This window comes from Rhizobium sp. 2MFCol3.1, assembly GCF_000377565.1.
Lineage (GTDB): Bacteria > Pseudomonadota > Alphaproteobacteria > Rhizobiales > Rhizobiaceae > Rhizobium.
Genome location: NZ_KB898361.1, coordinates 1 through 57354, shown reverse-complemented (window position 1 = coordinate 57354; position 57354 = coordinate 1). Strand labels below are relative to the sequence as shown.

55 protein-coding genes and 1 tRNA gene (1 of these 56 only partly in view) are annotated in these 57354 nt (G+C 62.1%); 27 read left to right on the top strand and 29 right to left on the bottom strand.

Going from position 1 to position 57354, the window contains the following annotated elements; all coding sequences use genetic code 11:
• Positions 1–36, top strand: the final stretch of a protein-coding gene (locus D460_RS0117590) for a DEAD/DEAH box helicase (RefSeq protein WP_018899890.1). 1887 nt of this gene lie to the left of the window's left edge; the window shows 36 of its 1923 coding nt (coding positions 1888–1923); its start codon lies beyond the left edge, outside the window; it ends in the stop codon at positions 34–36.
• A 160-nt stretch (positions 37–196) separates the two neighbouring features.
• A complete protein-coding gene (locus tag D460_RS0117585; RefSeq protein WP_018899889.1) occupies positions 197–919 on the top strand; it encodes a 50S ribosomal protein L11 methyltransferase in 723 nt (240 codons plus the stop codon).
• Positions 920–940: 21 nt separating this feature from the next.
• Here the strand turns inward: D460_RS0117585 and D460_RS0117580 are convergent, their stop codons facing one another.
• From D460_RS0117580 to D460_RS0117555, 6 genes are all read right to left on the bottom strand, one after another.
• Entirely contained in the window at positions 941–1354 is a 414-nt protein-coding gene (locus D460_RS0117580) for an ACT domain-containing protein (RefSeq protein ID WP_018899888.1), read from the bottom strand.
• 111 nt (positions 1355–1465) lie between these two features.
• A complete protein-coding gene (glp, locus tag D460_RS0117575) occupies positions 1466–2689 on the bottom strand; it encodes a gephyrin-like molybdotransferase Glp (protein WP_018899887.1) in 1224 nt (407 codons plus the stop codon).
• Positions 2686–3186, bottom strand: coding sequence for a cyclic pyranopterin monophosphate synthase MoaC (gene moaC, locus D460_RS0117570; RefSeq protein WP_018899886.1), 501 nt, complete (start codon positions 3184–3186; stop codon positions 2686–2688). The genes glp and moaC overlap by 4 nt, the downstream gene beginning before the upstream one ends.
• A gap of 1 nt (position 3187) precedes the next feature.
• On the bottom strand, positions 3188–4000 hold the full coding sequence (gene trpC, locus D460_RS0117565; protein WP_018899885.1) for an indole-3-glycerol phosphate synthase TrpC: 813 nt from the start codon (positions 3998–4000) through the stop codon (positions 3188–3190).
• A 9-nt stretch (positions 4001–4009) separates the two neighbouring features.
• Positions 4010–5026, bottom strand: a complete 1017-nt coding sequence (trpD, locus tag D460_RS0117560; RefSeq protein WP_018899884.1) for an anthranilate phosphoribosyltransferase — start codon at positions 5024–5026, stop codon at positions 4010–4012.
• Between the two features lie 15 nt (positions 5027–5041).
• Complete coding sequence (locus D460_RS0117555; protein WP_018899883.1) at positions 5042–6934, bottom strand: peptidylprolyl isomerase; 1893 nt, start codon at positions 6932–6934, stop codon at positions 5042–5044.
• A gap of 218 nt (positions 6935–7152) precedes the next feature.
• Between D460_RS0117555 and D460_RS0117550 the strand changes: the two genes are divergently transcribed.
• The 3 genes from D460_RS0117550 to D460_RS0117540 all read left to right on the top strand — a co-directional run bounded on the left by D460_RS0117550 (position 7153) and on the right by D460_RS0117540 (position 8609).
• Positions 7153–7434: a hypothetical protein gene (locus tag D460_RS0117550; RefSeq protein WP_018899882.1), complete on the top strand. Its 282-nt coding sequence runs from the start codon at positions 7153–7155 to the stop codon at positions 7432–7434.
• Between the two features lie 693 nt (positions 7435–8127).
• Positions 8128–8334 (top strand): hypothetical protein, encoded by a 207-nt coding sequence (locus tag D460_RS0117545; RefSeq protein WP_018899881.1) that lies wholly within the window; start codon positions 8128–8130, stop codon positions 8332–8334.
• Between the two features lie 185 nt (positions 8335–8519).
• Positions 8520–8609: transfer RNA gene (locus D460_RS0117540), tRNA-Ser, on the top strand.
• Positions 8610–8726: 117 nt separating this feature from the next.
• Here the strand turns inward: D460_RS0117540 and D460_RS0117535 are convergent.
• From D460_RS0117535 to D460_RS0117525, 3 genes are all read right to left on the bottom strand, one after another.
• Positions 8727–11822 carry an efflux RND transporter permease subunit gene (locus tag D460_RS0117535; RefSeq protein WP_018899880.1) on the bottom strand — a complete coding sequence of 1032 codons (3096 nt, stop codon included), beginning with the start codon at positions 11820–11822 and terminating at the stop codon, positions 8727–8729.
• On the bottom strand, positions 11819–13048 hold the full coding sequence (locus D460_RS0117530; RefSeq protein ID WP_018899879.1) for an efflux RND transporter periplasmic adaptor subunit: 1230 nt from the start codon (positions 13046–13048) through the stop codon (positions 11819–11821). The genes D460_RS0117535 and D460_RS0117530 overlap by 4 nt, the downstream gene beginning before the upstream one ends.
• A gap of 125 nt (positions 13049–13173) precedes the next feature.
• Positions 13174–13857 (bottom strand): response regulator transcription factor, encoded by a 684-nt coding sequence (locus D460_RS0117525; protein WP_018899878.1) that lies wholly within the window; start codon positions 13855–13857, stop codon positions 13174–13176.
• 132 nt (positions 13858–13989) lie between these two features.
• On the opposite strand from D460_RS0117525, the gene D460_RS0117520 reads away from it, so the two are divergent.
• From D460_RS0117520 to D460_RS0117495, 6 genes are all read left to right on the top strand, one after another.
• Complete coding sequence (locus tag D460_RS0117520) at positions 13990–14673, top strand: response regulator transcription factor (RefSeq protein ID WP_026283264.1); 684 nt, start codon at positions 13990–13992, stop codon at positions 14671–14673.
• Complete coding sequence (locus D460_RS0117515) at positions 14660–16033, top strand: ATP-binding protein (protein ID WP_018899876.1); 1374 nt, start codon at positions 14660–14662, stop codon at positions 16031–16033. The genes D460_RS0117520 and D460_RS0117515 overlap by 14 nt, the downstream gene beginning before the upstream one ends.
• 118 nt (positions 16034–16151) lie before the next feature.
• Positions 16152–16706 carry a dual specificity protein phosphatase family protein gene (locus tag D460_RS0117510; protein ID WP_018899875.1) on the top strand — a complete coding sequence of 185 codons (555 nt, stop codon included), beginning with the start codon at positions 16152–16154 and terminating at the stop codon, positions 16704–16706.
• Between the two features lie 145 nt (positions 16707–16851).
• Positions 16852–18531: a phosphoethanolamine--lipid A transferase gene (locus D460_RS0117505; RefSeq protein ID WP_018899874.1), complete on the top strand. Its 1680-nt coding sequence runs from the start codon at positions 16852–16854 to the stop codon at positions 18529–18531.
• 182 nt (positions 18532–18713) lie between these two features.
• Entirely contained in the window at positions 18714–19310 is a 597-nt protein-coding gene (locus D460_RS0117500) for a tyrosine-protein phosphatase (RefSeq protein WP_081619923.1), read from the top strand.
• 204 nt (positions 19311–19514) lie between these two features.
• Positions 19515–19883, top strand: a complete 369-nt coding sequence (locus tag D460_RS0117495) for a response regulator (RefSeq protein ID WP_018899872.1) — start codon at positions 19515–19517, stop codon at positions 19881–19883.
• An 11-nt stretch (positions 19884–19894) separates the two neighbouring features.
• On the opposite strand, the gene D460_RS0117490 is transcribed toward D460_RS0117495, so the two are convergent.
• On the bottom strand, positions 19895–21544 hold the full coding sequence (locus tag D460_RS0117490) for a phosphoethanolamine--lipid A transferase (protein WP_026283263.1): 1650 nt from the start codon (positions 21542–21544) through the stop codon (positions 19895–19897).
• 372 nt (positions 21545–21916) lie between these two features.
• On the opposite strand from D460_RS0117490, the gene D460_RS0117480 reads away from it, so the two are divergent.
• The 8 genes from D460_RS0117480 to D460_RS0117440 all read left to right on the top strand — a co-directional run bounded on the left by D460_RS0117480 (position 21917) and on the right by D460_RS0117440 (position 31462).
• Entirely contained in the window at positions 21917–23188 is a 1272-nt protein-coding gene (locus D460_RS0117480) for a tetratricopeptide repeat-containing protein (protein ID WP_245267764.1), read from the top strand.
• Between the two features lie 37 nt (positions 23189–23225).
• Positions 23226–24758, top strand: a complete 1533-nt coding sequence (locus D460_RS33240) for a hypothetical protein (RefSeq protein WP_018899868.1) — start codon at positions 23226–23228, stop codon at positions 24756–24758.
• Complete coding sequence (locus tag D460_RS0117470; protein ID WP_018899867.1) at positions 24758–26221, top strand: aminotransferase class V-fold PLP-dependent enzyme; 1464 nt, start codon at positions 24758–24760, stop codon at positions 26219–26221. Before D460_RS33240 ends, D460_RS0117470 begins: the two co-directional genes overlap by 1 nt.
• A 139-nt stretch (positions 26222–26360) precedes the next feature.
• Positions 26361–27023, top strand: a complete 663-nt coding sequence (locus D460_RS0117465; RefSeq protein ID WP_018899866.1) for a porin family protein — start codon at positions 26361–26363, stop codon at positions 27021–27023.
• A gap of 228 nt (positions 27024–27251) precedes the next feature.
• The gene (locus D460_RS0117460) at positions 27252–28352 is read left to right on the top strand and encodes a septal ring lytic transglycosylase RlpA family protein (RefSeq protein ID WP_026283262.1); all 1101 of its coding nucleotides are present in this window, start codon (positions 27252–27254) and stop codon (positions 28350–28352) included.
• A gap of 42 nt (positions 28353–28394) precedes the next feature.
• The gene (locus D460_RS0117455; RefSeq protein WP_018899864.1) at positions 28395–29606 is read left to right on the top strand and encodes a D-alanyl-D-alanine carboxypeptidase family protein; all 1212 of its coding nucleotides are present in this window, start codon (positions 28395–28397) and stop codon (positions 29604–29606) included.
• A gap of 142 nt (positions 29607–29748) precedes the next feature.
• Complete coding sequence (gene tmk, locus D460_RS0117445; RefSeq protein ID WP_026283261.1) at positions 29749–30444, top strand: dTMP kinase; 696 nt, start codon at positions 29749–29751, stop codon at positions 30442–30444.
• Positions 30437–31462, top strand: coding sequence for a DNA polymerase III subunit delta' (locus tag D460_RS0117440; protein WP_018899862.1), 1026 nt, complete (start codon positions 30437–30439; stop codon positions 31460–31462). The genes tmk and D460_RS0117440 overlap by 8 nt, the downstream gene beginning before the upstream one ends.
• Before the next feature lie 16 nt (positions 31463–31478).
• On the opposite strand, the gene D460_RS0117435 is transcribed toward D460_RS0117440, so the two are convergent.
• On the bottom strand, positions 31479–32273 hold the full coding sequence (locus D460_RS0117435; RefSeq protein ID WP_018899861.1) for a sulfite exporter TauE/SafE family protein: 795 nt from the start codon (positions 32271–32273) through the stop codon (positions 31479–31481).
• Positions 32274–32542: 269 nt separating this feature from the next.
• Here D460_RS0117435 and metG point away from each other — a divergent pair, with 269 nt between their 5' ends.
• The 3 genes from metG to D460_RS0117420 are packed head-to-tail and all read left to right on the top strand — an operon-like array spanning position 32543 to position 35724.
• Positions 32543–34096, top strand: a complete 1554-nt coding sequence (gene metG, locus D460_RS0117430; RefSeq protein ID WP_026283260.1) for a methionine--tRNA ligase — start codon at positions 32543–32545, stop codon at positions 34094–34096.
• Positions 34097–34103: 7 nt separating this feature from the next.
• On the top strand, positions 34104–34886 hold the full coding sequence (locus D460_RS0117425; protein WP_018899859.1) for a TatD family hydrolase: 783 nt from the start codon (positions 34104–34106) through the stop codon (positions 34884–34886).
• Positions 34887–34890: 4 nt separating this feature from the next.
• The gene (locus D460_RS0117420) at positions 34891–35724 is read left to right on the top strand and encodes an MBL fold metallo-hydrolase (RefSeq protein ID WP_018899858.1); all 834 of its coding nucleotides are present in this window, start codon (positions 34891–34893) and stop codon (positions 35722–35724) included.
• A gap of 25 nt (positions 35725–35749) precedes the next feature.
• On the opposite strand, the gene atzF is transcribed toward D460_RS0117420, so the two are convergent.
• The 10 genes from atzF to D460_RS0117370 are packed head-to-tail and all read right to left on the bottom strand — an operon-like array spanning position 35750 to position 46165.
• The gene (atzF, locus tag D460_RS0117415) at positions 35750–37570 is read right to left on the bottom strand and encodes an allophanate hydrolase (protein WP_018899857.1); all 1821 of its coding nucleotides are present in this window, start codon (positions 37568–37570) and stop codon (positions 35750–35752) included.
• Entirely contained in the window at positions 37567–37920 is a 354-nt protein-coding gene (locus D460_RS0117410; protein ID WP_018899856.1) for a cupin domain-containing protein, read from the bottom strand. Before D460_RS0117410 ends, atzF begins: the two co-directional genes overlap by 4 nt.
• Positions 37913–38581 carry an isochorismatase family cysteine hydrolase gene (locus tag D460_RS0117405; RefSeq protein ID WP_018899855.1) on the bottom strand — a complete coding sequence of 223 codons (669 nt, stop codon included), beginning with the start codon at positions 38579–38581 and terminating at the stop codon, positions 37913–37915. The genes D460_RS0117410 and D460_RS0117405 overlap by 8 nt, the downstream gene beginning before the upstream one ends.
• Complete coding sequence (locus tag D460_RS0117400) at positions 38581–40131, bottom strand: ABC transporter ATP-binding protein (RefSeq protein ID WP_018899854.1); 1551 nt, start codon at positions 40129–40131, stop codon at positions 38581–38583. Before D460_RS0117400 ends, D460_RS0117405 begins: the two co-directional genes overlap by 1 nt.
• A gap of 1 nt (position 40132) precedes the next feature.
• Complete coding sequence (locus D460_RS0117395) at positions 40133–41185, bottom strand: ring-opening amidohydrolase (RefSeq protein ID WP_018899853.1); 1053 nt, start codon at positions 41183–41185, stop codon at positions 40133–40135.
• A complete protein-coding gene (locus D460_RS0117390) occupies positions 41185–41886 on the bottom strand; it encodes an isochorismatase family cysteine hydrolase (protein ID WP_018899852.1) in 702 nt (233 codons plus the stop codon). Before D460_RS0117390 ends, D460_RS0117395 begins: the two co-directional genes overlap by 1 nt.
• 12 nt (positions 41887–41898) lie before the next feature.
• Positions 41899–42915, bottom strand: a complete 1017-nt coding sequence (locus D460_RS0117385; protein WP_018899851.1) for a formamidase — start codon at positions 42913–42915, stop codon at positions 41899–41901.
• 41 nt (positions 42916–42956) lie between these two features.
• Positions 42957–43883 (bottom strand): ABC transporter permease, encoded by a 927-nt coding sequence (locus D460_RS0117380; protein WP_018899850.1) that lies wholly within the window; start codon positions 43881–43883, stop codon positions 42957–42959.
• The gene (locus tag D460_RS0117375; protein WP_018899849.1) at positions 43883–45022 is read right to left on the bottom strand and encodes an ABC transporter permease; all 1140 of its coding nucleotides are present in this window, start codon (positions 45020–45022) and stop codon (positions 43883–43885) included. The genes D460_RS0117380 and D460_RS0117375 overlap by 1 nt, the downstream gene beginning before the upstream one ends.
• A gap of 18 nt (positions 45023–45040) precedes the next feature.
• Entirely contained in the window at positions 45041–46165 is a 1125-nt protein-coding gene (locus tag D460_RS0117370; protein ID WP_018899848.1) for a BMP family ABC transporter substrate-binding protein, read from the bottom strand.
• Positions 46166–46490: 325 nt separating this feature from the next.
• On the opposite strand from D460_RS0117370, the gene D460_RS0117365 reads away from it, so the two are divergent.
• Together D460_RS0117365 and D460_RS0117360 are read left to right on the top strand one after the other, a co-directional pair.
• Positions 46491–47168: a GntR family transcriptional regulator gene (locus tag D460_RS0117365; protein ID WP_026283259.1), complete on the top strand. Its 678-nt coding sequence runs from the start codon at positions 46491–46493 to the stop codon at positions 47166–47168.
• Between the two features lie 55 nt (positions 47169–47223).
• Entirely contained in the window at positions 47224–47619 is a 396-nt protein-coding gene (locus D460_RS0117360) for a RidA family protein (protein ID WP_018899846.1), read from the top strand.
• Positions 47620–47726: 107 nt separating this feature from the next.
• Here the strand turns inward: D460_RS0117360 and D460_RS0117355 are convergent, their stop codons facing one another.
• From D460_RS0117355 to D460_RS0117330, 6 genes are all read right to left on the bottom strand, one after another.
• Positions 47727–48308 carry an NAD(P)H-dependent oxidoreductase gene (locus D460_RS0117355; RefSeq protein ID WP_018899845.1) on the bottom strand — a complete coding sequence of 194 codons (582 nt, stop codon included), beginning with the start codon at positions 48306–48308 and terminating at the stop codon, positions 47727–47729.
• Positions 48305–49714 (bottom strand): FAD-binding oxidoreductase, encoded by a 1410-nt coding sequence (locus D460_RS0117350; RefSeq protein ID WP_018899844.1) that lies wholly within the window; start codon positions 49712–49714, stop codon positions 48305–48307. The genes D460_RS0117355 and D460_RS0117350 overlap by 4 nt, the downstream gene beginning before the upstream one ends.
• Position 49715: 1 nt before the next feature.
• The gene (locus tag D460_RS0117345) at positions 49716–51029 is read right to left on the bottom strand and encodes a cytosine deaminase (RefSeq protein ID WP_018899843.1); all 1314 of its coding nucleotides are present in this window, start codon (positions 51027–51029) and stop codon (positions 49716–49718) included.
• Complete coding sequence (locus tag D460_RS0117340; protein ID WP_018899842.1) at positions 51029–51871, bottom strand: ABC transporter permease; 843 nt, start codon at positions 51869–51871, stop codon at positions 51029–51031. Before D460_RS0117340 ends, D460_RS0117345 begins: the two co-directional genes overlap by 1 nt.
• Positions 51871–52701 (bottom strand): ABC transporter ATP-binding protein, encoded by an 831-nt coding sequence (locus D460_RS0117335; protein ID WP_018899841.1) that lies wholly within the window; start codon positions 52699–52701, stop codon positions 51871–51873. The genes D460_RS0117340 and D460_RS0117335 overlap by 1 nt, the downstream gene beginning before the upstream one ends.
• Positions 52702–52767: 66 nt before the next feature.
• Positions 52768–53784 carry an ABC transporter substrate-binding protein gene (locus D460_RS0117330; protein WP_018899840.1) on the bottom strand — a complete coding sequence of 339 codons (1017 nt, stop codon included), beginning with the start codon at positions 53782–53784 and terminating at the stop codon, positions 52768–52770.
• Between the two features lie 183 nt (positions 53785–53967).
• On the opposite strand from D460_RS0117330, the gene D460_RS0117325 reads away from it, so the two are divergent.
• On the top strand, positions 53968–54918 hold the full coding sequence (locus D460_RS0117325) for a LysR family transcriptional regulator (RefSeq protein ID WP_018899839.1): 951 nt from the start codon (positions 53968–53970) through the stop codon (positions 54916–54918).
• A 23-nt stretch (positions 54919–54941) separates the two neighbouring features.
• Here the strand turns inward: D460_RS0117325 and D460_RS0117320 are convergent, their stop codons facing one another.
• Positions 54942–55739, bottom strand: a complete 798-nt coding sequence (locus D460_RS0117320; protein WP_018899838.1) for a creatininase family protein — start codon at positions 55737–55739, stop codon at positions 54942–54944.
• A 210-nt stretch (positions 55740–55949) separates the two neighbouring features.
• Complete coding sequence (locus D460_RS33235) at positions 55950–56246, bottom strand: hypothetical protein (RefSeq protein WP_018899837.1); 297 nt, start codon at positions 56244–56246, stop codon at positions 55950–55952.
• A 110-nt stretch (positions 56247–56356) separates the two neighbouring features.
• Between D460_RS33235 and D460_RS0117310 the strand changes: the two genes are divergently transcribed.
• Complete coding sequence (locus D460_RS0117310; protein WP_018899836.1) at positions 56357–56962, top strand: TetR/AcrR family transcriptional regulator; 606 nt, start codon at positions 56357–56359, stop codon at positions 56960–56962.
• A 244-nt stretch (positions 56963–57206) separates the two neighbouring features.
• Positions 57207–57354 (top strand): helix-turn-helix domain-containing protein (locus D460_RS35205; protein ID WP_155947775.1); only part of this gene is annotated, 148 nt, incomplete at its 3' end.

The window sequence follows — 57354 nt, the reverse complement described above, 5'->3', positions numbered from 1 at the left end:
GGCCCGAAGCCGAAATTCTCCAAGAAGAAGGGCTGAGGCCCAACCGTGACGGCGAGGATCGCATGCGCCGCCAGTCGTTCGGATGGTCCTGATTTTCCGGGCAATCTTCGACCTGGCAGCCATGTCTCGCCGTCTTTCATGTTCAGCAATCGCAAGACACGGTTTTCGCGGTTGCTGATCCGGACCGGGTGACGCCATGGATGATCAGACCGAGCGCATGACATCCGTTTCCGCCGAAGCTGATCCCCAGCCGCAGAAGCGCACGTCCTCCTTCGACGCCAGCGCCTTCATCGCCAGGAATCTCCGGCTTCTGCCGGTGCCAGGTCTCGAACATATCCAGCTCTACACCGCCCATTCCGGCAGCCGCCTGTCACGGCTCGGCGGGACCAATCCCGACGCGCCAGCGCCTTACTGGGCCTATGGCTGGGGCGGCGGTGCGGTGCTCGCACGTCATATCGCCGAAAATCCGCAGATCGTATGCGGCCGCCGCGTTCTCGACCTCGGCACGGGATCCGGCGTCGTCGCGATCGTCGCCGCCAAGGCAGGCGCAACATCCGTGGTCGCCGCGGACATCGATGACAACGCCATCGCCGCCGCCCGCCTCAATGCGGGCGCCAACGGCGTCGAGATCGATCTTGTTCATGGCGATCTCCTCGAGGGTCCGCCGCCTTCGGTCGATATCGTTCTGGCCGGCGATCTCTTCTATGACGAAGCGCTGGCAAAACGCGCGCTGGCGTTTCTCGAAACCTGCCGCGCCGCCGGCATCGACGTCCTGATCGGCGATCCCTATCGTGTCCCGCTACCAACGGAGAAGCTGCGCTGTATCGCCGAGTATTCCGTGCCGGATTTCGGACTTGGTAGCGAAGGAGGCGAGGTGCGCGCCGGTGTCTTCAGCTTGGCCGCGGTTCCTGACCGCTAGCCCATTCGAGGCGCTCCAACGTCAACCTGCCGCCGCCTGCAGCTCCAGCAGCACCTTCATGGCCCCCTCGGCGTCGGCCTTTGGCACGAAGACGTGGTCGTGATGATAGGCGGCCACCATGTTGCAGGAGATGTTGTGATTGGCGAGAGCGGTGGCGACGGCGGCCGTCAGCCCGACGCCTTCCAGTGACGAGAACACGGTGAGCGTGATCCGCCGCATGGGGAGTGTGGTGTCGAAGCCCAGCCGTAGAGCGTCGCCAATGTCCAGTATCAAGGAGACGCCTTCAGCCTCACGAAACCAGCCAAGCGACAAAAGCGCGGCCCGTGCGATCAGTTGCTCATCTTGGGTCGTGCAAAACACATAATCGGCGGCGTCAAGGCTCGGCATCATGCCACGCAGCATGGCCTTCGTATCGCGAACCGGCTCGGTGGTCATGATCAGGCTTCCCAGCTATGAGTGAAGTGCGCGGAGTGTGGAACACGCGCGCTATCCGCACAAGTCACGGTGACAACCGAGATCTGTCGGTACCGGCGCACGACAAAGCGTTCAGCCAAGCAGCTCCGGACGGATCAGCATCACCTCGCATGCCTCTCCGGCCTCGAGAGCGGGCGCATGCGGTGGCCGTATGATCAGGCAGTCGGCTTCCGCGAAGATCTTCATCATCGACGAATCCTGCTTGCCGAATGGCTCGACCTGCAAAACGCCAGATGGCGAACGCACCGCTCTTGCCCTGACGTAATCCTGCCTCTGGTCGTTCGCCTTCATGCCGACGGCGGTTTCCGCCGTAGCGCTCCGCTTGACTGGAGGCAGGGAGGCGAGCTTGCGGATCAGCGGTTCGAGAAACAATAGACCGCAGACGAGGCTGGAAACCGGATTGCCCGGAAGACCGAGCACATGCGTGTCGCCGAAACTGCCGACCATCAGCGGCTTTCCCGGCCGCATGGCGATCCGCCAGAAATCGAGCTCCATGCCGGCGGCGAGCAAAGTCGCCTGCACGAGATCGTGGTCGCCGACCGATGCGCCGCCCAGCGTGACGATCACATCGACCTTGGCTTCGCGCGCTCTCTCGACGGCAGCCGTGATCGCCGCCTTGTCATCGGCAACGATACCGAGATCGAGCACGTCTGCGCCAGCCTTGCGCGCGAGTGCCGCAATTCCGAATGTGCTGGAAGCGATGATCTGCGAGGGGCCGGGCTGCTCGCCTGGCGTTACCAACTCGTCGCCGGTGGCAAGCAGCGCCACCAGAGGCTTGCGCCGAACGTCGAGCGTCGCGTGGTTCATGCCGGCTGCCACGGTCAATCGCGAGAAATCGACCACCGTGCCCGCCATCAGAACGGGCTCGCCCTCACGAAAGTCCTGCCCGCGTGGTCGCACGTGCTGGCCGGGACGCACGGGATAGGTGGTGCGGATGCCGTTGTCCGTCGTTTCGGCGTCTTCCTGCAGCAACACGCTGTCGGCGCCCTCGGGAACTGGTGCGCCGGTGAAGATTCGCACCGTCTCACCTGTGCCGATCGTGCCGTCAAAGGCGTGTCCTGCGGACGACGTTCCAATCACCCGCAGCTCGATGCCGGGCTCAAGGGCGTCCTCGCCGCGCAAGGCATAGCCGTCCATTGCCGATGAATTGAAGGGCGGCTGTGTCAGGCGCGCCGTGACATCGGACGCGAGAACGCGACCCTCGGCCTCAGCCAGGGAAACGGTTTCGAGCGCCATGATGGGCTTTGCCCGCGACAGCAGGCGTTCCTGCGCTTCGGCTACGGGCAGAAGGCTCATTTCGCATGCTCCGGATGCCTGAAATCGCCCGATTTCCCGCCCGATTTCTCAAGCAGGCGGATGCCGCCGATCTCCATCGCCTTGTCGGCGGCCTTGGCCATGTCGTAGATCGTGAGGCATGCGACAGACACGGCCGTCAGCGCTTCCATCTCGACGCCGGTCTTGCCGGTGAGTTTGGCGGTCGCGGCAACGCGTAGGCCGGGCAGGGTGCTATCCTCGGCAATCTCGACGGAAACCTTCGTCAGCATCAGGGGATGGCAGAGCGGGATGAGATTGCTGGTCTGCTTGGCAGCCATGATGCCGGCGAGCCTTGCCGTGCCGACCACATCGCCCTTCTTGGCATTGCCCTCGAGGATCAGTTGAAGCGTCGCCGGCGCCATCTTCACATGGCCTTCGGCGGTGGCGATACGGGTGGTGTCGGCCTTGTCGCCGACATCGACCATATGCGCCTCGCCGGCCGCGTCGATATGGGTCAGGCCGGCTTTCTCACCACTCATCTTATTCGGCCGCCAGCGAGGCCTGGCCGAACAGCAAAGCCTGCGTGGCCGCCGTCACATCGTTCTTGCGCATCAGGCTCTCGCCGACGAGGAAGGTGTTGATGTCGAAAGCCTGCAGCCGCTTGCAATCCTCATGCGTGAAGATGCCGCTTTCGCCGACCAGCAGCCGGTCACCCGGCACCATGGCCGACAGCTCTTCGCTAACGGTGAGGCTGACCTCGAAGGTTCTGAGGTTGCGGTTGTTGATCCCGACCAGCGGCGACGAGAGCTTGAGCGCCCGTTCCATCTCTTCGGCATCATGCACTTCGACGAGCACATCCATGCCGAGCCCGAAGGCCTCGTCCTGCAGCCGCGCCGCATCGCTGTCGGAGAGCGAGGCCATGATCAGCAGGATGCAATCGGCACCCCAGGCACGGGCTTCCTGCACCTGATAGGTCTCGAACATGAAATCCTTGCGCAGGGCCGGCAGCTTGCAGGCCGCCCGCGCTGCCATCAGAAACTCGGGCGCGCCCTGAAAGCTCGGCGTGTCCGTCAGAACAGACAGACAGGCCGCGCCGCCGAGTTCGTAAGCGTTTGCCAGCGCCGGCGGATCGAAATCAGGGCGGATCAGTCCCTTGGACGGGCTTGCCTTTTTGATCTCGGCGATCAGACCGAACTGCCCCGCATCACGCTTGGACACCAGCGCCTTATGGAAACCGCGCGGCGCGGTCTGGTCCTGCTGCATCGCCTTCAGATCGGCGAGCGAAACCTTGGCCTTCGCAGCAGCGATTTCTTCGCGCTTGTAGAGTTCGATCTTCTGCAGAATGTCGGTCATGTCGGTATCCTAGTCGAGGTCGTTGGATACGGCGACAAGTTTGTCGAGCGCACCCGCGGTGGCGCCGCTGTCGAGCGACTGGGCGGCAAGCCGCATGCCGTCATGCAGCGTCTCCGCCTTGCCGGCGATCACGAGCGATGCGGCGGCGTTGGCAAGCGCAATGTCGCGATAGGCGTTCTTCGCGCCGCTGAGTACATCCCGCAGCGCAGCCGCATTGACGATGCCGTCGCCACCCTTGATCGCCTGAAGTTCGACCGTATCGACGCCGAAGTCGCTAGGCGACAACTCGAAGCTCTTGATCTTGCCGTCCTCAAGTGCTGCCACGCTGGTCTTGCCCGTGGTGGTGATTTCGTCAAGGCCGTTGCCGTGCACGACCCACACACTCTCGGAACCGAGATCGCGCATGACTTCGGCGATCGGCATGACGAGCTGCGGCGAGTAGACGCCGAGCAGCTGGCGGCGAACGCCGGCCGGATTGGAGAGCGGGCCAAGCACGTTGAAGATCGTGCGGGTGCCGAGTTCGACACGCGACGGGCCGACATGGCGCATGGCCGAATGATGTTGCTGCGCGAACATGAAGCCGACGCCGGCCTCGCGAATGCAGCGCGAGATGACCTCAGGCGTCACGTCGAGCTTGACGCCCAGCGCCGCGAGGCTGTCCGCGGCGCCCGATTTGGAACTCAAAGCGCGGTTGCCGTGCTTGGCGACCGGGACACCAGCGCCGGCGACGATCAGGGCCGCCAGCGTCGAGATGTTGTAGGTGCCGCTGGCGTCACCGCCGGTGCCGACGATGTCGATGGCATCGGCGGGGGCCTCCACCGTCAGCATCTTCGACCGCATGGTCGTGACGGCGCCGACGATCTCGTCGACGGTCTCGCCGCGAACGCGCAGCGCCATCAGAAAGCCGCCGATCTGAGAGGGCGTAGCCTGGCCGGACATCAGGATGTCGAAGGCCTCGCGGGCCTCCTCACGTGTCAGAGGTTCGCGGCTTGCGGCCTTCGCCAGGAGGGGCTTCAGATCGGTCATGCGTTCATCTTCCCCTTAGCGCGAGGCTGCCTGTTCGGCGAGCTGCTGGTTGATCGACACGCCATACTGCGTCTGCAGCAGGGAGACCATCTGGTCCAGGATGTCGTCGCCGGCGGCGTTGGCGATCGCGTTGATCTGTTGGTCCTGGTTGGCAAGCACGTCGCCGGTCGGCTCGGTGTTGACCTCGGTGACCTTCATCAGGATCTGCGTCGTCGGATCGGCACCGATAGCCGTCGCGATCGTGTCGATCGGACCGGAGAAGGAGGCGTTGACACCACCGGTGCCAAGAACCACGTCGTCCATGCCGCGGGTAATGCCGCTCTTGCTCTCGACCTGAATGCCGAGTGGTGCGGCGATGTCAGCGAGCGAAGTACCCTTCTGGGCCTGCTGCTTCAGCTCGTCCGCCTTCTTGGCGAGTTCCGTCTTCTGCTGCTCGGCGGTCCAGTCGGCGACGGCCTTGTCGTGAACTTCGGCAAGCGGACGGTCGCGCTCGGGCGTGATGTCGCCGAGAGCAAACCAGAGATAGCCATCCGTGCCGATCGACAGCGACGGGATATCAGCACCAGCTTCGGCACGGAACACCGCGCCCAGCACCTGCTGCTTCTCCGGGATGTCCTTGACCTCATTGCCGGCCTTGTCGAGGCCGGTTGCATCGACGGCGTCGATGGTCACGGCCTTGAGCTTCAGCTGCGTGGCGATCTGGTCGAGCGTCGAGCCGGCGCTGCGCAGGTCTTCGATCTGATCGTGAACGGTGATCATCTGCTGCGAGGCATTGGCGACGGCGAGCTGCTTGCGCAGGTCTTCCTTGACCTCGTCGAAGCTCTTGGCGCTCTCAGGCTTGATGTTGGTGATGCGCAGGATAACCGGGCCGAAGCTGCCCTCGACGACGGGCGAGGTGCCGCCGTTGCGGGAAACCGCGAAGGCCGCGTCGGCAACGGACTGGTCGGGAACCTTGTCCTTGGTGAACTCGCCGAGCATGACGTCGCTGGCCGTCTTGCCCTGGTCGGTCACCAGCTGGTCGAAGGTCGTGCCGGTCTTGAGCGCATTGGCGGCAGCGTTGGCGAGATCCTTGTTCTGGAAGGTCAGCTGCTCGATCGTGCGGCTTTCCGGCGTGCGATAAGCGTCCTTGCGCTTCTCGAAGTCTTCGCGGATCTGATCGTCGGTTACCGTTCCGGCGTCTGCGATGTCGGCCGGCTGCAGTTTAAGATAGGTGAACTTGCGATATTCGGGCGCACGATAGCGCGCCTTCGCGCCTTCGAACCACTTGGCCAGAACGTCGTCGGCCGGCGCCTTGATCGGCTCGATATTGGCGTTGGTCAGCAACAGGTAATCGATCCCGCGGCTTTCCTGGCGGTAGAGCTTCAGCGAATCGACAAGCGTCTTCGGCGGTGTGAAGCCGTTCGAGATCGCATCGACGATCTGGCTGCGGACCGCAACCTTGCTGCGTTCCTTGATATAGTCGTCCTCGCGAATACCGGCATTGCGCAGGCGCGAGGTAAACAGCGAACGGTCGAACTGGCCGTTGACGGCCTTGAACGCCGGATCGTCACCGATCAGCTGGGCGAGACGATCCTCGGAGAGGCCGAGTCCCATGTCGGCGGCGAGCTGGTCGAGCGAAGCGCCTGCCACCAGCTGCGAGATCACCTGCTGCTCGACGCCGAAGGCGCGGGCCTGATCTGGCGTCAGGCGCATGCCGAACTGCTGGCTGAGGTTGGAGACCTGGCGCTGATAGGCGAGACGAAACTCGTTGACGTCGACCTGCTGGTCGCCGACCGTAACCACGGTCGTGCTGGTGCTACCGGTCAGCAGGGAGTGTGACACACCCCAAATGCCGAAAGAGGCGACTAGGAGCAGCATCAGGAGCTTGGCCGCCCAGGTCCGGGCAGCTCTACGCAGAAGATCGAACATCGAAACGCAAACCTCGCATTATATTCGCCCGTTCGCGGGCAAAGCATTGGACGTTCCTTAGAGCAAACGCATCAGGAATTGAAGGGTTATCGCGCGAAAACATCTGCGCTATACCAGCCGTGTTTCGCGACGCCGATCGACGACAAAAGATGCTCGCTTGCGGAACCTTTGACGGCGCTATTTCGTTGAGCAGCATCCCCAAGAAACAGGAGCAAACAATGGCCGACATGAAAACCGCCTCCGCACAGTCCACAGCCGCGCGCGTCAAGGCGGAGATTGCAACGGATGATCTGTCCGCGCAGGTCGCCGCATTGCGGGAAGATCTGGCGCGCCTGTCCGAAAGCGTCGTTGCGCTGGGGCAGGGTGCAAAGACCGCCGTTGCTGATGAGGCCTCAGTTTTGACCGAACGCGTCCGCGACAAGGTCCGCGAGGAACCGATCCTCGCCATCGCGGTCACCGCCGGCGTGGCATACCTGTTTGGCTTGATGAGCCGTCGATAGAATTTTTCGACTGAGAATGGAAAGGGCCGGGCTATGGAGCTCGGCCCTTTTCGTATCCGGTTTTCGATGCATAAAGCCACCGGATGATCCGTCCGTGAAAACCATGCTCCGGACGACCCGTCATTCATACCTAAACGCCGCCGCGACACTGAAAATCACGGAAATGTGAAATGCAACCACTGGGGGATTTTAATTCAATTACTCGACACATTGTCGAGTGATATGGCGTGACCGACCGATCAATGAGGGCAGGTGGCTGGCATGATGATCCATTTCCATTGGAATGTCATTTTGGTATCGCTTTATGGTTTAGATAAAAGCAACATTTGGAAGCATTTAGAAAAATACATAGAGCCAAAATATGTTGGAATATAAATGCTGAAATCGGGCGCCGATACGATCTCGTTGATGTCAAACAATACTAAGCAAGACTTTGGCGGTGATGTCGAAGTTGTTGGTTTGTTTTGAAGGTTCCGAAGTATGTTTCATCATTTTCAATGATATATCGCCAACTATGGAACGTATTTGTCAGTGCTCTCGCGGTACTTTCGGTCAAGTTGCATGGCTGATCGCTTTAGGCGAGTGTCGTTGAAAAACCTCATCCGGCGGCAAAATTTTGGTTTTGATCAGCAATCCCTTGCTCAACCTGCAATCTATGTCATGGTACAGACTTGGACATGAGGGGTAACAGAGATGATCAATCTTCAGTCAGCTCGCAGTGACACCAACCACGACCAGCGTTTGCTCGATTGCCGGGCCGACGTGGAACCCGCACTCCACCAGATTATCAGGGAAGCGCAGAAGAACGGCTGGGCGGCGGCCGAGGTGGCCATGGCGATCGCCGATGCTGCCGATGATTACATTCTTCTGCTGGCAAACCGTAAAACCACCGCGCACTGATCGTCTTTTTCCTTCGCTTATCCGATATCTTCGCTCGTGCTCCCGCGTCATTATGCGAGAGCACGGCGCGAAGACGCGGTTGGGCTGGTTGACGGTGCCGACGAAGCAGCTTAAAGCCTTCGAAATCCGATTTGCTGACACTCGACGTGCGCTGATTGCACTACGAGGACAGCAGATCGCGTGTTGGAGGGGTGGCCGAGTGGTTTAAGGCAACGGTCTTGAAAACCGTCGTGCGGGGAACCGTACCGTGGGTTCGAATCCCACCCCCTCCGCCATTTTTCACTTTGTCGGAAACAAACACGTAAAAAAAACGCGGTACTTCCGCGCGCGAACGACGTGCGTTCTCAAGATCATGTGAAAGGGCGCGGCGATGATGCCGCGCCCTGTTGAACTCAATGCGCCCCGGCGGGAACGCCGGGAGCGGAGCTTGCGGCGCGCTTGTGCGTGAACCTCGCCATCAGTAGGTAGATCACCGGCGTCGTAAACAGCGTCAGCACCTGCGAGACGATCAGGCCGCCCACGATTGCGATGCCGAGCGGAACGCGAAGCTCGGATCCGGCGCCGTGGCCGAGCGCGAGCGGAAGCGCGCCGAAGAGGGCCGCGAGCGTCGTCATCATGATCGGCCGGAAACGCAGGATACACGCCTTGTGGATCGCATCGCGATGCGACAGGCCCTCGTTGCGTTCCACCTCTAGCGCGAAATCGATCATCATGATCGCGTTCTTCTTGACGATGCCGATCAACAGGATGATCCCGATCATCCCCATGATCGACAGGTCCTGCCCGGCGAGATAGAGCGCGACCAGCGCGCCGAGCCCGGCCGAAGGCAAGGTCGTGATGATGGTGAACGGATGGATCGGGCTCTCATAGAGAATGCCGAGCACGATATAGACCGCCACCACCGCCGCTAGGATGAGATAAGGCTCGCTCTTCAGTGAATCCTGGAAGGCTTGCGCGGTGCCCTGGAACGAGCCGATGACGGTGATCGGCATGCCGGCCTGAAGCTCGGCATTGTGGATCGCCGTGGTCGCATCTCCAAGCGCGTAGCCGGGCTTCAGGTTGAACGACAATGTCGTTGCCGGCATCGAGCCCTGATGGTTGATCGAAACCGGCAGCACGCCCGTCTTCAGATTGCCGAGAATGCTCAGTGGCACGAGCTTGTCGGAATTGGTGCTCGACTTGACGTAGAGATGCGAGAGCGCGTCCTGCGACAAGGCGAAGCGCGGATCGACCTCCATCACGACATGGTATTGCGACACCTGCGTATAGAGTGTTGCCACCTGTCGCTGACCGAAGGCGTCATAAAGCGTATTGTCGATATCGGTGATGCTGACACCGAGCCGCGAGGCGGTGGCGCGATCGATATCGAGCGTCACGCTTGTGGCGGCTTTCTGGTTGTCGCTGATGACGTCCTGGATCTGCGGCAGGCCCTTCATCGCCTTGGTCATCACGCCTGCCCATTTTGCAAGTTCGGCCGAATCCGGATCCTGCAGCGTATATTGGTACTGCGAGGCGGACTGGCGGCCGCCGACCTGGATGTCCTGCTGAACCTGCAGGCCGATCGTCAGCCCCGGCAGATGTGCCATCTGCCTCTTCAGGCGCGCGACGATCTGCGGCGCCCGATCGCGTTCGCCGAGCGGCTTCAGCACGATCTGGATCTGGCCGACACTGGCGGATGGGCTGGGATTGATCCAGTATCCGACGTTGAAGACGCCGGGGTCGGCCGAAATGATCTTGCCGATCTCGGTCATGTTCCTGGACATGTCGGCGAAGGAGATATCGGTCGCGGCCTGCGCCTGCCCGCCAATATAGCCGCTATCCGTCTGCGGCATGAAGCCCTTGGGGATCGTCATGAACAGCCAGCCGGTGCAGGCGATCGTCGCGATGGCGACGCCAAGTGTGACGAAGCGAAAACGCAAGACGACATCCAGCGCCCGCCCGTACCCATTGGTGCAGGCCTCGAAGAAGGCTTCCGACCATTGATAGAGCCGCCCGTGCTCCTCGTTATGGTCATGCTTGATCAGCCATGCGCATAGCATCGGCGTCACCGACAGCGAGATGATCCCGGAGGCGAAGATCGCGACGCTGACGGTGACGGCGAACTCGCGAAACAGGCGTCCGACCATGCCGCCCATCAAAAGGATGGGAATGAACACCGCGACCAGCGAAATCGTCATGGAGATGATGGTGAAGGTCACTTCCTTGGTGCCTTCGATCGCCGCCTGGACCCTGGTCTTACCCATCTCCATGTGGCGCACGACATTCTCGATGACGACGATCGCGTCGTCGACCACGAAGCCGACGGCGATCGTCAGTCCCATCAGCGACAGGTTGTCGAGGTTGTATCCCAAGAGGTACATGATGGCGAAGGTGGCAAGCAGCGACAGCGGGATCGTGATCGCGGGAATGACCGTTGCCCAGAAGTTGCGCAGGAACGCGAAGATGACGACGACCACCAGCGCGATGGTGAGCACCATCGTCAGCTTCACGTCGTCGACGGAAGCAGTGATCATCTGCGTCTTGTCGCCGAAGATGGTCAGTTTGGCATCCGCCGGAAGCATCGCCTGCAGCTGCGGCATCTTGGCCTTGATGCCGGTGATCGTATCGAGAATGTTGGTGCCAGGCATCGAGTGGACGTCGAGCATCACCGCGCGGGTCTCTCCGAGCCACGCGGCCTGATTGTTGTCCTGAGGACCGGAGATGACGGTGCCGAGATCCTGCACGCGGATCGGCGCGCCGTTCTTGTAGGCCACGACCATGGACTGGTAGGCGGGCAGGTCCATGATCTGGTCGGTGCTGTCGATGATTGTCGTCCGGCCATTGCCGGCAAGCTGGCCCTTCGGCTGGTTGACCGTCTGCTTGCCGATCGACGTGCGAACGTCTTCCATGGTGAGGCCACGTGCCGCGACCTTGTCGGGGTCGAGGCGAATGCGGATCGAGGGCCGGGCCGGGCCGTGATAGTCGACGAGGCCGACGCCGTTGATCTGGGATACCTGCTGGGCAATGATGTCCTCGGCGTAGTGATCGAGCTCCGTCAGCGGCAGCCGCGGCGAGGTCAGCGCCAGCGTCAGTACGGTCTGCGCGGCTGGATTGACCTTGTGGAAGGTCGGCGCCGTGGTCATGTCCTTCGGCAACTGGCCGTTGGCAGCCGTCAGCGCCGCCTGCACATCCTGCGCCGCGGTATTGATATCGACGCTCAGATCGAACTGAATGATGATGCCGACGCGGCCCGCCGAGCTCGTGGAGGTCATCTGGGTGATGCCCGAGACGGTCGAAAGCTGGTTTTCAAGCGGCGTGGCGACAGAGGTCGCCATGGTGTCTGCATTGGCGCCCGTCAGCGTGGCACTGACCTGGATGGTCGGAAAATCGACCTGCGGCAGCGAGGAGACCGGCAGGAGATTGTAGCTCACAAGCCCCAGCAGAACGACGGCGATGGCGAGCAGGCACGTGCCCACCCGCCGCCGGATGAAGAGTTCCGAGATCGTCACTGGATTGCCTCCTCGGCGTTGGCAAGATGCTGTGTTTGGCCTGCAAGCGGCTTGGCGCTGACAAGGGTGCCGTCCGTCAGGCGCGACTGGCCCGAAGCCACGACCGCATCGCCGGAGGAAACGCCGTCGAGAACGGCGGTCATGTTGGCAGCGGACGGGCCGGTCTTGACGGGCGTGGCGACAACCGTGTTGTCAGGCTTCATCACGTAGACATAAGGGCCGGTCTGGCTGTTCTGGATTGCCGAGGAAGGAACGACCGTGGCGCCCTTGTCGGTCCTCAGAACGATCCGGGCGGTGACAAGCTCTCCCGGCCACAGCGCGAGATCGTCGTTGGGAAACACCGCCTTCACCTTCACCATGCCCGTTGTCGTGTCTACCTGGCTATCGACGACGGACAAAGTACCGTCGGCGAGGTGCTTCCCCCCATCGCGGCTGTTGACGGCAACGGCAAGCGCGCCCTTGGCCTGGCCGGCGATCAGATCGGGAAGTTCGTCCTGGGTGAGCGTGAACTGGACGGCGATCGGTTTCATCTGGGTGATGGTCACGATGCCGGTCGTATCGCCGGCGCGAACGATCGCGCCTTCTTCCGCCTGCTTGAGGCCGGTGCGCCCGGTGATCGGCGCGGTCACCGTTGCGAAACTCAGGTTAAGCTTGGCCGTGTCCAGCGCGGCCTTTTCGCCCTGCGCGGCGGCTTCGAGGATGGCTACCTGCGCCGCTGCGGTCTCGGACGATTGCGTCGTGCCGCTGCCGGTCGCGATGAGCTTCTTGGCGCGGGCGTCGTCGAGCTTGGCGCCGTTCAGTTGCGCCAGATCCTTGGCATAGGCTGCCTGGGCCTGATCGACGGCGGCCTCGTAGGGACGGGGGTCGATATGGGCGATCACATCTCCTGCCTTAACGTCCTGGCCCTCGGCGAAATGAACCTTTTGCAGCTGCCCATCGACGCGCACCTTCACATCGACGGCGGTCAGAGGCGCCACGAAACCCAGTCCCGACCGCTCGATCGGAATATCCTGGACCTGTGCCTGGGCGGTCTCGACAGGGATCGCGGCGGGTGCCGCGGCTTTTGCGACCGGCGCCGACCTGGTCTCATGCGCTTCCAGCATGAAATAGATACCGGCACCGGCGGCGGCGAGTAGCGCGATCGCGGCGACGGAATTCCTGAGGCGGGACAGAGGACGGCGCCGGCTTTCAGCTTCAGTCGTCTTTTCGGTGTTTGTTGGGGTCATCAATCCGCTCGCTTGAGTAAAACAGGCGACGCAGCAATTGTGCATCGCAGCATTACTCTGCCTTCCCGATCATGGGCGGCAATTCGCGCGAACATGAAAAATATTTTAAGAAGCGGCGGCTGGCCTCAGGCGCCGGGTGCGATCCCCAGACAGTATCCGGCGCCAGCAACCGTATGCAGCAGCGGATAGGCGAAGCCCTGGTCGATCTTGCGGCGGATGCGGTGGATATGCATGTCGATGATGTTGCCGCGCGGCTCGAATGCGTAATCCCATCCGGATTCCAGCAGCATGGTGCGTGTCACCACGGCGTTGGCGTTGCGCATGAGTGTCTGCAGGAGCAGGAATTCGCGCAGCTGCAGCGGGATCGTCTTTCCCTCGCGGATCGCGACGCGTTGCTCGAGATTGAGCGAGAGCGCGTCGACGGTTAGCGTTGTCGCATCGCTGCGCCCATCTCGACGCCGGGCGATGGCCTGCACGCGTGCCAAGAGTTCGCCGAATGCATAGGGCTTGGCGAGATAGTCGTCGCAACCGGCGCGAAGCCCCTCGACCCTGTCCATCGGATTGGCGAGCGCGCTCAGCATCAGGATCGGCACCGCGTTGCCCTGCGCGCGCAGCGCCGTGACAAGCGCCAGCCCATCCATTTTTGGCAGCAGTCGGTCGACGATCAACACGTCGTAGATCGGCTCGCTGGCGAGCACGAGGCCGAGTTCTCCATCGCCGGCATGATCGGCGATGATGCCGCTTTCGGTCAGCCCGCGCATCAGGTAGCTGGCAGTCTTGTCGTCGTCCTCGACGATGAGAACCCGCATGAATAAAGGCCTGTCCGTGAAAGATTAAAAAGTTTTCATGCTCGGGCGAACCCCGTTTAGTCTCAATTTCTGTAATGTGTCATCCAATATATCCGATTGAAGCAAATTTAGGGTCGGTTTCAGGGAGTGCACGTGTCGACGGTATTGGTAATCGAGGACGACAAGAAGACGGCGCTGGAGATCGAGGCCGCCTTGGTCGACAACGGCTGCGCAGTCGTCTGTGCCCATGACGGCCGCGAGGGATTGGTGAAGGCAGTTTCGGGAACGTTCGATGCGATCGTTCTCGATCGGATGCTTCCCGGGACGCTCGATGGGATCGGCCTGCTCACGACCTTGCGGACGGCGGGCGTTCAGACGCCGGTGCTGATCCTGAGCGCCCTGTCGGCGGTCGACGAGCGCATTCGCGGCCTCAAGGCCGGTGGTGACGATTATCTCACCAAACCCTTCGAATCCCTCGAACTGACCGCCAGGATCGACGTGCTCATCCGGCGGCAATATGGCCAGGCCAAGGAGACGGTGCTCAAGGTGGGCGACCTCGAAATCGACCTCCTGACGCATACCGCCCGCCGCTCCGGTCGCCTGCTCGATCTGCTACCGCGCGAGTTCAAGCTGCTGGAGTATCTGGTGCGCCATTCCGGCCAAATCGTCACCCGCACCATGCTCTTCGAGGAGGTGTGGAATTACCGTTACAACGAGCCGAGCAACGTGATCGATGTTCACATCAGCAAGCTCCGCAAGAAGGTCGATGCGGCGGGCATGCCGACGATGATCAAGACCATGCGCGGCTCGGGATACATGCTCGATGCGTCTGCTTGAACTCGTCAGGACGACCAGCTTCCGGCTGGCGGTTACATTTCTGGTGCTTTTCAGCATCGCCGCCGCATGCCTCTTCGCCTTCATCACCTGGCAAACCAGCGACTTCGTGTCGAAGCGGGTGGACGAGTGGCTTTATCGGGAGCTAGCCGGCCTCGATAGGGTCGGCATAACGGAGATAACGGCTCGTCTGAAGTCTCGACAGGAGAACGGCATCAGCCTCGAGCGTTCCTTCACCCTGTTCGACGCCAGCGGCCAGAGATTGGTCGGAAGCGAAGTGCCGCTGCCGGAACACCATCCCGCAACGGTCACGCCCTTCGACTTCATCGCCCATGTCGATGGACACAGGTTGCCCTATCGAGGGCTGGTGAAGGTTTTCGCCAGTGGCGAGCAATTGATGATCGCCCAGGAAATCACCGAGCAGCGTGAGTTCGACGAATTGCTGTCGCGGGCGATGCTCTTCGGCGCGATCGTTACCGCCACACTGGGCCTCGTGGGCGCCGGCCTGATCGGCGCCGGCTCGGTGCGTCGGATTGATCGCATAACGCAGACCGCCGAACGCATCATGCATGGTGATCTGAGCCAACGCCTGCCCACCGGCCGCGCCTCCGGAGATATCGACCGGCTGGCGACCGTCGTGAACGAGATGCTGGACGAGATCGAGCACCTGATGCACGAGGTCAAAGGGGTGTGCGACAACATCGCGCACGACATGCGCACGCCGTTGACGCGTCTGCTCGCCGGTCTGGAACGTGCGCGTCGGCGATCCGCCACCGCGGACGACTACGCCGCATCCATCGATGACGCCGTCGTTGAAATCCAGGGCATATTGAAAACCTTCAGCGCGCTCCTGCGTATTTCCGAGGTCGAGGACGGAATCCGGCGCTCCGGCTTCCAGCCGGTTTCGCTGGCCTCGATCGCCCAGGACGCCATGGAGTTCTACGAGCCCTTCGCCGAAGAGCGCGGCGTTGATCTTTCCTTTGTCTGCGATGCGGGCGAGGAGGGCATGGTGTTGGGCGACGCCAGCCTGCTCTTCGAAGCCATCAGCAACCTCACGGACAACGCCATCAAGTTCACGCCCGAAGGGGGCAGGGCGACGATTACGCTCGCGCAGGTCGGCGATAAGATCAGCCTGGCCGTCGAGGACACCGGCTGCGGCATTCCGCCGGAGGAGGTGGAAGCCGTGTTGCGCCGCTTTCATCGAACCGAACGCAGCCGCCACGAACCCGGCAATGGCCTCGGCCTCAGCCTCGTCTCGGCGATTGCCCGCCTGCACGGCATGAACCTCTCCATCGAGCAGCCGCCGCTTGGATGCCGCATCGTGCTGGATGCGCAAACGATCGCTTCCAACGGGACCGCATGACGAAGGACTTGGAGGGCGCTTAGCGCCTTCAGGTGTCCGTCAGCCTCGTCGTCCAAGGTCGCTCCAGACTTTGATCACCGAGGTTCCTGTGAAAAACTTTGTTATCGCGCGTAGGAAAATGTTGCGAGGCGCTATCGCCGGCGTTCTCATGGCGGGCGCTTTGTTTGGCGGCTATATCGGCTACCTGCAGCTCAGCGGAAATTTCCATAGTGTCATTTCGGGCGAGCTCTATCGATCCGCGCAGCTGTCTCCCGCGCAGCTGGAACGCCACGTCCGAGACCACGGCATCAAGACGATCATCAATCTGCGCGGCGAGAACGTGAACGCGCAATGGTATAACACCGAGATCGCCACTGCCCAGAAACTCGGCGTCGAGCATATCGATTTCGGCATGTCGTCGGGCAAGGTCCTGACGCCTGAGCGCGCCGATGAGCTCGTCGCGATCATGAAGGCCGCGCCCAAGCCGATCCTGATTCATTGCCAGAGCGGCGCCGATCGCTCCGGTCTGGTATCGGTGATCTACAGCCAGCAAATCGCCGGCGTGAACGAGGACGTCGCCGAGCGCCAGCTGTCGGTTCGCTACGGCCACGTCGCCATCCCACACATCTCGTCGGTCTATGCGATGGATATCAGCTGGGATCACCTGGAGACCCATTACGGCCTCAAGGGGTAGCCGATCTTAGCTGTGGTGGTGCGATAACGCCACGCAGCTTTCAGGCTCATGTCAGAAAAGAAAGGCATCCCGCTCAGGATTGGCGGGATTCCGGCCATCATTTTTCCGATGGTGTCCCGCAACTAGCTTTAGCGGAGACATCGAATTGACCGATAACAATTCTCAAGGAGCGTCTCGCTACTTCCGGCCCGAGATCGGAAGCGTGACGCTCTGCTTGTTGACGACGGCCTATCTTCTGGTCGTTACAAACCAGACCTTCTGGTCGAAGGCTTTTGGATATTTTTCCGCCGACCATTTCGGCTTTACCATCTTCGTTATCGGCATTGCCGCGGCGAGCATGGGCGTCGTGACCTTCTTCTCCGCCAAATACATCACCAAGCCTTTTCTCATCTTCTTCGTGCTCGTCGCATCCGCGGCGTCCTGGTTCACCGATTCGTTCGGTGTCATCGTCGACAAGGAAATGATCCGCAACGCGGCGGTTTCGACCGGCGCTGAGGCCGGACATCTGATCACCAGCCGCTTCCTGATGCATATGCTTCTGACCGGCATCATACCCTCGCTGCTGATCGTCTGGGTGCGCATCCGCCACCGGCCGATCCTCGGCAAACTCGCGCACAACACGGCTGTCATCCTGGCCTGCACGGCGGTCTTCGCCGCCATCGGTATGGGAGACTACCGCACCTTCGCCGGCGTCGGGCGTGCGCATAAGGATATCCTCGATACCCTCAATCCGTTCGTGCCGATCACCAGCGCCGTGCGCTTCGCGATCTCGTCCGGCCAGGATGCCAACGTCGTGGCGCAGCCGCTCGGCAGTGATGCCCACCGCGTCAACACCGCCGGCACCACCAAGCCGCGCGTCATGATCGTCGTCGCCGGCGAGACGGCGCGTGCGCAGGACTTCGCGCTCGGCGGTTATGATCGCGATACCAATCCGGAACTGGCCAAGCAGAACGTCGTCTATTTCCCGAACACCAGCAGCTGCGGAACCGCGACGGCGGTCTCGATCCCCTGCATGTTCTCGATCTATCCGAGAACCGCCTATACGCACCGCAAGGGTCTCGAAACCGAGAATGTTCTCGATGTGCTCGGCCACGCGAAGGTCGATGTGTCCTGGCTCGACAACGACACCGGCAGCTATCATGTCACCGACCGGATACCCTATGAATTCCTTCCCGATTCCGCCGATGCGCGCTTCTGCAAGGATGGCGAATGCCTTGATGCGATCCTCATGGACCGGATCGATGCGTGGCTGGACAAGGTGAAGGGCGACAGCGTTCTCGTGCTCCATCAGCTCGGAAGCCACGGCCCGGCCTACTACGCTCGCTACCCGGAGGAGTTCCGTCGCTTCAAGCCCGATTGCCGCGCCAACGATTTCGGCAGTTGCTCGCCGGAAGAAATTCAGAACGCCTATGACAACACCGTGCTCTACACCGATCACATCGTGTCTTCCGTCATCGACAAGATGAAGCAGCGGGCCGACAAGATGGCGGCATCGGTCGTCTACATCTCCGATCACGGCGAATCGCTCGGCGAGAACGGCCTCTACCTGCATGGCACGCCATATGTCGTCGCGCCGGTGCAGCAGACCCATGTGCCGTTCCTGGTTTGGGTGGCGAACGACCTTCAGGCATCGGCCGGCTTCGATATGGCTTGCCTTGCCTCAAACGCCAACAAGACGACTTCGCACGACAACTTCTTCCACAGCGTGCTTGGCTTGATGGACGTTTCCACCAAGGTCTACGACCCGGCGCTCGACGTGTTTTCCGCGTGCCGCAAGGGAGATACCCACGTGGCAAGTGCGACGTCCGGAACGACGGTTCACTAAGATCAAAACGCCGACAGCGACGGGTGAGACACCCGTCGCTGTCGCAACAATGTCATCTACGCTTCAGGTTGTTGTCAGCCGCTCGCTGCATACGGAAATCTCTTCGATAATACTAGGAGATGTCAGTGCGCGCATGGAAACGACTTCGGATTCCACGTCCCGTTAAGGCGGTCGGCGGTCTTATACTTTTGGCCGGCCTGACGCTCGGCGGTTACGCCGGATATCTCCAGCTTACCGGAAATTTTCATACTGTCGTCGCCGGGCAATTCTACCGGTCCGCGCAGCCGTCGCCGGCGCAGCTGGAACGGTACATCCGTGACCACGGTATCAAGACGGTGATCAATCTCCGCGGCAATGCCGGATACGCGAAATGGTGGGCGGAAGAGGTCGCGGTATCGGAGCGCCTGGGCGTCAAGCATGTCGATTTCGGCATGTCCGCCTCGAAAATCCTATCGACCGAAAAGGCTGACCAGCTTGTCGCCATCATGCGCGACGCGCCGAAGCCGATCCTGGTGCACTGTCTGTCCGGCTCCGATAGGACCGGCCTTGCCTCCGTGCTCTATAGCGCGCAGGTCGCCAACATCAAGGAAGACGTCGCCGAGCGCCAGCTCTCCTTCGTCTTCGGTCATGTCGGCATTCCCAAGCTCTCCGCCGCCTATGCGATGGATGAGACCTGGAGCAACCTCGAGAAGCATTATGGTCTCGACAAGGACCAGGGCGAGGCCACGGTGCACGACGCGCTGGTGGAAAACGATGTGACCACCGACGGTGCGGGCTGAGCGATAACACTGGAAGCCGGGTCGCGCCATGCGTTGACGCGGGCGCCATGCGCGCCGTTGATCCGCTGCTGACAAGCGGGATTTCAAATCAAATCAGCGATCGACGTGAATGGCCGGTCGCAAGCGTCTGGCGAGTATTCTCTATCGCCTTATGGCGCACCGATGAGTAGGCACGAAGGCGTGGGAGCGAAAGGCAAGCCTTTTATGAATGTCCTGTTGGTCGAAGATAACGCCGTGCTCGGTGATGCCGTTTGCGACCATGTTGCAGCAAGCGGACACTCCGTGGAGTGGTGCCTCACACTTGCCGACGCGACGCGCGCTGCCGATAACGGCGACTATGGGCTTGTCCTGCTTGATCTGCGCCTTCCCGACGGAAATGGCTTGTCGCTGCTTCGCCGGCTGCGGGGACGCAGCAACGACGTGCCGATCATCATTCTCACGGCGCATGATCAGGTCTCCGACCAGATCGAAGGCTTCACCTGCGGTGCTACCGACTATCTGGTCAAGCCATTCGGCCTTCAGGACCTTGATCGCAGAATGCAGGCCGTGACGCAGGCGCACCGCGCCAACTAAAGCATTTCCCCTCAAGACCCTTTGCGCGGCATGCAGCCGGCGAACACGTCGAGCTTCGGATCGTAAGCCTTCGTCGTGACGTTCATCATGCCCAGCACGCTGTGAAAGAGATTGTCGTGCGACGTCGGCTGCTCGCGCGATTGCGCGACGCACGCCATGTCCACGCCCATCGACTTTCTAAAGTCGGGATCGAGCCAGACGAGGAACGGCACGTGCGTCTGCTCGTTCGGCGCGAAGATGTAGGGCGTGCCGTGCAAATAAAGTCCGTTTTCGCCCAGCGACTCGCCATGGTCGGACATATAGATCATTCCGGCCTCGATCTTGTCGCTGCGGCCCTTCAGCTTGTCGATGATGGTCGAGAGGAAATGATCCGTGTAGAGGATGGTGTTGTCGTAGGCGTTGACGATATCGCTATCCTTGCAATTGCCGAGCTCGGCCGTCTGGCATTCCGGCGTGAATTTCCGAAACGCTTCTGGATAGCGCAGATAATAGGCCGGGCCATGGCTGCCCATCTGGTGAAGAACCAGTACGCTGTCCTTCTTCACATTGGCGAGCCACTCATTGAACTTGTCGAGAAAAATCCCGTCCTGGCATTCGCCGTCGGCGCAAAAGCGCGCATCGGTCGATTTGGCGAGGTCGATATAGGTGATCCGGTCGGCGACGCCCTTGCTGCCCGTGTTGTTGTCGAACCATGCCGTGTCGATCCCGGCATGTGAGAGCACATCCATCAGGCCTTCGTTGGCCAGTCCCTTGGTGTGGTCGAAGTCGTCGCGCGTGAATTGCGAGAACATGCAGGGGATAGATGTCGCCGTGGCGGTGCCGCAGCTCGTGGCGTTCGGGAAATAGACGATATCCTGCTTCTTGAGCTCCGGATTGGTCTCGCGCTGATAGCCGCCGAGCGAGAAGTTCATCGCGCGGGCAGTCTCCCCGGCGACGATGATCGTGACCCTGGGCTTGTTGGTCGAACCTTCAGGTGTCGCGACCTTCGCGTCCAGCCCGAGCGGCGCCACCACAAGCCTGGCCTCTTCCCCGGCCTGGACGAAGTATTTCGCCGTGCTGACGATCGGAACGACGGGATTGAGCGTCTTCACGAGGTCGCGGTGCTGGCGGATGGCGGTCGTATAGGCCTTGGAGTAGGCGAGGGCGGCGGCGGTAAAGACGGCCAGACAGGCGATGACGGTGACGCTGTTCCACAACAGCTTCTGCATGATCGGCCGATGCACGACGCGCACCCACAGAACGAGAGCAACCGGTATGACCCCGAACAGCAGGGCGTGGAGCAGAAGTCCCGGCGTGATCAGATGCTGCGCCTCGGCCGGCGTCGTCTGCATGGCATTGCGGATCATGTCCGTGTCCATGACGACGCCGAACGAATCCGTAAACCAGGCGGCCATGGCAGCCGCGATGATCAGAAAAATCAGCACCGGCTTGATCAAATATTTGGCCGAAAAGATCGTGATCGTGCCGACGAACAGCGCGGTGATGGCGATGTACAAGGACATCACCGCCGCCGGCTCGAACCCAAGATAGGCATGCACCTTCTTCCAGAAGGTGAAATTGGTGAACAGCACCAGATAGAGGCCGACGATTGCGGAAAGAGTAACGCTGCCGATATTTGGGCGGGGAAGCCGGGATTTACGCACGTGTTGTTTTTCTGTCATGCCGATGCTCTATGGTCTGCCTGCACACCGTAGTGACGATAGCCGACCGCGCTCATCGCCAAAGCTTGGTAAGTGCTGCACAACCCTGACATCAACCTGAACACCCTTGTGGGTATGCGTCCGGAAAAGACGTCGCTACGCGCTCGCGCTTGGGCGCGCAGGTAAGGGGAGGCCGCCGGCGATTCAAGTCGGCAACGGGACCGATTGCTATCGCAGCCGATAGCGCAGCGACGGGCCATGGCGGTCGTCGGCCGAAACAGTAAGCTCGACGCAAGCAACCGGGCACACAAGTATCCTCGAATATGCGCGCATCGGCGACGCGACGGCGAAACAGCCGCCGCCACCGTTGCGCTGGCCAATGGAGTTGATGCTTTGAAAAATGCCGCCGCCAGGATCCTCGAGGCTGAAGAAGAAGGGCATGTGATCGCTGGCAAGGCGGTGATCGTGCGCGCCATCTATGAAGGCAAGGACGTCACGCCCTATTGGGAGATGTTGATGGCGCGTGTGACGGACAATCTAGCCGATGCTGGCGCCTTCATGGACCTTTCGATCATTCTCCAGACGCATGGAAAGTCCGAACAGGCTGCCATCGCCCAAAAGGGCGCATTGGAGACGAGCCGCGCCTACAGGATTCGCAACGGCAAGGGCACGGGGCTCCGCGTCCTCGTCATCGTCACCCATGGCGACTTCATGGCCAACACGCCGATCGAGTTCCTGCTCGAGAGTTCTGATGTCACTATCCTGCTTCACTATGTCGATGAGACGACCGCTGATCTAAACAACATTCCCGAACACGACGTTGCCTTCGTGGCTGTCGGCGAATCGCCCGACAATCTTCCGGTCCTGGAAAATCTCGAGCGCGTGCTATCGGCCTGGAAGGGGCCTATTCTCAACAACGCACCGCGCGCGATCATCGATCTGTCGCGCGAGGGCGTCTCCGAAGCGTTTCGAGACGAGCCCACCATCCTCGCGCCGCTGACAAGCCGGATCGCCCGCGAAGCGTTGCGCGACCTCGCGGACGGAACACGCGGCCTCGACACCGTCGACGGTCTTGCGAACTACCCCATCATCGTGCGCCCCACAGGCACGCATGCCGGCCACGGCATGGAGAAGATTGCCTCGGCGGACGCGCTCGCGGCCTATCTGGGCGGGCGAGACGAGACCGACTTCTATATCGCTCCCTTCATCGACTACAGCAGCGAGGACGGCAAGTTTCGCAAGCAGCGTGTCGCGGTGATCGACGGCAAGCCCTACGCGAGCCATCTCGCGATTTCCGACCACTGGATGGTGCACTATCTCAGCGCCGGCATGGCCGAACACGGCGAGCGGCGCCTGGAGGAGGCGGCGTGGATGGAGAATTTCGACGCCGATTTCGCGAAGCGCCATGCCAGCGCCTTCGATGCGCTGAGCCGCCGCCTTGGCCTCGATTATTTCGCGATCGACTGTGCGGAACTGTCCGACGGTCGCCTGCTGCTCTTCGAAGCCGACGTCGCCATGATCGTGCATGCAATGGATTCCGAATCGGTGTTTCCTTACAAGAAGAAGGCGATGAACGCGCTGTTTGCGGCGTTCGAAAGCGCTCTGGCAAAGCGCGTCGCAACCGGATCCAAACTCAGTACCGTGTCGGTCGTCGAGCCGCTGTGATCACAGCGTCCCGACATTCCCATCCCATGGAGACGACATGAGCGCCGCCCCGAAGATCACCTACGACCTGCCACACAATCGCGAGCTTTTCCGCGATCCGGCGAACGCGCCGCATTCCCTGTCGATGCTGCTTGCCGCCGGTGGTGACGGCCGCATCCAGCCCGACCCGGCAACGGGCCGCAATCGCTACGGCACGAAGACCACGCCTTCGATCGGCGAGATTTCGTTCGCCTCGACGACCGCCAGCAATGTGTCCGTTCAAGGTTTCGCGGCTGCCGATGAGCAATTGAAGCGGCTGTTCGGCGTCGATGGGTCGCATGCCGTCGCAATCGATCAATGGTTCGCCAATATTCACCATCGCATTGGTGACAGCCTCGGCTGCGCCGGCAGCGACATCGTTCTAGCGGCATCCGGCACGGATGTAGAACTCCTCGCGCTCGGCCTGACCCTGGCGCTGTCGAAGCGGCCGGTGACGAACATCCTGATCGCGCCGGAGGAGACCGGCAGTGGCATACCGAGGGCCGCGGCCGGCCGGCATTTCGCCGACGCAACCGCGCTTGGATACCGCGTTGCCGCGGGCGAGGTGCTGGACGGGATGTCGGCCGACCGTATCGAAGTACGCACGGTTGCGATCCGCAATGACGCCGGCCAGGCGCGTAGTGCGGATGAGATCGACGGCGAGGTCATTATGCTTGCCGAGCAGGCGTTGAAGCACGACCGCGATGTCCTCCTGCATGTCCTCGATACATCGAAGACCGGGCTGACGGCGGTATCGCGCGCTACGGCGCGCCACGTTGCGGCGCTGGCGCCGGGTCGAGTTCGCGTGCTGGTCGATGCCTGCCAATTCCGCTGCGGCATCGCCGATCTTCGCCGCGATATCGCCGACGGCTTCCTCGTTGCCGTCACCGGCTCGAAATTCCTCGCAGGCCCGCCCTTTGCCGGCGCTCTTGCCCTTCCGCCGGCGGTGGTCGATGAGTTGTCTGCGACGTTGCCGATTGCTGCAGGCCTTTCACAATACACGGCGCTCCACGACTGGTCGTCGCTGATCCATGGCCGGACGAGCCTGGAATTCGGCTCGCACTTCAATCTCGGGCTTGGGTTGCGATGGATCGCCGCGCTCGAGCAGCTGGATCCGCTGGCCGGCACCGGCGCGGACCTGCAGCGCCAGATCAAGCAGGCATTCGCAAACCTCGTGCGAGAGCGCGCTCATCATCTTCAAGACGCGATGATCCACGCCGACGACGAGGGAGACCACATCGTCGACCGCGCGATCGTCCCGCTGACGATCACCAACGGCGCCGGCGCTTTCGCCTCGCTGGCACAGACGCAGGCGCTTCATCTGGCGCTGCGCGAGCATGGCGCCGGACCTGTCTGCCACGTCGGGCAGGCGGTACATCTGAGTGCGCGCACGATCCTGCGGATCGCGGCTTCCGCCGCCGATGTCAACGCCGTCTCAGCGAGGCTGGCCGAGGGCTACGACATGGCACGGGCCATGCAGCCGATCGCCGACGATCTCGATATCCTGTTCGGCAAATGGGCCGTCGTGTCCCAAACCGTTCGAGGGATGTGATGTCGCGGACACCGGAAAGCGATCTGGCCGCAGGCTTGAACGAAATCGAGCGCACTGCAAATCTCGATCCCACCGATTGGGATGCGTTTCGCCAGGCGGCGCACCAAATGCTCGACGACACGATCGATCATATCGCCAACGTCAGGCAAAAGCCCGTCTGGCAGCCGATGCCATCGCAGATACGCGCGCGGTTCGCGCATCCGCTGCCGCAAGACCCTCGCGCGCTCGACGACGTCTTGAGCGACATACGTGACAACATCTTCCCTTACGCGACCGGCAATCTGCATCCGCTCTTCATGGGCTGGGTCCACGGCGCCGGCACGCCGGTCGGCATGGTGGCCGAGATGGTCGCTGCCGGGTTGAACATGAATTGCGGCGGCCGCGATCATGTGGGCATTGAGGTCGAAAAGCAGATCACCCGCTGGATGAGCGAAGCGCTCGGTTATCCCGAAGCGGCAAGCGGCCTGTTTGTCACCGGCTCGTCCATGGCCAATTTCCTGGCCGTGATCATCGCCAGAACCGAGGCGCTGGGCGAGAACGTCCGCCGCGATGGCCTTGGTGCAGTCGACCGGCAGCTCGTCGCCTATACGTCCGCGCAGGCGCATATCTGCATAGCCCAGGCAATGGAGCTGTCGGGTATCGGCTCGGCGAACCTGCGATCCATCGCGGTCGACGATGCCGGCCGCATGAACATGGATGCCTTGCGCGCCGCGATTGCGGAAGACCGCGCGCGGGGACTGCAGCCATTCCTCGTGGTCGGAACGGCCGGAACCGTCAATACCGGCGCGGTCGATCCGCTGGCCGAGATCGCCGGGATCGCCGAAGCCGAGAAGGTCTGGTTTCACGTCGATGGCGCGATCGGCGCGTTGGGCATGCTGGCGCCCACACTGCGCGAGCTCTTCTCCGGCATCGAGCGCTCGGCCTCGGTGGCGCTGGATTTTCACAAATGGGGTCACGTTCCCTACGATGCAGGCTTCCTGCTGGTGCGCGACAGCGCTGCCCACAAGCGCGCCTTCGCGCAGCCTGCCGCGTATCTGCAGCGCTCGGAGAGGGGGCTTGCCGCAGGCGACACATGGCCTTGCGACCTCGGGCCGGACCTGTCGCGCGGTTTCAGGGCGCTGAAGACCTGGATGACGATCGAGACGCTGGGCGCCGAGCGCATGGGCAACGCGATCGCCCACACCTGCGAAATCGCCCGCTATCTGGCGGCAAGTCTCAAGCGCGACCAGCGCTTCGAGATCAAGGCGCCGGTTGCGCTCAATATCGTATGCTTCGGCATTCGCGGAGCGAATGACCACGTTATCAGGGAACTGGTGCTTGATCTCCACGAAAGCGGCCTAGCGGTGCCGTCATGGACGACGGTCGATGGCGAACTTGCGGTGCGCTGCGCCATCGTCAACCATCGAACCACGAAGGCGGATATCGACGGCTTCGTAAAGGTCCTGACGGAGCGTCTCGGTTAGCGAAGCTGTCATGGGGCGCATGTTCACATTGTTGTGTTATTGACACACGTCGACAATCAATCGTCCATCGGCGCGAACTGAAATAGCGCTGTCACAAAGGGCGGCGAAGATCGCCGGGTTGATAACCTGGGGACCATTCATGCGCCGCGCATTCCGTCTTTCGACATACGCACTCGTCACTGCCGCCTGTCTCTGCGGTCCGGCAAAGGCCGAGGATCTGCAGTTCTCCGTCTATGGTGGCTACCAGACGGCACCGCACAGCGGCGTGGATGTGTCCGACGGCACGCATTTCAATGCCGGCTGGGAAGGAAAGTCGTTCGGCTCGCCGCCCTATTACGGCGCGCGGGTGACTTGGTGGCTTGAGAATTTCAATCATCCCAATCTCGGCTTCTCCCTCGATTATACCCACGCCAAGGTCTATGCAGACGAAAAGACGCTGGCGACATCCGGCTGGTCGCATTTCGAATTCACCGATGGCCTGAACCTTCTGACGGCCAACGCGCTCTATCGCTTCCCGATCGAGGGTCAGCGCTGGACGCCCTACATCGGCGTCGGCGTCGGCATCAACGTGCCGCATGTCGAAGTCACGCGCCCCCAGGGCACGACCTTCGATTACGAGTTCGGCGGCGTGACGTTCCAGGCCCAGGCCGGTGTGGATTTCCGCATCACCGATCGCTGGTCGACCTTCGTCGAGTACAAGGGAAATTACTCCCGCGTGAACGTGCCGATCGATAGCGGCGACAATCTCAAGACCAACATCATCACCAACGCCGTTAACGTTGGTGTCTCGTTTCACTTCTGACAGCCGATTGATAGCTGCTCAAGACCGCCATGGATGTGCCGGATCGCTTCATTAATTTAGCGATCCATTAACCATATTCATTAGAATTGTCTCTATCTCGGCGAAAGCTTTCGCAAATTCGCCGCGAAGGTCGCATGATTAAAGTCTCGTTAGGTTGATGGCGGTACGGCTTGTTTTGCCTGAATAGGCGGACTTTGAGCCATAACGGTCTTGAGCGGCGTGGGACATATGAGACGAGACTTCGGGGCGGCGGCACTTGCGACACCAATGCGGTGGGTAGGCTTGTCGCTTATCTGTGCGACAGTGACCGCTTGCGGAACGGCACCGACGACGACGGCCAAGCGCACGCACGGCAAGGAATATTTTGCCGAGTCGGAATATGGCGTCAAAGCGAGCCCGCGTGTCGCCACCGGCAACAATATCCCGAAGGGCGGCGGTCGCTACATCGTCGGCAATCCCTATGTCGTCAAAGGTAAGACCTATTTCCCGAAAGAGGATTTCTCCTACAACAAGGTCGGTATCGCCTCCTGGTACGGCTCGGCTTTCCATGGTCGTCTGACCGCCAATGGCGAAGTCTACGACCAGATGCATATTTCCGCCGCTCATCCGACATTTCCGCTCCCGAGCTACGCGCGCGTGACGAACGTCGAAAACGGCTCGTCCATCATCGTGCGCGTCAACGACCGCGGCCCTTATCACGAAGGTCGCATCATCGACCTGTCGAACAAGACGGCAGACCTGCTCGATCTCCAGCACAGCGGCACCGGCAATGTGCGCGTGCAGTATGTCGGCAAGGCGCGCATGGACGGCCACGATATGCCGTACCTGATGGCCTCCTACGTGCCGAAGGGCAGCCGCATCCCCGGCGTCTATCCGGGCGAGGGGCAGATCGCCACCGGTGTCATGGTTGCCTCCAACAGCAAGCGCATCACGCGCGAGGAGATCCAGAGCTTCGGTGGCTTCACGCCGCCCGCAGCCGACAGCGTGCCGGTTCCGCGCTCCGCGACCTCCTACGCCGGCTCGACCCCGAGCGCGCCTTACAACGCTGCTCCGATCCCAACGCCGCTACGCGCCCCGTCCTTCGACAATGCCGCACCCACGTCGTTCGGCGAAATGGTCGTGCTGCCTGAGATCGGACCCTATCCCTACGAGCGCCCCTATGGCTGGCAGCAGGGGTCGATGGCCATGGGCTACCAGGAAGAGGGCGTGAAGACCGTGACGGTCGATCTCGCCTTCGACGCGGTCATGGTTCGCAATGACGGCTTGACCGAAGACAGCATCCTGGCATCATTCAAGCGTCAGAAGGCAGCGAAGGCTGCGCTGAAGTAAGTGTTTCCGAGGTCCTTCGGGGCCGGATCGATGAGGGTTTCGATGCTGAAACATATGCTTCGTCTCTGTGCCTGCCTGTTGCCGTTGGCTCAGATCGTTTCGACTGATGCCATGGCGGCACCCGCCGACGCCAATCAGTCGTTCGTTACCAAGGCCGCACAAGCCTATATGGTCGAAGCGTCGACCGGCACGGTCCTGCTTGCCAAGAACGAACACCAAACCTTCTCGCCGGCCTCGCTTGCCAAGCTGATGACGGTCGAGCTCGTCTTCGATGCGTTGACGAGCAAGCAGATCACGCTCGATACCCAATACCCCGTCTCCGAATTTGCCTGGCGCACCGGCGGCGCGCCGTCGCGCACCGCGACCATGTTCGCGGCGCTGAAGTCCAACGTGCGTGTCGAGGATCTCGTGCGAGGGATAGCCATCCAGGGCGCCAACGACAGCTGCATCATTCTTGCCGAAGGCATGAGCGGCGGCGAGCCGGCTTTCGCCGAAAGCATGACGCGCCGCGCCAAGACGCTCGGCATGCAGCACTCGCTCTTCGCCAACTCCACCGGACTTCCCGACGGAAAGAGCAAGACCACGGCTTATGACATGGTCGCGCTGGCGGAGCGCCTGCAACAGGGGTATCCGGCCTATTATCCCTATTTCGCCCAACCCGATTTCGAGTGGAACAAGATTTTCCAGCGTAACCGCAACCCGCTGCTCGGCTTCGGTCTCGGCGTCGATGGCCTGGCGACAGGCTTTGCCGAAGGCGAGGGGTACTCGATCGTGGCGTCGGCCGAGCGCAACGGCCGCCGCTTGTTCATGACGCTCGGCGGCATCGCCTCCGACAAGGAGCGCACCGAGGAAGCCAAGCGTGTGCTCGAGTGGGGCCTCAGCGCCTTCGAAATCCGCCAGCTCTTCGCCGAAAACGAGGTCATCGGCACGGCGAGCGTCTATGGCGGCGCATCGCGCAGCGTCGAGCTCGTCGCCAAAAGCCCAATCAGCGTCTACATCCCGGTCAACAATCCCGACCGCCTGGCTGCCCGCATCGTCTACCACTGGCCGCTCCCGGCACCGGTCGAAGCGGATCGCGAGGTCGGCACGCTGCGGCTTTTCGCTGGAAGCAGACTGCTGCGTGAAGTGCCGCTCTACACCAAGGCCGCGGTCGAGGAGGGCACTCTCAGCAGCCGCGCTGTCGACGCCGTGCTGGAGCTCGGCGAAACGCTGCTGTTTTCCTGGCTCTGGGATAAGCCGGCCGAGCCCACATGATCGCCATAGTCGCGTTTCACCTTGTGACAAAGCCGAGAGATCGACGCGAAGCGGTTCCGCTCGCCGTCATCTTCGGCTAGATGTACGGACGAGGTGCCGCTGGCGCCGATTGAGTGCAGGCCAAGATCGCAGGAACATATTGTTGTCATCCGCTACCGGATTGTTCGTTACGTTTGAAGGCGGTGAGGGTGCTGGTAAGTCCACCCAGATCCGTCGGCTGGCCGATGCCTTGCGCGCGAGGGGTCACGAGGTCGTGGTCACGCGCGAGCCGGGCGGTTCGCCAGGCGCGGAGGCCGTGCGCCATGTGCTACTCTCAGGTGCTGCCGAATCCTTTGGAACGCGCATGGAAGCGATTCTCTTCGCCGCCGCCCGCAACGATCATGTCGAGGAGATCATTCGTCCTGCCCTTGGTCAGGGCAAGGTCGTGCTCTGCGATCGCTTCATGGATTCCTCGCGCGTCTATCAGGGCGTGACGGGCAATCTGGAGCCCGATTTCATCGAGACGCTGCAACGCGTCGCGATCAACGGTGTCGTTCCCGATTGCACGCTGATGCTCGACCTGCCGGCGAAAGCCGGTCTCGAACGCGCCAAGCGCCGAGGTGCCGCCGGCGACGTCGCGCCCGATCGCTTCGAGAAGGAAGAGATCGAAACCCACGAGAAGCGCCGCGAAGCCTTTCTCGACATAGCTTCGCGCGAGCCCGAGCGCTGCCACGTCGTCAACGCCATGCAGACCGAGGAAGAGATCGCTGCCGAAATCGTCTCGATCGTCGGCCAGTTGCTGGCGCCTGCGGATGCCCCGAAGGTCGCGGAACCGGCGATGAGTGCGATCGATGAGTGACGAGCACCCGAGCCTTCTCGACGGTGCGATCTGGCCGCCCGAAAACACAAAGCTCTTCGGTCATGAAGACGCCGAGGCCTTCCTCGCGCAGTCCTACCGTTCCGGCAAGGGTCACCACGCCCTCCTGATGGAAGGGCCGTCGGGGATCGGCAAAGCGACGCTTGCCTTCCGTTTCGCCAATCACGTCCTGTCGCACCCGGACCCGGAGACGGCGCCTGACGTCCTCGCCGATCCTGATCCGCATTCCTCCGTCAGCCGCCAGATCAACTCGGGCGCCTCGCACAACCTGCTGCATCTCGCCCGCCCGGTGGACGAGAAGACCGGCAAGGTGAAATCGGCGATCACGGTCGACGAGGTGCGCCGCGCCGGCCGCTTCTTCTCGCAGACATCGGGCACCGGCAACTGGCGCATCGTCATCATCGATCCTGCCGACGACATGAACCGAAGTGCCGCCAACGCCATCCTGAAGATCCTCGAGGAGCCGCCGAAGCGCGCGCTCTTCCTGTTGATCTCGCATGCGCCGGGCAAGCTGCTCCCCACCATCCGCTCCCGCTGCCTGCCGCTCAAGCTGTCGCCGCTCGGTGACAACGCGCTGCGCTCGGCTCTGGGACATCTCGGCGTGGACGCAAATGACCCGTCGCTGCTGGCATCCGCCAATGGCAGCGTCGGTGAAGCGCTGAAGCTGGTGAACTACGGCGGTGGCGAGATCATCTCCGCCTACAACGAGGTTCTGACCCTGCAGGGACCATCGGCGCGCAAGGCGATGCACCGTCTGGCCGATGCGCTGTCTGGCAAGGAAAGTGACACGATCTTCGAGTTTTTCGCGGGCCATCTCGGCGACGACCTGATGGGCAAGGCAAAGGCTGCGGCCATGGCGGGGCAGGTGGCCCAGGCCGAGCGCCTGTCGCGCCTGCACAGCGATATCATCGAGCGCCTGACGGTCTCCGACGCCTACAATCTCGACCGCAAGCAGACAATTCTGAGCATTCTCGGCGATATCAAGCAGCCGGGACCGTGACCCGGTAAGTTTCGGATCAGGAAGTCAGAAGCTTGTAGGCGACGATCGCAAGCGTCCCTGCCAGCACAAGGCGGATCGTCCGCTCATGCAGCTTCGGCGCCAAAAGGCTGCCGGCGATGATGCCGGGGATCGAGCCGACCAGCAGTGCCGCAAGCATGAACCAGTCGATCTCGCCGATCATCCAGTAACCCATGCCGCCGATCAGCGTCAGCGGCACAGCGTGGACGATGTCGGAACCGACGATCTCGCGCACATCGAGCCTGGGATAAAGCACGAGCAGGATGGTGACGCCGAGCGCGCCCGCGCCGACCGACGTCAACGTCACGAGGATGCCGAGCGCCAGCCCGAGCACGACGGTGAGAATGCCAAGCGTCGCCGGCCGCAGCGTCCGCCGCTCGCCTGTGGAGCGCTGCGCGAAGGCCAGCACCTGTTTGCGAAAGACCAGCATGAAAGCCGTCATGACGAGCAGCCAGCCAAGCGCCGTCGTGATCGTATGCGCGACTTCGATGCTCTTGCGATCGACGCCCGACAACAGCCACAGCATGATCAGCGCTGCCGGCACGCTGCCGGCGGCAAGACAGCCGACGATCCGCCAGTTGATGCGCCCATGCATGCCGTGGACCGCGGTGCCCGCACTCTTGGTGACGGCCGCGTAGAGCAGATCGGTCCCGACGGCGGTCGCCGGATGGACGCCGAACAGCAGAACCAGCAACGGCGTCATCAGCGAGCCACCGCCGACACCGGTGATTCCGACAAGCGCTCCGACGAAGAAACCCGAGAGCGAATAAAGCGGATCGAAATGGGAGAACATCAAATAGCAGGCCCTAAGCCTACGTATAACAAGCCTACGTGGAAGAGGTCGGTGCGGGGGACGGCTGATGTCACGTTTGCGGAACCCTGTTCGATGGTTCTCTTGGGTAGAATGGGGAAAAAAACGAGTCAAGCACGCGGCGGTCACGAACATTGCACTGCAATGTGTTGGAGGCGTCGCTTTCCAAACTTACTGTTTCGCTTCGCCGCCACATGCGCTAAGGAGCGGCGTATAGATTTCAAAGAATAAGCCGCACGAGAATGGCCGCCATGACAGACAAGACACCCTTCTACATCACCACCGCGATTTCCTACCCGAACGGCAAGCCGCATATCGGCCACGCCTACGAGCTGATCGCGACGGATGCCATGGCGCGCTACCAGCGCCTCGACGGCAAGGACGTGTTCTTCCTGACCGGCACCGACGAGCATGGCCAGAAGATGCAGCAGACGGCCCGCGCCGAGGGCATCACCGCGCAGGAACTCGCCGACCGCAACTCCGGCGAATTCCAGGCGATGGCCAAGCTACTCAACGCCTCCAACGACGACTTCATCCGCACCACGCAGGATCGTCACCACGAGACGTCGAAGAACATCTGGAACCTGATGGCCGACGCCGGCGACATCTACAAGGACAGCTATGCCGGCTGGTACTCTGTGCGCGACGAGGCCTATTACCAGGAAAACGAGACCGAGCTGCGCGCCGATGGCGTGCGCTACGGACCGCAGGGCACGCCTGTCGAGTGGGTGGAAGAGGCGAGCTACTTCTTCAAGCTCTCGGAATACCAGGACAAGCTCTTGGCGCTCTACGAATCCGAGCCCGATTTCATCGGCCCGGCCGAACGCCGCAACGAGGTGATCTCCTTCGTCAAGTCGGGGCTGAAGGATCTGTCGATCTCGCGCACCACCTTCGACTGGGGCATCAAGGTGCCGAATGATCCAGAGCACGTCATGTACGTCTGGGTCGACGCGCTGACCAATTATCTGACCGCCACCGGCTACCTCGAGGACAAGAACGGCCCGCGCGCCAAGTATTGGCCGGCCGACGTCCATATCATCGGTAAGGACATCATCCGCTTCCACGCCGTTTACTGGCCCGCCTTCCTGATGTCGGCCAAGCTGCCGCTGCCCAAGCGCGTCTTCGCGCATGGCTTCGTGCTGGCCAAGGGCGGCGAGAAGATGTCGAAGTCGCTCGGCAACGTGCTCGATCCGTTCGAGCTGATCGAGCATTTCGGCCTCGACGCGATCCGCTACTTCCTGATGCGCGAGATTTCCTTCGGCCATGACGGCAACTGCAGCGAAGAGGCGATCGGCACTCGCATCAACGCCGACCTCGCCAACGGCATCGGCAACCTCGCCAGCCGCTCGCTGTCGATGATCGTCAAGAACTGCGACGGCAAGATCCCCGTCTGCGGTCCGCTGACCGACGAGGACAAGGCGATGCTGGCAGCCGCCGACGCGCTGCTCGCCTCAACCCGCGACGACATGGAAAAGCAGCTCATCCATCGCGCGCTGACGTCGATCATCGCAGTCGTGTCCGAGACCGACCGCTATTTCGCCGGCCAGCAGCCCTGGGCGCTCAAGAAGACCGATCCTGCTCGTATGGAGACCGTGCTTTACGTTACGGCCGAGGTCGTGCGCCAGATCGCCATCCTGCTGCAGCCATTCGTTCCGGGCTCTGCCGAAAGGATGCTCGACCTCGTGGGTGCTGCCGCCGACAAGCGCGACTTCACGGCGCTCGGTGAAGCCGGTCGTCTGGTTTCGGGCACACCGCTGGAAGCGCCGACGCCGGTCTTCCCGCGCTACGTCGCGCCGCAGGCGTGAGGCCAAGATGCTGATCGATACCCATTGCCACCTGGATTTCGCCGACTTCGAGGAGGAGCGCGACGAGATCGTCAAGCGTGCCCACGATTCAGGCGTCAAGCAGATGGTGACGATCTCCACGCGCGTCCGCAAGCTGGACGGGTTGCTCGCGATCACCGAGAAGTATCCGTCCGTCTTCTGCTCCGTCGGCACGCATCCCAACAGTGCCGACGAAGAGCTGGACATCCAGGCCGAAGACCTGATCCGCCTGGCGAATGCGCATGAGAAGGTGGTGGCGATCGGCGAGGCGGGTCTCGATTACTTCTACGACACGCAGAAGCCCGAGGACCAGAAGACCGGTTTTCTGCGCCACATCGAGGCCGCCCGCGAAACGAAGCTGCCGCTGGTCATCCACAGCCGCAGCGCCGACGAGGATATGGCCGCGATCCTGACCGAGGAAACGGGGAAGGGCGCCTTCCCTTTCATCCTGCACTGCTTCTCGGCGGGCGCTGATCTGGCGCGCGTTGGTGTCGAGCTCGGCGGCTACATCTCGTTTTCCGGCATCCTGACCTTCCCCAAGTCGCAGGAGCTGCGCGAAATCGCCGCCACCATCCCGCACGACCGCCTGCTGGTCGAGACCGACGCGCCCTATCTCGCGCCGAAGCGCTGGCGCGGCAAGCGCAACGAGCCGTCCTATGTCGTCAACACGGCCGAAGTCCTGGCTGAGACGCTTGGGTTGAGCTACGCCGAGATGGCCGCGATCACGACGGACAACGCTTTCCGCTGCTTCTCCAAGATGCCGAGGATCTGACACGGTGGGCTACAGGCGGCGGTTCACCATTCTCGGCTGCTCGTCCTCACCAGGCGTTCCGCGCATCACCGGCGACTGGGGCGCCTGCAATCCCGACAACCCGAAGAACCGGCGCACCCGCGCCTCCTTCATGATCCAGCAATACGACGCTAACGGCGGCGTCACCACCGTGGTCATCGACACCGGACCGGATTTTCGCGAACAGATGATCGCTGCGAAGGTCGGGCATATCGACGCCGTGATGTACACGCATCCGCACGCCGATCACATCCATGGCCTGGACGATCTGCGCGGCTACTATTTCGGCGCGCAGCAGCGCGTGCCGATTTATGCCGACCAAGCGACCATGGACCGCATCCGCCAAGGCTTCGGCTATTGCCTGGAAACTCCCCCGGGCAGCAACTACCCGCCGATCGTCGAGGCAAGGGTGATCCGAGATCTCGACAGGCCGGTCCATATCACCGGCGCGGGCGGCGCGATCTCATTGCGTCCACATGTTCAGCAGCACGGCGACATCACCTCGCTCGGCTTCCGCATCGGCGATGTCGCTTATTGTAGCGATATCAGCGATTTCCCGCCGGAAACCGTGCCGAAGCTGCAAGGCCTCGATGTCCTGATCATCGACGCGCTTCAATACCGTTACCACCCAAGCCATCTGTCGCTTGAGCAGTCGCTGGAATGGATCGGTCGTCTACAGCCGAAACGCGCCATCCTGACCCACATGCACACGCCGCTCGACTACGACACCGTCATGGCCGAAACCCCTGATCATGTCGTCCCGGCCTACGACCAAATGAGCTTCGAGATCGAGCTGGAAAGCCTGGAGCGCGGAGCCTAAGCGCCACGCGCTCCAACGCGCGACATCATCGCGCGCCGCCGACCTTCTGCTGGGCTCCCGCCGCAACATAGCTGCGCCAGCCGCCATAGCCGGTGATATCGGCCGCGCCGGAGATCGCCGCCGCCTCGACCAGAAACCCTTTCACCTCGGTTCCATCCGAAAGCGAAATGCTGCCGATCCCAAGCGGTGAGGGGATGGCGGCGACGAAGCGACCGAAGGCATCCGGCGTCAACCGCCACACTTCCACATCGATTTCCCCTCCCGCGCCCGCTTCGACGCGGATCAGCCCCGGTTTGGCGGGAACCTGGCCGGCAAGCGCATAAAGGCGGTAAGCATCCGTCGTCCGCGCCTCACGCACGAAGCTTGCGTTGAGTTCGCGAAGCTGGCCGTTGAGCGGCATCCCCGAGAGATGCGCCCCGACCACGACGATGTCGATCCCGGGCTCAATCTCCGCATCCGGCAGCCTGGCACTCGGCAATGACCAACCGGTCGCACCCAGTGTCAGCCCGGACGCGCGATGAATGTCGAGGGCGAGCGACGCCGTCAGCCCGTCGCGGCCGAAAGGGGCGAGCAGCGTGACACTCGCAGGTAGGCCGTCCGAACGCTTGCCGGTGGGAACGGCGATGCCGCACATGTCCAGCAGATTGACGAAGTTGGTGTAGGTTCCCAGCCGCGAATTCTCGCGGATCGGCTCGGCGGCGACATCGGCAAGGGTATAGTGGCTGGGCGCCGTCGGTACGCAGAAGAGATCGACGGAGGCGATCACGGGCGCGAGCTTCCGCTTCATCGCCTGCAGCGCATAGAACCCATTGAACGCATCCGCCGCAGTCAGCGTCTTGGCCGCACCATAGATCTTGCGGGTAACCGGATGGAAGCTGGCTTCACTTGTATCGAAGAAATCCTTCACCGCCGCATAGCGCTCGGCAACCCAGGCACCCTCGTACAGCAGGTCGGCGACATCGTAGAAATCGCCGAACGGCACTTCGACGATCCGATGACCGAGACCCCGAAGCATATCGATCGCATCCTCATAGGTGGCGGCCATGACGGCATCACCGAAGAAACGCAGATCCGCCTTCGCGGGCACGCCGATCGAAAGCATCGGAGGCAACTGTCCATAACCCGTCGTCGGCACCGCGCGCGAATAGGCATCCTCGCCATCCTCCCGGGCGGCGACGCTGAAGACGCGCCAGGCGTCATCGGCGGAAAGCGCGAAGATCGACACGCAGTCCAGCGTCCGGCAGGCGGGAATGACGCCCGTGGTCGACAGCGCACCAACGCTCGGCTTCAGCCCGACGATATTGTTGAGCCCGGCCGGAATGCGTCCGGAACCGGCGGTATCCGTCCCCAACGCAAAGCTGACGATCCCCTGCGCGGTGGCCACCGCCGAGCCGGAGCTCGATCCACCCGGCACCAGCGTCGGATCGATCGCATTACGCGGGATCGGATAGAGCGAGCGGACGCCGACGAGGCCCGTCGCGAACTGGTCGAGATTGGTCTTGCCGATCACAAGCGCTCCGGCTTCCCTCAAAAGCCGCACGACAGTCGCGTCCTCGATCGCGCCATAGGCATAATCGGGGCAGGCGGCCGTCGTCGGCATGCCGGCCACATCGATATTGTCCTTCACGGCGAAGGGAATGCCCCAAAGCGGCTTTGCCGCCGGATCGAAGGCGCCGAGAGCGGCGGCCTCGGCGAGCAGCGATTGGCGATCGGCGAGATGGAGAAAGATACCGGGGTCATCGACGGCGGCGATCTGCGCGAACACCTGATCGATGATTTCGGCCACCGTGCCACCGCCGGCATAGAAGGCGTGCAGCGAGGCGATATCGAACGCGGGCGTACTCATGCCGCGGCCTCCTCGAGGATTTTCACGGGCCGGTCCCACTGAATGAGCACCATACAGCCCGTGTCGCTCCACACCGAATGCTCGGTGCCCATGGCATTGACGACGAAACTTCCCTTGCCATAGTCGCCAGCCTCGTCCGACTGGACGCCATCGAGCACCAGGATTGTCTCCAGCCCCTCATGCCGATGCCGAGGCACGGAGGCGCCGGCCTCGTATTTCAACAGTGCCACGCCCGGCTGGTCGCCCTCGAAGGCCTTGATCCAGTGGATGGTCACGCCATCGCGAAACGGTCCGAAGGCTAGGTCCTTCCACCCACCCGATGTCAGCAGTTCGCGCGTTGTCTCAGGCATGGCTGATCGTCTCCAATATGTCATCGATATCGGCCGTCCATCCGACGATCGCCCCTTGGGCGCGGATCATCGCGATGGCGGCTTCCTTGAATTCGGGGAAATAGCTTTCCGTCGCTTGCTCGCAGAGCAGGCATTCGTAGCCCCGGTCGTTGGCCTCGCGCATCGACGTCTGCACGCAGACCTCGGTCGTCACGCCGGCAAACACCAACTGCGTGATGCCTCTTTTCTTCAGCACGTCGCCAAGTTCGGTCGCATAGAAGGCGCCTTTGCCGGGCTTCTCGATGACAACCTCGCCATCGATGGGTGCCAGTTCCGGCATGATCGCCGTACCCGGCTCGCCCGCGATCAGGATCCGCCCCATCGGGCCCTCGTCGCCGATCCTAAGGCTCGGCTTGCCCCGATTGCGCTTGGCGACGGGCAGGTCCGACAGGTCGGGCCGATGGCATTCCATGGTGTGAATGACCGGCAGCCCGGCGTCGCGAAATCCCTGGATCAGCCGCTTGACATCGGGGACGATCCTGGTGATGCGACCGACATCGTTGCCGAGGCTGGCGCCGAAGCCGCCGGGTTCGGCGAAATCGCGCTGCATGTCGATGACGACGAGCGCGACCTCCTGTTTTCGGAAGGGAAAATCAAACGGTTGCGCCTTGATCTCAGCCATCAGTGATGCCCCGCCATATGCGCGCCGATGACGGAGATGTCGGCAGCCAGCGCCGGCGTCTCGTAGACCAGCTTGCCCTCCGAGATCACCATGATCCGGTCGGACATTTCCAGCAGCTCATCGAGATCCTCCGACAGCAGCAAAACTGCTGCACCCGAATTGCGCGCTCGCATTATCCGCGCCCTGATCTCCGCCACCGCCGAGAAATCGAGGCCGAAGCACGGGTTGGACACGATCAGCAGATCGACCTCGCCGGTGAGCTCCCGCGCCAACACCGCCCGCTGCACGTTACCGCCGGAGAGTGCCGCGATCGGCGAGGACGACGATGCGGTCTTCACCTTGAAATCGGCGATCAGATCGGTGGCGCGTTTGCGCATCTTGCCCTTGCTGAGCCAGATCGCATCCTTGCCGTCGGCCTTGAGGTCGAAGGTGCGGAAGGCGAGGTTTTCGCTGACGGTCATCTTCGGCGCGCAGGCGTTCTGCAGCGGCTCTTCAGGGATGAAGCGCACATTGTTGCGCCGCGTTTCCGGCCGTGTCGCGCCATAGGCGTCGCCATTGACCTCGACGGTGCCCGCATCGGTCGGCCGCTGGCCGGCGAGGATTTCGGTCAGCTCCTTCTGGCCGTTCCCCGAAATGCCGGCGATGCCGACGATCTCGCCGGAGCGCACCATCAGGCTGTCGATCTCGATCGTCTTCAATCCGGACCGATCCGGCGCCTTCACCTTCTCGACCTTCAGAACGGGTTTGGCGGCGGAAGACACCGGCACGCGGGTGTCGAGTTCCGCCAGCTTCACATCGCCGATCATCATCGCCGCCATGTCTGATGTCGAGAGTTCGCCGACTTTGCCTGATCCCACCAGCTTGCCACGCCGGAGAATGGAGACGGCGTCCGCGAACTTGGTCACTTCATGGAACTTGTGCGAGATCATCAGCACGGTCAGCTCGCCGCGCTCGGTCATCCCGCGCACCAGCCCGAGCATCTCATCGGCCTCGGCAGGCGTCAGCACCGAGGTCGGCTCGTCGAGCACGAGGAAGGAGCGGCCGAGATAGAGCTGCTTGACGATCTCCAGCTTCTGCTTCTCGCCGGCCGCCAGCTCGCTTACCGGCCTGTCGAGCGGGATCTTGAACGGCATCCGCTCCATGAAGGCGGCGAGGTCCTTGCGCTCCTTGGCCCAGTTGATGATCGCGGGCACTGCGGCACGGCTGATGACGAGGTTCTCGGCACCTGTCAGCGATGGCACCAGCGTGAAATGCTGATAGACCATGCCGAGCCCATAGGTCGCCGCATCCTTAGGCGAGGCGACCGCCACCTCGCGGCCATCCACCGACAGCGAGCCCGAGGTCTGGTGGTAGAAACCCATGATGCATTTCACCAGCGTCGATTTGCCGGCACCGTTTTCGCCGAGCAGCGCATGGAAGCTGCCGGCCGGGATATCCACGGAGACATTGTCGAGCGCCGTGAAACTGCCGAAGCGCATGGTCATGTCGAGGGTCTGGATGCCGACGGCCTTGCCGGCCTGGGGAAGACGCGTGTCGCGGACTATGCTCACTTCAGGTCTCCTTTTCGACGATGATTGCCACTGGCCCGCCACCCGGCGGCCCCTGATGCTCGGCGCCACCTGAGACGTAGAGATCGGTCATCCCGAACACACCTGAAAGCACTCCGCCGACGAAGGCGCGGGCATGGCGTGTGCCGGATATGTCGGAATCGCCGAGCATGGTGTGCCGCTGGCCGCGCACCTGACCGCTCGGGTCTGGCTCCGCCTTGGCCAGAACCGCCGCAAGCTTGCCCCCAGGTAGCCGCGCATAGGCCGCCTTCACCGACTGCAGATCGATTGCGTCCTGCATGACAGCATGGTCGATCTGCAAAGGACCGGACCATCTGCAGCTCATGCCGAGCACGACGATCTCGTGATCCAAAAGCTCGACGCCGGCCGATGCCGAAGCACAGCGCGAATAGAGCTCGTGGCGCGTGCCGATATCCCCATCGGTGATCTCGTCCGCATCGATCTCGCCGAGCGCCACCGCGACCCCGAGCGCCGACGCGCCACGCGAAAGCCCCATGGATTTCAGCGTATCCCGCGTGGCGACGGTCTTGCCGGATGCTTCCACCGTGGCGATCCGCTGCGTGGTGAGCAGCGGGCACTTGATCTGCACGAAATGAACGTCCGCCATATCCTCGATCCCGGCATCCTTGATCGCGGCCTTCACGGCATCGGCCACCATCAGCACCTGCGCCCGGCGCCCGAGATCCCACGAGGGCAGGGCAGGTGTGCGCGCCGCGCCGATCGCCAGCGCCCGTGTCGCCGGTGCATCGGTCTCCTCGCGGGCAAACACCGTCCAGTGCGGCGACAGCGCTCCTTCCGTGCCGCCGGACATGACGATCGACACGCCCTCGACGCCGTGTCGGTGAAACAGCGCCTCGAAGCTCGATGTCGCATAGCCGCGGGTAAAGTCGTTGACGCAGCCGTTGCCCTCGGTCTTGCCGAGAATGGCGACCACACTCTCCGGCTTCAGGCCGGCAGCAAACAGCGCCTCGACGCCGGAGACATCATCCGGCCCGTCGGCCGGCACGCGAAAGACCTGGGCACGCATCGATGGCATCAGACGAGCGCCTCGATCAGGGCCTTGGAATTGGAGACGGAGCCGAACACACCGCCCTGCATCTTCACCATGTGAATGGCGGCGAGGTGATTGTTGTAGTCGGTGGCGCCGCAGCAATCCTCGAGCAACAGGCATTCGAAACCGCGATCATTGGCCTCGCGCATGGTGGTGGAGACGCAGACGTCGGTGGTGATGCCGGTGAGGATGATATTTTCGATGCGCTTCTGGTTGAGGATCAGTTCGAGATCCGTGGCGCAGAACGAGCCCTTGCCCGGCTTGTCGATGATCACTTCGCCCTCAAGAGGAGAGAGTTCGCGAATGATGTCCCACCCCGGCTCGCCACGCACGAGGATGCGGCCGCAAGGCCCAGCGTCGCCGATGCCGGCGCCGATCCGCTGCGAGCGCCAGCGCTTGTTGGCCGGCAGGTCGGCGAGGTCGGGCCGGTGGCCTTCGCGGGTGTGGATGATGTGGTACCCCTTGGCGCGCATCGCCGTCAGCACCGCCTTGATCGGCTCGATCGGCGCCTGCACGAGTGCGAGGTCGTAGCCCATGTGATCGACATAGCCGCCCTTGCCGCAGAAATCGGTCTGCATGTCGATGATGATGAGCGCGGTATTGTCGGGCCTCAGCGCGCCGTTATAGGGCCAGGGGTAGGGATCGGCCTTGACGTAGTGCTCTTTTGCCTCGGTCATCATGTCCATCGTCCGTCTCCTCTATTCGCCCGCAAGCTTGAATGTTTCGCCATAGCGCCTCGCCGGCTTGTCGAAGCCGCAGGAAGTGCCGTCGGTGATCTTGATGTCCGCCTCCCAGGGCAGCTTGTACTGGCCCGCTATCAGGTCGTGCATGTAGCTGTAGGGCGCGTCGCCAGCGCCGCCCGCGACAGCGACATAGCCGCGATGGCCGAACTGGTAGATGTTGTTCTCCACGCCCCAGCCGAGCCGCGCCTCGCGCACGAGGTCGGGACGCACCTCGGCGGTGATGATCTCGTTGACGCGGCCGGATGTGCCGTGGGCGATGATCGAGCCGTCGAAATTGCAGATCATGCCTTCGCCCATGCTGTCGAAGGTGCCGTCCGAGCCGCACATGCACACGCTCGCCGTGACCATGAGGTTGCAGAAGGCGTTGGACTGGTTGGTGAACTTCCAGCTGTCGCGGATCGGCGCGGTATAGCCCGCCGTGCGGATCATGATCTCGGCGCCCTTGTAGGCGCACTCGCGCGCCATCTCGGGAAACATGCCGTCATGGCAGATGATCAGCGCCAGCTTGGCGCCCTTGGGGCCATCGATGACGGGAATGCCGAGATTGCCTGGCTCCCATGGCTCGACCGGCACCCAGGGATGCATCTTGCGGTAATAGAGCTTCAACTCGCCCGTATCATCGATGACGATGCCGGAATTATAGGGCATGCCGCCGGGATTGAATTCCATGATCGAGAAGCAGCCCCAGATCCTGTTGTCCAGGCACGCCTTCTTGAAGGCCGCGACTTCAGGCCCATCCAGCCGGCACATGATCTCGGGGTTGATATCCATCGACAGCCCATGCAGCGCATATTCGGGGAAGACGACGAGATCCATGCCCGGCTGGTTGCGCCGTGCCTTGCCGACGAGGTCGACGATCACCTGCGTCTGCCGCGCCAGGTCCTCCTTGGTGACAGTCACGGGGAGTTGCAGCTGCACGAGGCCGATGCCGACGCCGTGTTCGGATTTGTTGAGGCCGCCGAGACCGTTCATGGCTAAATCCTTATTCGATCGACAATTACTTGGTGAGTGACTTATTTCGTGAGTGACAGGGCCCCCGGCGCACCCGCAAGCGAGCGGGTAGGCGAGGAAGTGGCGATCAGGATGGCGAGCGTCAGCACGTAGGGCGCCGCGTAGAACAGGTAGTACCCTTGCGTGACGCCGACCGATTGCAGGGCAGGGCCGAGCGCGCCGGCGCCGCCGAAGAGCAGGGCGGCCAAGAAGCAGCCAATCGGGTTCCAGCGCGCGAAGATGACGAGCGCCACCGCCATCAGACCCTGGCCGGATGAGATGCCCTCGTTCCACGAGCCGGGATAATAGAGCGAAAGATACGCCCCGCCGACCGCGGCCAGCGATCCGCCGGCAGCTGTGGCCAGCAAGCGAACACGATCCGGATCGATGCCCATGGCGCGCGCCGCATCCGTGCTGTCGCCGACGACGCGCAGGATGAGGCCGACGCGGGTGTTCTTGAACGCCCACCACAGCGCCACCGCGAGCAACGCGCCGATGACGAAGAGCACATTGATGTTCAACGCCGCCTGCACCTGCGGCAGGCTCGACCAGCCGCCGAGCGGGATCGAGGGCAGATGCGGCGCCACCGGCTTGATGAAGGGCTTGCCGAGGAAGAAGGCCATGCCCAGGCCAAACTGCATCATGGCGATGCCGATCGCGATATCGTTGACCTTCGGCCACTTGCAGATCCAGCCGTGCACGAGGCCGAAGACGGCACCCGTCGCCATAGCCGCGAGCACGCCGAGCCAGGCCGAGCCGCTCATGACGGCAACCGCGTAGGCCGTCATCGCGCCGAACACTAGCGTTCCCTCAAGCCCGAGATTGATGCGGCCCGATCGCTCGGTGATCGTCTCGCCGAGGCTGACGAAGATGAAGGGCGTGGAGACACGGATGGCGCCGGCGAGGATCGCCAGCGGTACACCCCATATGCCGATACCGGTCTCGTCCATCACGGGTTCCTCTTCCAAAGGTCGGGATTGAAGATCTTGAAGCGGCCGTAGAAGGTCTCGAACAGCAGGATGACGACGAACAGCGTCCCCTGCAGCACCAGCACGGTCGCGTCCGGCAGGCCCATGCGCCGCTGGATCAACCCGCCCGAGGCATCAATGCCGCCGAGAAGAATGGCGACGGGAATGATCGCCAGCGGATTGTGTCGCGCCAGGAAGGCGACGAGGATGCCGGTATAGCCGTAGCCGGCGGCGATCGAAGCATTGGCGCTACCCTGGACGGCGGCGACCTCGATCATGCCGGCAAGCCCGGCGAAGCTGCCGGCAATCGCCGTGAAGCCGACGATCAGCCGTCCCACCGGCAATCCCTGGATCTGCGCGGCGCGCACATTGCCGCCGGCGATGCGGGCGGCGAAGCCGTAGCTCGTCACTTCGATCAGGATCCAAGAGACAATGCAGGCAACGATACCGATCACCAGACCCCAGTGCACGTCCATGCCCGGTATCTTGCCCATCATGTACTCCGCCGGCAGCGGCGCGGTGGAAGGCTTGTTGAGGCTGGCCGGATCGCGCAGAGGCCCCTCGACGAACTGGTTCATCAGCGCGATCGCGATATAGGCGAGCAGCAGCGAGGAGATCGTCTCGTTCACCCCGCGGTAGTGCCGCAGGAAGCCAGCGAAGCCGATCCAGATGCCACCGACCACCATGGCCGCCGCCGCCATCAGAAGCAGCACCAGGATGGCGGGCAGGGTGCCGATGAAGGGAAGGGCGATTGCCGCAGCCGCAACGCCGCCAAGCACCACCGCTCCCTCGCCGCCGATGATCGTCAGACCCAGCCGCGCCGGCAGCGCCACGCAGAGCGCCGTCAGAAGCAGCGGCGCGGAACGGCTGAGGCTGTTCTGCACCGAAAACCAGCTGCCGAAGCCGCCGGTATACATGAGCTGGAAAAGCACGGCCGGCGACTTGCCGACCGCCATGATGAAGAGCGAGAAAAGCGCCAGACCGACCAGGATCGCGCCGAGGCTGATGATGACGGGTTCTGCCCGCCGCGCCAGCCATTCCAGCAACGGCCCCAGGAAGGACCGCGCTGGCGTATCGGAGATTGCAGGCGATAGGGATGGAGTGTTCGCCTCGATTGTCATGACGCTTCTCCCTCTGGCTTAAGCCGTGGATCCGACGACGCCCTCGACTAGGTAGTCCATGCTCTCGAGTTCGATCGCGTCCTCGGCGAGCGCCTTGTCGGCGGCGACGATGACGTTGCCCTTGTTGTCCTTCATCGGTCCCTTGAAGACCGAGAACTTGCCGCTCATGATCTCCCCATGGACGGCCTCGAACTTGGTGCGGGCTTCAGCCGAAACGGCAGGTCCGAGCGGGCTCATCTTGACGAAGCCGTCCTTCAGACCGCCGCGCACGAAATTGCCGAGCTTCTCGCCGGCCTGGGCCTTCTTGACGAAATCGGTGTAGACGTTGCCCCAGGCCCATTCGGCACCAGTGAGGTACTTCTCGGGCGCCAGCGGGCTCTGGTTGGCGTGGTAGCCGCAGACGAAGGCGCCGCGACCGGCCGCGGTCTCGACCACCACCTTCGGGCTATCGACATGGCAGGTGATGACGTCGGCGCCCTGGTCGACCAGCGCGTTGGTGGCTTCCGCTTCCTTGACGGCCAGCGACCATTCGCCGGTGAAAATCACCTGGCAGGTGATGGCGGGATCGACCGAGCGCGCGCCGAGCAGGAAGGAATTGATGTTCTGCAACACCTGCGGGATCGGCTTGGCGGCGACGAAACCGATCTTCTTGCTCTTCGAGGCATAGCCGGCCGCGATCCCGTTCAGATACTGACCCTGGCCGATATAGCCAAAATAGGAGCCGGTATTCATGGGGTTCTTGCCCTCCTGCCAGAGGCCGCCGCAATGGCGGAACTGGATGTCGGGATATTTCGCGGCCATGGCCAGCATGTGGGGGTCAAAGTAGCCGAACGAGGTCGGGAAGAGCAGGGTCGCGCCATCGAGATTGATCATCGACTCCATCGTCTTCTGGACATCGACGGTTTCAGGCACATTTTCCTCTTCGACGACGGTGACGCCTTCGAGCGCCTTGACGGCGGTGGCACCCTCGGCGTGGGCCTGGTTATAGCCGTAGTCGTCCTTCGGGCCGACATAGATGAAGCCGACGGTGAGCGCGGTCTGCGCCATGGCGCGACCCGCCATCAGGCCCGGCGTCATCGCCAGCGCGCCGGCGGCGGAAGCCTGGAGGAAATGGCGGCGATTCATGGAAAGGAGCTTGGTCATTGCGATTCTCCCTGCGGCAAGGCCGCGTCAAACAAATGGTTGCGGGAAAAGTGCATGCAATGACCGTGCCAGTTTCTAAGGTATTGTTATTACGTGTTTTTCGAAAGAGGGGAGGCGGTAGCGCGTAAACTGTATGCAGATTGCAATCTGGATGTGATTAAAAATGCATCCATGTCTGAAAAATCGCCGCATCTACCTGATAACAACGGAAAAATGCTGCACATAGACATTCATACAAGCCCATAAGACGCTGCAAATGTATAATTATTTGACTTTCCGTGTTTCGCCGTTCATCTGTATGCAATGTGAAATGCAGAGTTCTGAAGTGAAGCAGATCAGGCGCAGACAAGTCATACGCACAGGCACCACCGTCGAGCAGATGGTGCGCGCTATCGCGGACATGATCGTCATCGGCGTCATGCATCCCGGCGAACGACTGGATGAACTCTCCCTTGCTGTCCGTTTCGACGTCTCCAGGACGCCGGTGCGCGAGGCCTTGCGGGAACTGGGCGCCATGGGTCTCGTCGATCGCGAGCCCAACCGCAGCGCCGTGGTCGCCAACGTCACTGAAGCCTATCTTCACTCCATGTTCGAGGCGATGTCGGAGCTCGAAGCCATCTGCGCGCGGCTGGCCGCGGAGCGCATGACCGTCGATGAGCGCCATGCGCTCGAACTCGAACATCGCGCGTCGGCGAGATTGGTTCACGCCAATGCCCAGGAAGACTATGCCGCCCACAACACGGAGTTCCACACCCGCCTCTATCGCGGCGCCCACAACGACCATATCTATGAAATGGTGACGCAGACCCGCGCGCGTCTGGCGCCGTTTCGCCGCGCGCAATTCCGGCTCGCCGGGCGCCTTGCCAAGTCCTATGACGAGCACGACGTCATCGTCACGGCGATCATGCGCGGCGACGCTGCTGCGGCCAGCCAGGCCGCCTATTCGCATGTTGCCATCGTCAGCGATGCCAGTATTGTATTCGCATCCGACAAGGCGGACTGATCTTCGTTTCGGATATCAGCAATGAACCATAAAGAATTGTGAAATATAGGTTTTCATGAAGAACGCGATCAATCCCGCATCTGTTCGCAAGCCCTTCGGCAACTACAATCACGGCTTCCTCGTGCCGCAAGGCGCTTCGCTGCTGGTCACGTCAGGTCAACTCGGCATCGCGCTTGACGACACTATTCCCGAAGGCGTCACCGCCCAGGCGGAACTCTGCTTCAAGGCGATCGGCGCGATCTTGGAGGAGGCAGGCATGACCTATGCGGACGTGATCCGCATCTCCGGCTTCGTGACCCGCCGCGAGGACTTCCCGGCCTACATGGCCGTGCGCGACCGCTACACGCTCGACCCCAAGCCCGTCTCCACGTTGCTCGTCGTCGGCGGGTTTACGCGTGCGGAGTTTCTGGTCGAGGTCGAGGTGACGGCTGCGAAGGTGGTCACGCTGTAGAGCGTCTAAAGCACTAGAGAAAAATTCATTTTATCAATGTCTTGATAAGATGTTCTCATGCGATAATTGACCGATGAAACGGGCAGGGCGGCGATACTCGAGACGGTCTAAAACCGCCCCATCGCCGTCTCGACCTTGCCCATGAACGCCGCCCTCGTTTCTTCCGTGCAGTTGTTCATGTCGTAATGAGCGAGAAAGGTCACCGGGCGCACCGGATTGATCTGCGCCCTCAGCACCCGCTTGACGATCTTCTTCGGCGGATTGCCGGCGACAAAGGCGCGGAACGGGGTGGCCCCGTAGGTCAGCACCGCGCCAAGCTTGCGGATGTGCCTGAGACGGGATTCGACCTTCCCGTCCACCAGTTCGAAGGAAACGCCCGGCAGCCAGACGCGGTCGAAATAGCCCTTCAGGATCGCCGGGAAGCCGAAGTTCCAGATCGGGGTGACGATGACCAACCCCTCCGCCCGCTTCAGCCGCTCGACATGGTCCTTCACCAGCTCGGTATTCTCAGGATAGTCGTGATAGACCAGCCGGTCATGCCGCGACAGAACCGGGTCGAATTCCTCGGCATAGAGGTCGCAGGCATCGACCTCATGGCCCGCCGCCTTCAGGCTCTCCAGCGTCTTTTGATAGAGCGCCTTGCCGTAGCTCGATTCCACCGGATGCGAGTGAAGGACCAGAACCCTCATGCGCTCTCCATCACCGAGGCCAGGCCCGGGAACAGATAGTTCTCGCCGGCGGAGAAGTCGAAGTTGGGGTTCTCCCAGGCGATCATCTTGCCGGGGTTTAAGAGCCCCTTCGGATCGGTCTCGTGCTTGAAGGCGAGCTGCACCTTGTCCGTCTGCTTCATGCCGCCTTCCTCGAGCGTATAGCGGTGCGGATTGAAGATCGGGCAGCCATGGTCCTGGTGGATCTTGATGATCTCCTCCAGCCGCTCTTCCGTCGTGTAGCGGACCAGCGGCAGGCCGGAGCATTGGATCTGCCCGTCGAACTTGATAAACTCCAGATGGCCGGGCACCTCGTCCCCGAAGATCTCGACCATCTTGGCGACCTTCGCCACATGGTCGGGGCCGGGATACTGGACCTGCAGATAGGTGTACTCGGGATCGACCTTGAGCGCGCGCAGCGTCGTGTGGTTCCAGGCGAGCTCATAGGCATGCGGAATGCCCTTCATGCTCTCGACCTTGTCGGAGCGGAAGATGATCTCGCCCTTCTGCGAGGCCGTGAACGCGGCGAAGGCATCGATCGAATGCGGCGCCACCATCACCACCACGACGGACTGCCCATCGCGGATATAGGGCTTGTGGCGCGTGAAGTAGCTGTAGGGGATGGGAGCCGCGATCGGGGCGATCTCCTTGGTCAGGATGCCGTTGCACTTCGCCAGCGCATCGGCGTAGCGCACGCCGTCCATGAATTGGTCATAGCCGACGAGCACGTCGACCCAGTCGTAGGCCGGCGCCAGCGGCATCTCGATCTCCGTGATGATGCCGTTGGTGCCATAGGCGTGGCTGACCTTCTGCAGGTCCCAGCCCGTCAGCTCCAGAATGCGCGGCTCTGCCTCCATGGTCACCACCCGCAGCCGGATGATGTTGCCGATATCGCGCAAGCCACCCCAGGTGATCGAACCCACACCGCCGGAACCGCCGGCAATGAAGCCGCCGATCGTCGCCGTCTGCGCCGTCGAAGGGTGGAAGCGCAGTTCCTGGCCGGAATGCGCCTTGGTCTGCTTGTCGAGCTGCGCGATGATGATCCCCGGTTCGCAGATCACCCGGCCGGGATGGATTTCCTTGATCTGGTCCATGGCCGCCAGATTGAGAACAATACCGCCGGAGAGCGGCATGGCCTGGCCGTAATTGCCGGTGCCGGCACCGCGCGGGGTGACCGGAACGCCGTGTGCGAACGCCACCTTCAGCGTCTGGATGACCTCGGCCTCATTCTTCGGCGTGACCACCAGATCGGCGGTGACGCCGTCGAGCTGCGCCTTCAGCACGGGGGAGTACCAATAGAAGTCCCGGCTCTTCTGGCGCACCAGCGCCGGATTGTCCTCGATGGCGATGCCTTCGAGTTCCTGTTTGATCTTCTGGTAATCCGGCATGTCAGGCTCCAACGACGCTATCGAGTTCACGGTAATCCGGCAGGCTGCGGTCGATGACCTTGCCGCGGCGTAGCACCACGCGGTCGGCCTGCGGACGGGATAGAAATTCGCTCCAGCGCCGGGCGCTGAAAAGCACGAGATCGGCGGGCAGGCCGACAGCGATGCGGCCCATATCCGGGCGCCCTGCGATATCGGCGGCCGATGTGGTCACGACGCGCGCGGCGCTGTCGAGCGGATGGTCAAGCTGCAGGATGCGCACCGCCTCGCGGAACACTTCGACCGGATCGAGATCGCCATAGGCATAGAAGGGGTCGCGCGTATTGTCGGAGGCGACGGCTGTCAGCACCCCGGCAGCATCGAGCTCTTTGAACAGCGTCACCCCACGCCAGCGCGGCGTCCGGTCAGGGTATCGGTCCTGAAGGTACATGTTGCACATCGGCAGGGAAATGATTGAAATTCCTGCCTTTTGCACCAGATCGATGGTGCGCTTGGCAACCTCGTTGTCCTGCCTTGCAAGCGAGCAGCAATGCCCGGCCGTCACCTTGCCGGTAAAGCCGTTGCGCAGCACCGCCTCGGCGATCGCCTTCAGCGTCTCTGCGCCGGGATCGTCGGTTTCGTCGACATGCAGATCGACATCGAGCCCATTGTCGGCGGCCGTCTTCAGCAGCGTATCGAGCTGCCAGGTGAGATCCGCGCTCATCTTCGTCACGCCACCGAGCAGGCAGCTGGTGTCGCGAACGATTTTGACGAGTTCGGCGAAATAGGCCTCGTTGACCATGTCGTCCATTGGAAACAGGGCCGCCGCCTGCAGCGCGATCTTATCCTTCCAGGCGTCGCGCACCTCGGCAAACACCTCGAACGAGATGCGATGCTGCGGCGCTGGCGAATCCAGATGCGTGCGGATCAGACTGGTGCCGTGTGCGTAGGCCGAGCGCAGTGAGAACTCCATACGCTTGCGAACATCGGCCGCGTTCCAGTGCGTGGCGCGATCGATGCCGACGGAGTTCAGCGCGCCCATGAAGGTGCCATCGGGATTGCTGTTGCGCGCCCAGATGTGACCCTTGTCGAGATGCGTGTGCACATCGGCGAAACACGGCCAGACCATGCCGTCGCGCATGTCGGATTTCGCAAGTTCCTGCGGCGCAGAACCTGGCGGCAGGATCGCCGCGATCAATCCGTCCTCGATGACGAGATCGGCCTTCACCAGCCCCTCGGCCGCCACACCCTCGCAGCCCGCGACGGCGATATCGGGCAAAGTGGCGTGGCTGAGCACGAAGCGCGCGGAGTTGGGCGGCGACATGAAGGAATAGGTCATCAGTTTTCCCGCTTCAGGCTGCTCTCATGCCAGCGGTGCAGGCTGAGCCAGGAGATGAATGAGGTGACCGCGAAGATCGCCACGCCGAGCAGCGACAGCATCAGCAGGGCGGCGAAGAGGCGAGGGATGTTCATGCGGTATTGCGCTTCGAGCAGACGGAAGGCCAGACCCGATCCGGCGCCGGCCGAGCCTGCTGCGAATTCGGCGACGACGGCTGCGATCAGCGCCAGCCCGCCGCCGATGCGCAGCCCCGTCATGAAATAGGGCTGGGCGGCCGGCAGCTTCAGATAGAGCAGCGTCTGCCAGCGCGAGGCGCCATAGAGCTCGAAGAGGTTGATCAGATTGTGATCGACGCTCTTCAGGCCCTGCACCATGTTCGACAGGATCGGAAAAAAGGCGACCAGGAAGGCGCAGATCAAGAGCGCCACCTGCGTCGACGGTGCATAGATCAGGATCAGCGGCGAGATCGCCACCACAGGCGTCACCTGGAGGATGACCGCCAGCGGATAGAAGGCGATCTCGATCCAGCGCGACTGCACGAGAAAGACGGCGAAACCGACGCCGCCGATCAGCGCCAGGATCAGCGACATGAAGGTGATCTTGGTGGTGACCCAAAGGGCAGGGGCAAGCGTCCCCCAATCGCTGACGAAGGCGTTGGCCACCGCCGCCGGACCCGGCAGGATATAGGGCGGCACGCCAGACAGCTTGACATAGAGCCACCAGATCACGACCAGCGCCGCAACCGTCAGCACCGGAACCAGGATCCGCAGCGCCAGATCGCGGCGGCGCGCATTGATCGGCTTGGCAACCTCGATGGCGGGTGTCTCGGCGATATCGGCCATCAGTGGTCCTCCTTCGCGGCGTTGATCGCGCCGATCAGCGAGTGCGAGACCGTCTCGCAAGCCTGGCGGTATTCCTCGGAGGTGCGGTAATGCGCGTCGCGCTCGAGACTGGTGACGAGCGGCAGATCGGCATGCACCCGCCCCGGCCGCGCCTTCATGACGACGATGCGGTTAGAGAGGTAGGCGGACTCGAACACCGAATGCGTGACGAAGATCACCGTGATACCGGTCTCCTTCCAGAGCCGCAGCACGTCGTCGTTGAGCTTTTGCCGGGTGATTTCGTCGAGCGCCGCGAAGGGCTCGTCCATCAGGAGCAGCTTCGGCTTCGTCACCAGCGCGCGTGCGATCGACACGCGCATCTTCATGCCGCCGGAGAGCTCGCGCGGATAGGCCTCGGCGAAATCCTGCAGCCCGACGGTCGCAAGCACCGCCATGATTTCCGCGCGCGCCGCAGCTTTCGATACACCGCGCAGCTTCAACGGCAAGTGCACATTGTCGAACACGTTCTTCCAGGGCATCAGCGTCGGCTCCTGGAACACGAAGCTGATATCGCCCTCCGGCAGGCCGCGCGAATTGATGCGCGAACTCGGCCAGTCGATCGTGCCCGATGAGACGTCGCCGAGCCCGGCCATGATCCGCAGCGCCGTCGATTTGCCGCAGCCCGATGGCCCGAGCAGGCTGATGAACTCACCGCTCTCGACCGTCAGCGTCATGCCCGAGAGCGCGACCGTGCCGCTGGAGAAGACCTTCGACACCTGCTTCATCGCAACGAGCGGCCGCCTGCGCGCTTCGGCTGGTGTCGCGGACGGGGTGGGCTGCGATGAAGTCATGAGGTCCGTTCGTTTCCTGGGTATGCCATGGGCCTCCTCTCCACACAGGAGAGGAGGAAGCCCGACCTACTTCTTCAGCGCCATGCCCACGCCCTTGCAGACGTATTTGGTCGTGAATGCCTTGGTGTAATCCGTGTCGGCCTTCAGCACCTTGATGCCGACCATCTCGTCGAAGAACTTCTTGTAGTGCGCGTCGGTCATGCAGCCGATGCCCTTGTCCAAGGCTTCGCCGGACTCGACGATCCCGTATTCCTTCATCTTGGCGATGGAATAGGCGATCTGACCATCGGTCATCTCGGGATTGTCCTTCTTGATCAGCTCGTTGGCCTTGGCATTGTCGCCATAGAGATAATTGTACCAGCCCTCGATCGAGGCGTCGACGAAGCGCTGCACCACGTCGGACTTGCCGTCGATCATTGCCTGCGTCGTGGTGATCGCCGTGGAGTAGGGGCTGTAGCCGTTATCGGCGAGAAGGAAGACCTTGGGCTCCCAGCCGGTCTGCTTCTGGACCTCATAGGGTTCCGACGTCAGATAGCCCTGCTGCGCCGAGGACTTGTCGGCGATGAACGGGCCGGGATTGAAATTGTAGGGTTTGTACTGCTCGTCCTTGAAGCCGGAATAGTTGGCCTTCATCCACTCGAAGAAGGTGAGGTAGCCATCCTTGCCGAGAAACAGCGTGTCGAGCTTGGCGAGATCCTCGAACTTCTCGACGCCGGCATCCGGATGCGCGATCAGAACCTGTGGGTCCTTCTGGAAGATCGCCGCGACATCGACCAGCGGAATACCTTGCTCGACGGCCGTCAGTTCACCCTGCGAACTGCCCATGTAGAAGTCGATCTTGCCCGAAATCAGCAGCGCCGAGTTGGCCGCATTCGGGCCACCCTGAACGATCGTCACGTCGAGACCATGCTTGGCGTAGGTGCCATCCGCGATCGCCTGGTAGAAGCCGCCATGTTCGGCCTGGGCCAGCCAGTTGGTGCCGTAGCTCACCTTGTCGAGCGCGTAGGAGGGAGCAGCCACGCAAAGCGCCGTCCCGAGACCAAGCAGCGCCGTAAAAGCCATCGTCTTCAATGCATTGGACATGTCAGCCATTCCCCTTTTAGGCCAAGGAGCGTCTGCGACAGCGCCCCATTTCTTTCATTTGAACCGTTGCTTTGCTGTTTGAAAAGCATCAAAATTCGTGCGCAACGATGCCTTTTTGGCATCTCATCAGGCGTCTGTTTCTAATTTGTGCGCGGCGCTTAAAATAGATGCACCGAGGGTCAAATGCTGCACTCCAGAAAGCTTCAATACATCGACGAGATCGCCCGCTCTGGCTCGATCCGCAAGGCCGCCGCCCGCCTCAACGTCGCATCCTCGGCCATCAACCGGCAGATCCTGGCGCTGGAGGAAGAAATCGGAGCGCCGTTGTTCGAGCGCCTGCCGCGCGGGTTGAGACTGACGGCCGCAGGCGAGCTGTGCATCGAACATATCCGCGAGGTGCTGAAGAATTACGATCGCCTGGAAGGTCGCATCAGAAGCCTGAAGATGCAACAGGCCGGCAAGGTGCGGCTGGTGACGACAGTGGGTCTTGCATCCGGCCCGCTTGCCGAAATCATTACCCGGTTCCAGACCGAACATCCGCGCGTCTATTTCCAGATCCGGAACGACGCCGGCACGACCACGGTCAATCCTGTTCTCTCAGGCGAGGTCGATATCGGCCTCGGCTTCAACATTCCAGCCACGCCAGGCATCCGCTCGCTCGGGAGCTTCGACATCCCGATCGGCATCGTCCTGCCGCCCGGCCACCGATTGATCGGCGACGGACCGATCAATCTCGGCGATGTCGTCCAGGAGCGCCTGCTTCTGGCGCAACAAGGCACCAGTCTGCGCGATGTCATCAATCTGGCGCTGGCGCGGCTTGATGTGTCCGTCGAACCGGTGCTGGAAAGCAACGCCTCGGAAATGCTGAAGAAACTGGTGAAATGCGGGGCAGGGCTGACCATGCTGAACCCGCTCGACGTGGTGACCGAATGCCGTGCCGGCGAACTCGTGTTCCGGCCGATCGCCGAGCCGCATGCGCGCCATCAGCCGATGAAGCTCTTCGCCCGCGCCCGCGCGCCGCTGGACGCCGCCACCAGCCTGTTCGTCGAATATCTCTTGGCCGAGCTCGCCGGCCTCGTTCACGAGCTGCAGGACAAGGGCCACATCGCGCCGGATAGAACAGTCGGCGCGTGACGGCATACCGGCCGGGCCGCAGCCTATTTGCTGTAGAGAGTGGAGAGCGGATAGCGTTTGAGGTCCCCGAGCATCTCGACGAAGCCCTTGACCTGATGCCGGCAGATCGCCTCGCCCTTTTCGGCGGTGCCGCGCGAGGCATCGCCGACCACGCCGTTCGGATTGAGATCATGGGCGATCCAGGCCAGCGAATGCGGTGGCAGCGGTTGGATGAACTTCGACTGTTCGCGCATCCATTCGGCCTTCGACGTGAAATTCTCGGCCTTGTCCATCCGCACCAGATCCGGCCGGAAATGCAGCATCAGCGAGGTCTCGACCTCGCCGCCGTGAATGCCGTAGCGCGTCTCATGCTCGCTGATCATCCCATCGGGATGGCCGAAGCGGCCCCATTGTGTGGAGACCACGGCCATCTGGTAACGCACTCTAAGCTCGCGCGCGACGATGCTCATGATATCGACATTGCCGCCATGCGAATTGACGATCACCATCTTGCGCAGGCCGGCTTCCGCCACCTTCGCACCGATCGCGGTCCAGACGGGAATGAGCAGTTCGGCGCTGAGAGACAGCGTGCCCGGGCCATAGACATGCTCGTTCGCCTTGCCGATCTCCTGCGTCGGCAGCACCAATATGTCGAGATCGTCTGGTCGCTGGCGGCGCAGTTCCTGCAGCATGCCGTTGGCAATGGCGACATCGGTGGCAACGGGCAGATGCGGCCCGTGTTGCTCGGTCGAAGCGATCGGCAGAATGGCGATCGTGGTGTCGGCGGACAGCCCGGCGAAATCGTAGGTGTTGAGCTCGTTCCAGTAGAATGGGGTTGCCATCGCCGTGTCCTCTTCGATCAGATGGAAATTGACTAGGCCTTAAGCCGGCATGCGAAAAGCATCAATTTGCGTTCATGCCGATGCCTTTTTGCGAGGGACATGCGCGATGGCGACGGAGGAGGGTGCGCAACAGCGCAAAGGCCGGGCAGGGCGCCCCGCCCGGCATGCCAGTGTGGATGGATCGTTCGGAAAATGGCGGTCCGCCCGCCTCTACCGCTGAGGACGCGGCATGCGCAGCACATACCAGCCGAAGTGCCGCTGGATGATCGGCGTCACCAGAAACACGATCAACGACACCATGACGGGCGTGATGACAAGCGTGCGGTGCCACGTCTCCCATGTGCTGGTGAGCGGCATCAGAACATAGAGAAGCGTCGTGATCAGCGGATAGACCGCGATGATCAGCAGGAAGGACAGGCGAAATCGGCACGGTCTAGGCAATCGGTGAGGCGGCGTCGTGCCCGTATCGCCCGAAGATGCGGCGGTATCATTGTGGTCGGCGCTCATGGTTTTCCCCTCTTATAAGAACGCATCGTTTCGATGGAACCATAACGAAACGATGCGTTTCATTCAAGTCTGCGTTGTGCTACGAAAGCCCGGGATAACGGAGGAGTTTCATGACATCGACACTGACAGCCGAGCGACGCACCTCGATCGGCGCGCAGCGAAATCCGGCGAGCCAGGAAGCGATCCTGAAGGCTGCCGCCGATATTCTGCGCGAGACAGGATTGAGCGGCTTTTCCATCGAGGCCGTCGCCAGGCGGGCGCACGCAGGCAAGCCGACGATATATCGCTGGTGGTCATCGCGCGCGGCACTTCTACTGGACGTCTACCATGATCAGAAGCACGTGGAGCCGGTGCCTGATACCGGTACCATCGAGAGCGACCTGTTCGCCTTCGTCACCGCGCTCTTCGACTACTGGCGCGACAGCGAAGCCGGCTCGATCTTCCGCTTCGTCATCGCCGAAGCCCAGAGCGACGCCACGACCTCAGCAGCGCTCAAAGCCTACATGGCCGAGCGCATCGACCAGACTGCCGAACTGGTGCGCCGCGCCAAACGCCGCGGCGAGATCAACGCCGACGTCGATCCGGAACTCACCATCGAACTCCTGGCGGGCTTTGCCTGGGGCCGCTTGCTGACCGGTCGGCTGGATGTCGATCCTGAGCAGCTCCACAAACTCATTGGCCAAATGTGCCGGGGATTGCGCAGCGACGATGATTGAGGTGCGATGAAGCGAAGCGGTGGGTTGCTGAGCATTTCGAGCCAGTTTTACTCATCTGCATACATCTGATTGTTCCATAATCTATCTTATGCGATAATTTTCTGTAAGGGCTATTTAGTAATGCGACAGTTGGGCCAGTTAGAGATGCGACAGTCTCGCCTCTCGACGCACTGGTCAAAGCCAACGTTGGGAGCAAGGATGACGATCTTCAGTCTGGTCGAGACCATGAGCGGTCGGAGTCGTCATGTCCTTTTTGATCACCATGTCGCAGAAAGAATTGCATCGCCTCGAATTCATCCAGAAGATCCGTGACGAACGTCTGAGCGTCGTCCAGGCAGCCGAACGGCTCGACCTCAGTCGAAGCCAGGTCCATCGACTGCTGCAGGCCTTTG

Excerpts from the sequence above, each read along its gene's own strand:
- D460_RS0117585 (WP_018899889.1), top strand. The coding sequence starts at position 197 with ATGGATGATCAGACCGAGCGCATGACATCCGTTTCCGCCGAAGCTGAT.
- D460_RS0117580 (WP_018899888.1), bottom strand. The coding sequence starts at position 1,354 with ATGACCACCGAGCCGGTTCGCGATACGAAGGCCATGCTGCGTGGCATG.
- glp (WP_018899887.1), bottom strand. The coding sequence starts at position 2,689 with ATGAGCCTTCTGCCCGTAGCCGAAGCGCAGGAACGCCTGCTGTCGCGG.
- moaC (WP_018899886.1), bottom strand. The coding sequence starts at position 3,186 with ATGAGTGGTGAGAAAGCCGGCCTGACCCATATCGACGCGGCCGGCGAG.
- trpC (WP_018899885.1), bottom strand. The coding sequence starts at position 4,000 with ATGACCGACATTCTGCAGAAGATCGAACTCTACAAGCGCGAAGAAATC.
- trpD (WP_018899884.1), bottom strand. The coding sequence starts at position 5,026 with ATGACCGATCTGAAGCCCCTCCTGGCGAAGGCCGCAAGCCGCGAACCT.
- D460_RS0117555 (WP_018899883.1), bottom strand. The coding sequence starts at position 6,934 with ATGTTCGATCTTCTGCGTAGAGCTGCCCGGACCTGGGCGGCCAAGCTC.
- D460_RS0117550 (WP_018899882.1), top strand. The coding sequence starts at position 7,153 with ATGGCCGACATGAAAACCGCCTCCGCACAGTCCACAGCCGCGCGCGTC.
- D460_RS0117545 (WP_018899881.1), top strand. The coding sequence starts at position 8,128 with ATGATCAATCTTCAGTCAGCTCGCAGTGACACCAACCACGACCAGCGT.
- D460_RS0117530 (WP_018899879.1), bottom strand. The coding sequence starts at position 13,048 with ATGACCCCAACAAACACCGAAAAGACGACTGAAGCTGAAAGCCGGCGC.
- D460_RS0117525 (WP_018899878.1), bottom strand. The coding sequence starts at position 13,857 with ATGCGGGTTCTCATCGTCGAGGACGACGACAAGACTGCCAGCTACCTG.
- D460_RS0117515 (WP_018899876.1), top strand. The coding sequence starts at position 14,660 with ATGCGTCTGCTTGAACTCGTCAGGACGACCAGCTTCCGGCTGGCGGTT.
- D460_RS0117510 (WP_018899875.1), top strand. The coding sequence starts at position 16,152 with ATGTTGCGAGGCGCTATCGCCGGCGTTCTCATGGCGGGCGCTTTGTTT.
- D460_RS0117495 (WP_018899872.1), top strand. The coding sequence starts at position 19,515 with ATGAATGTCCTGTTGGTCGAAGATAACGCCGTGCTCGGTGATGCCGTT.
- D460_RS0117490 (WP_026283263.1), bottom strand. The coding sequence starts at position 21,544 with ATGACAGAAAAACAACACGTGCGTAAATCCCGGCTTCCCCGCCCAAAT.
- D460_RS33240 (WP_018899868.1), top strand. The coding sequence starts at position 23,226 with ATGAGCGCCGCCCCGAAGATCACCTACGACCTGCCACACAATCGCGAG.
- D460_RS0117470 (WP_018899867.1), top strand. The coding sequence starts at position 24,758 with ATGTCGCGGACACCGGAAAGCGATCTGGCCGCAGGCTTGAACGAAATC.
- D460_RS0117465 (WP_018899866.1), top strand. The coding sequence starts at position 26,361 with ATGCGCCGCGCATTCCGTCTTTCGACATACGCACTCGTCACTGCCGCC.
- D460_RS0117460 (WP_026283262.1), top strand. The coding sequence starts at position 27,252 with ATGAGACGAGACTTCGGGGCGGCGGCACTTGCGACACCAATGCGGTGG.
- D460_RS0117455 (WP_018899864.1), top strand. The coding sequence starts at position 28,395 with ATGCTGAAACATATGCTTCGTCTCTGTGCCTGCCTGTTGCCGTTGGCT.
- D460_RS0117440 (WP_018899862.1), top strand. The coding sequence starts at position 30,437 with ATGAGTGACGAGCACCCGAGCCTTCTCGACGGTGCGATCTGGCCGCCC.
- D460_RS0117435 (WP_018899861.1), bottom strand. The coding sequence starts at position 32,273 with ATGTTCTCCCATTTCGATCCGCTTTATTCGCTCTCGGGTTTCTTCGTC.
- metG (WP_026283260.1), top strand. The coding sequence starts at position 32,543 with ATGACAGACAAGACACCCTTCTACATCACCACCGCGATTTCCTACCCG.
- D460_RS0117425 (WP_018899859.1), top strand. The coding sequence starts at position 34,104 with ATGCTGATCGATACCCATTGCCACCTGGATTTCGCCGACTTCGAGGAG.
- atzF (WP_018899857.1), bottom strand. The coding sequence starts at position 37,570 with ATGAGTACGCCCGCGTTCGATATCGCCTCGCTGCACGCCTTCTATGCC.
- D460_RS0117410 (WP_018899856.1), bottom strand. The coding sequence starts at position 37,920 with ATGCCTGAGACAACGCGCGAACTGCTGACATCGGGTGGGTGGAAGGAC.
- D460_RS0117405 (WP_018899855.1), bottom strand. The coding sequence starts at position 38,581 with ATGGCTGAGATCAAGGCGCAACCGTTTGATTTTCCCTTCCGAAAACAG.
- D460_RS0117395 (WP_018899853.1), bottom strand. The coding sequence starts at position 41,185 with ATGCCATCGATGCGTGCCCAGGTCTTTCGCGTGCCGGCCGACGGGCCG.
- D460_RS0117390 (WP_018899852.1), bottom strand. The coding sequence starts at position 41,886 with ATGGACATGATGACCGAGGCAAAAGAGCACTACGTCAAGGCCGATCCC.
- D460_RS0117385 (WP_018899851.1), bottom strand. The coding sequence starts at position 42,915 with ATGAACGGTCTCGGCGGCCTCAACAAATCCGAACACGGCGTCGGCATC.
- D460_RS0117380 (WP_018899850.1), bottom strand. The coding sequence starts at position 43,883 with ATGGACGAGACCGGTATCGGCATATGGGGTGTACCGCTGGCGATCCTC.
- D460_RS0117375 (WP_018899849.1), bottom strand. The coding sequence starts at position 45,022 with ATGACAATCGAGGCGAACACTCCATCCCTATCGCCTGCAATCTCCGAT.
- D460_RS0117370 (WP_018899848.1), bottom strand. The coding sequence starts at position 46,165 with ATGACCAAGCTCCTTTCCATGAATCGCCGCCATTTCCTCCAGGCTTCC.
- D460_RS0117360 (WP_018899846.1), top strand. The coding sequence starts at position 47,224 with ATGAAGAACGCGATCAATCCCGCATCTGTTCGCAAGCCCTTCGGCAAC.
- D460_RS0117355 (WP_018899845.1), bottom strand. The coding sequence starts at position 48,308 with ATGAGGGTTCTGGTCCTTCACTCGCATCCGGTGGAATCGAGCTACGGC.
- D460_RS0117350 (WP_018899844.1), bottom strand. The coding sequence starts at position 49,714 with ATGCCGGATTACCAGAAGATCAAACAGGAACTCGAAGGCATCGCCATC.
- D460_RS0117345 (WP_018899843.1), bottom strand. The coding sequence starts at position 51,029 with ATGACCTATTCCTTCATGTCGCCGCCCAACTCCGCGCGCTTCGTGCTC.
- D460_RS0117340 (WP_018899842.1), bottom strand. The coding sequence starts at position 51,871 with ATGGCCGATATCGCCGAGACACCCGCCATCGAGGTTGCCAAGCCGATC.
- D460_RS0117335 (WP_018899841.1), bottom strand. The coding sequence starts at position 52,701 with ATGACTTCATCGCAGCCCACCCCGTCCGCGACACCAGCCGAAGCGCGC.
- D460_RS0117330 (WP_018899840.1), bottom strand. The coding sequence starts at position 53,784 with ATGTCCAATGCATTGAAGACGATGGCTTTTACGGCGCTGCTTGGTCTC.
- D460_RS0117325 (WP_018899839.1), top strand. The coding sequence starts at position 53,968 with ATGCTGCACTCCAGAAAGCTTCAATACATCGACGAGATCGCCCGCTCT.
- D460_RS0117320 (WP_018899838.1), bottom strand. The coding sequence starts at position 55,739 with ATGGCAACCCCATTCTACTGGAACGAGCTCAACACCTACGATTTCGCC.
- D460_RS33235 (WP_018899837.1), bottom strand. The coding sequence starts at position 56,246 with ATGAGCGCCGACCACAATGATACCGCCGCATCTTCGGGCGATACGGGC.
- D460_RS0117310 (WP_018899836.1), top strand. The coding sequence starts at position 56,357 with ATGACATCGACACTGACAGCCGAGCGACGCACCTCGATCGGCGCGCAG.